68 protein-coding genes, 1 tRNA gene and 2 pseudogenes (2 of these 71 running past the window's edge) are annotated in these 56,094 nt (G+C 38.6%); 69 read left to right on the top strand and 2 right to left on the bottom strand.

What is annotated here, in order from left to right:
• Positions 1–575, bottom strand: the 5' portion of a protein-coding gene (locus QM450_RS00905) for a hypothetical protein (RefSeq protein ID WP_414319385.1). The gene continues 133 nt to the left of window position 1, outside the view; the window shows 575 of its 708 coding nt (coding positions 1–575); it begins with the start codon at positions 573–575; its stop codon lies off the left edge, out of view.
• Positions 576–629: 54 nt separating this feature from the next.
• Here QM450_RS00905 and QM450_RS00900 point away from each other — a divergent pair, with 54 nt between their 5' ends.
• Positions 630–821, top strand: a complete 192-nt coding sequence (locus QM450_RS00900) for a hypothetical protein (RefSeq protein WP_414319384.1) — start codon at positions 630–632, stop codon at positions 819–821.
• A gap of 170 nt (positions 822–991) precedes the next feature.
• Here QM450_RS00900 and QM450_RS00895 read toward each other — a convergent pair whose 3' ends face one another.
• Positions 992–1,759 carry a DUF4393 domain-containing protein gene (locus QM450_RS00895; RefSeq protein ID WP_414319383.1) on the bottom strand — a complete coding sequence of 256 codons (768 nt, stop codon included), beginning with the start codon at positions 1,757–1,759 and terminating at the stop codon, positions 992–994.
• 116 nt (positions 1,760–1,875) lie between these two features.
• On the opposite strand from QM450_RS00895, the gene QM450_RS00890 reads away from it, so the two are divergent.
• The 68 genes and pseudogenes from QM450_RS00890 to QM450_RS00555 form a co-directional block, all read left to right on the top strand.
• Entirely contained in the window at positions 1,876–2,019 is a 144-nt protein-coding gene (locus tag QM450_RS00890) for a hypothetical protein (RefSeq protein WP_185768959.1), read from the top strand.
• Between the two features lie 86 nt (positions 2,020–2,105).
• Positions 2,106–2,456 carry an excisionase gene (locus tag QM450_RS00885; RefSeq protein ID WP_414319382.1) on the top strand — a complete coding sequence of 117 codons (351 nt, stop codon included), beginning with the start codon at positions 2,106–2,108 and terminating at the stop codon, positions 2,454–2,456.
• Positions 2,457–2,466: 10 nt separating this feature from the next.
• Positions 2,467–2,655 carry a hypothetical protein gene (locus QM450_RS00880; RefSeq protein ID WP_414319381.1) on the top strand — a complete coding sequence of 63 codons (189 nt, stop codon included), beginning with the start codon at positions 2,467–2,469 and terminating at the stop codon, positions 2,653–2,655.
• The gene (locus QM450_RS00875) at positions 2,652–2,843 is read left to right on the top strand and encodes a hypothetical protein (RefSeq protein ID WP_414319380.1); all 192 of its coding nucleotides are present in this window, start codon (positions 2,652–2,654) and stop codon (positions 2,841–2,843) included. The genes QM450_RS00880 and QM450_RS00875 overlap by 4 nt, the downstream gene beginning before the upstream one ends.
• Before the next feature lie 10 nt (positions 2,844–2,853).
• Entirely contained in the window at positions 2,854–3,195 is a 342-nt protein-coding gene (locus QM450_RS00870; protein WP_125409062.1) for a hypothetical protein, read from the top strand.
• Positions 3,195–3,677 carry a siphovirus Gp157 family protein gene (locus tag QM450_RS00865; RefSeq protein ID WP_414319379.1) on the top strand — a complete coding sequence of 161 codons (483 nt, stop codon included), beginning with the start codon at positions 3,195–3,197 and terminating at the stop codon, positions 3,675–3,677. Before QM450_RS00870 ends, QM450_RS00865 begins: the two co-directional genes overlap by 1 nt.
• Positions 3,677–4,036, top strand: a complete 360-nt coding sequence (locus tag QM450_RS00860; RefSeq protein WP_201058232.1) for a hypothetical protein — start codon at positions 3,677–3,679, stop codon at positions 4,034–4,036. The genes QM450_RS00865 and QM450_RS00860 overlap by 1 nt, the downstream gene beginning before the upstream one ends.
• Positions 4,036–4,521 (top strand): hypothetical protein, encoded by a 486-nt coding sequence (locus QM450_RS00855; RefSeq protein ID WP_414319378.1) that lies wholly within the window; start codon positions 4,036–4,038, stop codon positions 4,519–4,521. Before QM450_RS00860 ends, QM450_RS00855 begins: the two co-directional genes overlap by 1 nt.
• Positions 4,484–5,710, top strand: coding sequence for a DEAD/DEAH box helicase family protein (locus QM450_RS00850; protein ID WP_414319377.1), 1,227 nt, complete (start codon positions 4,484–4,486; stop codon positions 5,708–5,710). The genes QM450_RS00855 and QM450_RS00850 overlap by 38 nt, the downstream gene beginning before the upstream one ends.
• On the top strand, positions 5,694–6,008 hold the full coding sequence (locus tag QM450_RS00845; RefSeq protein WP_414319376.1) for a hypothetical protein: 315 nt from the start codon (positions 5,694–5,696) through the stop codon (positions 6,006–6,008). The genes QM450_RS00850 and QM450_RS00845 overlap by 17 nt, the downstream gene beginning before the upstream one ends.
• 2 nt (positions 6,009–6,010) lie before the next feature.
• Positions 6,011–6,838: an AAA family ATPase gene (locus QM450_RS00840; protein ID WP_414319375.1), complete on the top strand. Its 828-nt coding sequence runs from the start codon at positions 6,011–6,013 to the stop codon at positions 6,836–6,838.
• A 19-nt stretch (positions 6,839–6,857) separates the two neighbouring features.
• Positions 6,858–7,370, top strand: coding sequence for a hypothetical protein (locus QM450_RS00835; RefSeq protein ID WP_414319374.1), 513 nt, complete (start codon positions 6,858–6,860; stop codon positions 7,368–7,370).
• Between the two features lie 101 nt (positions 7,371–7,471).
• Positions 7,472–7,648, top strand: a complete 177-nt coding sequence (locus QM450_RS00830) for a hypothetical protein (RefSeq protein WP_414312672.1) — start codon at positions 7,472–7,474, stop codon at positions 7,646–7,648.
• Between the two features lie 119 nt (positions 7,649–7,767).
• Complete coding sequence (locus tag QM450_RS00825) at positions 7,768–8,016, top strand: hypothetical protein (RefSeq protein WP_414312671.1); 249 nt, start codon at positions 7,768–7,770, stop codon at positions 8,014–8,016.
• 4 nt (positions 8,017–8,020) lie between these two features.
• Positions 8,021–8,557: an NUMOD4 domain-containing protein gene (locus tag QM450_RS00820; RefSeq protein ID WP_414319373.1), complete on the top strand. Its 537-nt coding sequence runs from the start codon at positions 8,021–8,023 to the stop codon at positions 8,555–8,557.
• Between the two features lie 12 nt (positions 8,558–8,569).
• Positions 8,570–9,391, top strand: coding sequence for a bifunctional DNA primase/polymerase (locus QM450_RS00815; RefSeq protein WP_414319372.1), 822 nt, complete (start codon positions 8,570–8,572; stop codon positions 9,389–9,391).
• Positions 9,392–9,432: 41 nt separating this feature from the next.
• The gene (locus QM450_RS00810; protein ID WP_414319371.1) at positions 9,433–10,737 is read left to right on the top strand and encodes a VapE domain-containing protein; all 1,305 of its coding nucleotides are present in this window, start codon (positions 9,433–9,435) and stop codon (positions 10,735–10,737) included.
• A gap of 291 nt (positions 10,738–11,028) precedes the next feature.
• Positions 11,029–11,184: a hypothetical protein gene (locus QM450_RS00805; protein WP_414319370.1), complete on the top strand. Its 156-nt coding sequence runs from the start codon at positions 11,029–11,031 to the stop codon at positions 11,182–11,184.
• Positions 11,181–11,408: a hypothetical protein gene (locus QM450_RS00800; protein ID WP_414319369.1), complete on the top strand. Its 228-nt coding sequence runs from the start codon at positions 11,181–11,183 to the stop codon at positions 11,406–11,408. The genes QM450_RS00805 and QM450_RS00800 overlap by 4 nt, the downstream gene beginning before the upstream one ends.
• On the top strand, positions 11,405–11,830 hold the full coding sequence (locus tag QM450_RS00795) for a YopX family protein (RefSeq protein WP_414319368.1): 426 nt from the start codon (positions 11,405–11,407) through the stop codon (positions 11,828–11,830). The genes QM450_RS00800 and QM450_RS00795 overlap by 4 nt, the downstream gene beginning before the upstream one ends.
• Positions 11,814–12,125 (top strand): hypothetical protein, encoded by a 312-nt coding sequence (locus QM450_RS00790; RefSeq protein ID WP_414319367.1) that lies wholly within the window; start codon positions 11,814–11,816, stop codon positions 12,123–12,125. Before QM450_RS00795 ends, QM450_RS00790 begins: the two co-directional genes overlap by 17 nt.
• A 74-nt stretch (positions 12,126–12,199) precedes the next feature.
• On the top strand, positions 12,200–12,634 hold the full coding sequence (locus QM450_RS00785; RefSeq protein WP_414319366.1) for a DUF1492 domain-containing protein: 435 nt from the start codon (positions 12,200–12,202) through the stop codon (positions 12,632–12,634).
• Between the two features lie 97 nt (positions 12,635–12,731).
• A tRNA-Ser gene (locus QM450_RS00780) sits at positions 12,732–12,822 on the top strand.
• A gap of 293 nt (positions 12,823–13,115) precedes the next feature.
• Positions 13,116–13,430, top strand: a complete 315-nt coding sequence (locus QM450_RS00775) for an HNH endonuclease (RefSeq protein WP_414319365.1) — start codon at positions 13,116–13,118, stop codon at positions 13,428–13,430.
• A 146-nt stretch (positions 13,431–13,576) separates the two neighbouring features.
• Positions 13,577–13,933 (top strand): hypothetical protein, encoded by a 357-nt coding sequence (locus QM450_RS00770; RefSeq protein WP_414319364.1) that lies wholly within the window; start codon positions 13,577–13,579, stop codon positions 13,931–13,933.
• Positions 13,930–15,570, top strand: coding sequence for a terminase TerL endonuclease subunit (locus QM450_RS00765; protein ID WP_414319363.1), 1,641 nt, complete (start codon positions 13,930–13,932; stop codon positions 15,568–15,570). The genes QM450_RS00770 and QM450_RS00765 overlap by 4 nt, the downstream gene beginning before the upstream one ends.
• Positions 15,571–15,628: 58 nt before the next feature.
• Positions 15,629–16,780 carry a phage portal protein gene (locus QM450_RS00760; protein ID WP_414319362.1) on the top strand — a complete coding sequence of 384 codons (1,152 nt, stop codon included), beginning with the start codon at positions 15,629–15,631 and terminating at the stop codon, positions 16,778–16,780.
• Entirely contained in the window at positions 16,761–17,543 is a 783-nt protein-coding gene (locus QM450_RS00755) for a head maturation protease, ClpP-related (protein ID WP_414319361.1), read from the top strand. Before QM450_RS00760 ends, QM450_RS00755 begins: the two co-directional genes overlap by 20 nt.
• A 16-nt stretch (positions 17,544–17,559) precedes the next feature.
• Entirely contained in the window at positions 17,560–18,681 is a 1,122-nt protein-coding gene (locus QM450_RS00750) for a phage major capsid protein (protein ID WP_414319360.1), read from the top strand.
• Positions 18,682–18,696: 15 nt separating this feature from the next.
• Positions 18,697–18,987 (top strand): hypothetical protein, encoded by a 291-nt coding sequence (locus QM450_RS00745; protein WP_033585804.1) that lies wholly within the window; start codon positions 18,697–18,699, stop codon positions 18,985–18,987.
• Positions 18,980–19,156 (top strand): hypothetical protein, encoded by a 177-nt coding sequence (locus QM450_RS00740; protein WP_414319359.1) that lies wholly within the window; start codon positions 18,980–18,982, stop codon positions 19,154–19,156. The genes QM450_RS00745 and QM450_RS00740 overlap by 8 nt, the downstream gene beginning before the upstream one ends.
• Positions 19,140–19,532, top strand: a complete 393-nt coding sequence (locus QM450_RS00735) for a phage head-tail adapter protein (protein ID WP_414319358.1) — start codon at positions 19,140–19,142, stop codon at positions 19,530–19,532. Before QM450_RS00740 ends, QM450_RS00735 begins: the two co-directional genes overlap by 17 nt.
• Positions 19,525–19,932, top strand: coding sequence for a hypothetical protein (locus QM450_RS00730; protein WP_414319357.1), 408 nt, complete (start codon positions 19,525–19,527; stop codon positions 19,930–19,932). The genes QM450_RS00735 and QM450_RS00730 overlap by 8 nt, the downstream gene beginning before the upstream one ends.
• Positions 19,929–20,309, top strand: a complete 381-nt coding sequence (locus tag QM450_RS00725) for a hypothetical protein (RefSeq protein ID WP_414319356.1) — start codon at positions 19,929–19,931, stop codon at positions 20,307–20,309. Before QM450_RS00730 ends, QM450_RS00725 begins: the two co-directional genes overlap by 4 nt.
• Positions 20,296–20,925: a major tail protein gene (locus QM450_RS00720; protein WP_414319355.1), complete on the top strand. Its 630-nt coding sequence runs from the start codon at positions 20,296–20,298 to the stop codon at positions 20,923–20,925. Before QM450_RS00725 ends, QM450_RS00720 begins: the two co-directional genes overlap by 14 nt.
• 49 nt (positions 20,926–20,974) lie before the next feature.
• Complete coding sequence (gene gpG, locus QM450_RS00715) at positions 20,975–21,268, top strand: phage tail assembly chaperone G (protein WP_261049524.1); 294 nt, start codon at positions 20,975–20,977, stop codon at positions 21,266–21,268.
• A 245-nt stretch (positions 21,269–21,513) separates the two neighbouring features.
• Entirely contained in the window at positions 21,514–21,666 is a 153-nt protein-coding gene (locus QM450_RS00710) for a hypothetical protein (protein ID WP_414285368.1), read from the top strand.
• The gene (locus tag QM450_RS00705; RefSeq protein ID WP_414285367.1) at positions 21,659–21,898 is read left to right on the top strand and encodes a hypothetical protein; all 240 of its coding nucleotides are present in this window, start codon (positions 21,659–21,661) and stop codon (positions 21,896–21,898) included. The genes QM450_RS00710 and QM450_RS00705 overlap by 8 nt, the downstream gene beginning before the upstream one ends.
• 57 nt (positions 21,899–21,955) lie before the next feature.
• Complete coding sequence (locus tag QM450_RS00700) at positions 21,956–25,996, top strand: phage tail tape measure protein (protein WP_414319354.1); 4,041 nt, start codon at positions 21,956–21,958, stop codon at positions 25,994–25,996.
• On the top strand, positions 25,993–27,495 hold the full coding sequence (locus tag QM450_RS00695; protein ID WP_414319353.1) for a distal tail protein Dit: 1,503 nt from the start codon (positions 25,993–25,995) through the stop codon (positions 27,493–27,495). Before QM450_RS00700 ends, QM450_RS00695 begins: the two co-directional genes overlap by 4 nt.
• Positions 27,495–31,316: a phage tail spike protein gene (locus QM450_RS00690; RefSeq protein WP_414319352.1), complete on the top strand. Its 3,822-nt coding sequence runs from the start codon at positions 27,495–27,497 to the stop codon at positions 31,314–31,316. The genes QM450_RS00695 and QM450_RS00690 overlap by 1 nt, the downstream gene beginning before the upstream one ends.
• 11 nt (positions 31,317–31,327) lie before the next feature.
• Positions 31,328–33,382: a DUF859 family phage minor structural protein gene (locus QM450_RS00685; RefSeq protein ID WP_414319351.1), complete on the top strand. Its 2,055-nt coding sequence runs from the start codon at positions 31,328–31,330 to the stop codon at positions 33,380–33,382.
• A gap of 54 nt (positions 33,383–33,436) precedes the next feature.
• The gene (locus tag QM450_RS00680) at positions 33,437–34,042 is read left to right on the top strand and encodes a DUF1366 domain-containing protein (protein WP_414319350.1); all 606 of its coding nucleotides are present in this window, start codon (positions 33,437–33,439) and stop codon (positions 34,040–34,042) included.
• A gap of 11 nt (positions 34,043–34,053) precedes the next feature.
• On the top strand, positions 34,054–34,488 hold the full coding sequence (locus tag QM450_RS00675; protein WP_060955027.1) for a phage holin family protein: 435 nt from the start codon (positions 34,054–34,056) through the stop codon (positions 34,486–34,488).
• 1 nt (position 34,489) lies between these two features.
• Positions 34,490–34,822 carry a phage holin gene (locus tag QM450_RS00670; RefSeq protein ID WP_414319349.1) on the top strand — a complete coding sequence of 111 codons (333 nt, stop codon included), beginning with the start codon at positions 34,490–34,492 and terminating at the stop codon, positions 34,820–34,822.
• A 2-nt stretch (positions 34,823–34,824) separates the two neighbouring features.
• Positions 34,825–35,712: a peptidoglycan amidohydrolase family protein gene (locus QM450_RS00665; RefSeq protein ID WP_414319348.1), complete on the top strand. Its 888-nt coding sequence runs from the start codon at positions 34,825–34,827 to the stop codon at positions 35,710–35,712.
• 509 nt (positions 35,713–36,221) lie between these two features.
• Positions 36,222–36,395, top strand: a complete 174-nt coding sequence (locus QM450_RS00660) for a hypothetical protein (RefSeq protein WP_000159607.1) — start codon at positions 36,222–36,224, stop codon at positions 36,393–36,395.
• Positions 36,392–37,168: a replication initiator protein A gene (locus tag QM450_RS00655; RefSeq protein ID WP_414319347.1), complete on the top strand. Its 777-nt coding sequence runs from the start codon at positions 36,392–36,394 to the stop codon at positions 37,166–37,168. Before QM450_RS00660 ends, QM450_RS00655 begins: the two co-directional genes overlap by 4 nt.
• A 98-nt stretch (positions 37,169–37,266) precedes the next feature.
• Positions 37,267–38,625: a DNA (cytosine-5-)-methyltransferase gene (dcm, locus tag QM450_RS00650; RefSeq protein ID WP_414287264.1), complete on the top strand. Its 1,359-nt coding sequence runs from the start codon at positions 37,267–37,269 to the stop codon at positions 38,623–38,625.
• Positions 38,609–39,058 carry a hypothetical protein gene (locus QM450_RS00645; RefSeq protein WP_070889446.1) on the top strand — a complete coding sequence of 150 codons (450 nt, stop codon included), beginning with the start codon at positions 38,609–38,611 and terminating at the stop codon, positions 39,056–39,058. The genes dcm and QM450_RS00645 overlap by 17 nt, the downstream gene beginning before the upstream one ends.
• Complete coding sequence (locus tag QM450_RS00640) at positions 39,051–39,431, top strand: arsenate reductase family protein (RefSeq protein ID WP_138027049.1); 381 nt, start codon at positions 39,051–39,053, stop codon at positions 39,429–39,431. Before QM450_RS00645 ends, QM450_RS00640 begins: the two co-directional genes overlap by 8 nt.
• Positions 39,432–39,443: 12 nt before the next feature.
• Positions 39,444–39,677: a hypothetical protein gene (locus tag QM450_RS00635; protein WP_000840776.1), complete on the top strand. Its 234-nt coding sequence runs from the start codon at positions 39,444–39,446 to the stop codon at positions 39,675–39,677.
• A 2-nt stretch (positions 39,678–39,679) separates the two neighbouring features.
• Positions 39,680–40,267, top strand: coding sequence for a CPBP family intramembrane glutamic endopeptidase (locus QM450_RS00630; protein ID WP_414319346.1), 588 nt, complete (start codon positions 39,680–39,682; stop codon positions 40,265–40,267).
• A 617-nt stretch (positions 40,268–40,884) separates the two neighbouring features.
• A pseudogene (locus QM450_RS00625) lies at positions 40,885–41,472 on the top strand (ATP-binding cassette domain-containing protein).
• Between the two features lie 3 nt (positions 41,473–41,475).
• Positions 41,476–42,660, top strand: coding sequence for a hypothetical protein (locus QM450_RS00620; protein ID WP_414319345.1), 1,185 nt, complete (start codon positions 41,476–41,478; stop codon positions 42,658–42,660).
• 80 nt (positions 42,661–42,740) lie between these two features.
• Positions 42,741–42,953: pseudogene (locus QM450_RS00615) on the top strand (hypothetical protein); the annotation flags it as partial.
• A gap of 141 nt (positions 42,954–43,094) precedes the next feature.
• Positions 43,095–43,685 carry a type IV toxin-antitoxin system AbiEi family antitoxin domain-containing protein gene (locus QM450_RS00610; RefSeq protein WP_414319344.1) on the top strand — a complete coding sequence of 197 codons (591 nt, stop codon included), beginning with the start codon at positions 43,095–43,097 and terminating at the stop codon, positions 43,683–43,685.
• Positions 43,685–44,521 carry a nucleotidyl transferase AbiEii/AbiGii toxin family protein gene (locus tag QM450_RS00605; RefSeq protein ID WP_000492399.1) on the top strand — a complete coding sequence of 279 codons (837 nt, stop codon included), beginning with the start codon at positions 43,685–43,687 and terminating at the stop codon, positions 44,519–44,521. The genes QM450_RS00610 and QM450_RS00605 overlap by 1 nt, the downstream gene beginning before the upstream one ends.
• A gap of 282 nt (positions 44,522–44,803) precedes the next feature.
• A complete protein-coding gene (locus QM450_RS00600; RefSeq protein WP_003042486.1) occupies positions 44,804–45,103 on the top strand; it encodes a hypothetical protein in 300 nt (99 codons plus the stop codon).
• Entirely contained in the window at positions 45,093–45,581 is a 489-nt protein-coding gene (locus tag QM450_RS00595) for a hypothetical protein (RefSeq protein WP_414319343.1), read from the top strand. The genes QM450_RS00600 and QM450_RS00595 overlap by 11 nt, the downstream gene beginning before the upstream one ends.
• Positions 45,581–47,458, top strand: a complete 1,878-nt coding sequence (locus tag QM450_RS00590; protein WP_275543570.1) for a VirD4-like conjugal transfer protein, CD1115 family — start codon at positions 45,581–45,583, stop codon at positions 47,456–47,458. Before QM450_RS00595 ends, QM450_RS00590 begins: the two co-directional genes overlap by 1 nt.
• A 20-nt stretch (positions 47,459–47,478) precedes the next feature.
• Positions 47,479–47,721, top strand: a complete 243-nt coding sequence (locus QM450_RS00585; RefSeq protein WP_000627865.1) for a hypothetical protein — start codon at positions 47,479–47,481, stop codon at positions 47,719–47,721.
• Positions 47,722–47,737: 16 nt separating this feature from the next.
• Complete coding sequence (locus QM450_RS00580) at positions 47,738–48,592, top strand: conjugal transfer protein TrbL (protein WP_001054256.1); 855 nt, start codon at positions 47,738–47,740, stop codon at positions 48,590–48,592.
• 53 nt (positions 48,593–48,645) lie between these two features.
• Entirely contained in the window at positions 48,646–49,005 is a 360-nt protein-coding gene (locus QM450_RS00575) for a PrgI family protein (RefSeq protein WP_001097589.1), read from the top strand.
• Positions 48,956–51,313 (top strand): VirB4-like conjugal transfer ATPase, CD1110 family, encoded by a 2,358-nt coding sequence (locus QM450_RS00570; protein ID WP_414319342.1) that lies wholly within the window; start codon positions 48,956–48,958, stop codon positions 51,311–51,313. The genes QM450_RS00575 and QM450_RS00570 overlap by 50 nt, the downstream gene beginning before the upstream one ends.
• A gap of 11 nt (positions 51,314–51,324) precedes the next feature.
• On the top strand, positions 51,325–54,138 hold the full coding sequence (locus QM450_RS00565) for a phage tail tip lysozyme (RefSeq protein ID WP_414319341.1): 2,814 nt from the start codon (positions 51,325–51,327) through the stop codon (positions 54,136–54,138).
• 764 nt (positions 54,139–54,902) lie between these two features.
• Positions 54,903–55,313, top strand: coding sequence for a thrombospondin type 3 repeat-containing protein (locus QM450_RS00560; protein ID WP_020998530.1), 411 nt, complete (start codon positions 54,903–54,905; stop codon positions 55,311–55,313).
• Between the two features lie 47 nt (positions 55,314–55,360).
• A protein-coding gene (locus tag QM450_RS00555) for a hypothetical protein (RefSeq protein ID WP_414319340.1) crosses the window boundary here: on the top strand, positions 55,361–56,094 show its start. Its footprint extends 913 nt past the window's final position; only the first 734 of its 1,647 coding nucleotides appear in the window; its start codon is at positions 55,361–55,363; its stop codon lies off the right edge, out of view.

Raw genomic sequence — 56,094 nt, 5'->3', positions numbered from 1 at the left:
AGTTCCGGAAACTCTCTAAAAATAGGGAGTAGCAGTGTTGCTAAGTATCTATTTTTAGGGCGGTCTGTAGAATTTTGGATAAGATGAATAATTTCGTCGGATTGATATTTTACTAATCTTTTGTGATTGAAGACTTCAATATCAAGTAGGATTTCTTGACTGTATTGCAAATATGGCACACTCCTTGAATGTTTATCCCATATGTTTTGATTTGAATATTCTTCTAAAAAATAATGAGCTGTCATTTCACAAATCACTTCCTCGAACCAAAACATCGTCCGCTGCTTAGGACTGGAATTGATGTAAAAATGGCACAACTCATGAGCTACTTGGTAAACGTTTCTGGCATAGAGGTCTGAACCTTGGGTTGATAAAAAAATGATGTGATTATCTGCAAATACCATCGGTGCATCGACGATTTTAGCATCAACAATATATAATTTCTTATCAACAATACCAGGGAAAATCTTATTTGCTATATGAGGTAGATTAAGCATTACGAGTGGGTGGACACTCTCAGAGACACCATAGAAATAAAACCAATCTTTAGCATTAGGTAATTGAAATCTAAACATAATTTTTCTCCAATCGTTTTATTTTGATTATACCACAAACAGAAAGGAGTACGGATGGAAGAAAATAAAGAATATCTTCATGAACGCATAAAGCATTTTCAGTCATTGGTTGATTATATGTCTGAGCGTGGGCAAAAGTATTATTTAGAAAAAGATTGGTTCGATAACCCAACTCTAATTTCTATAGAAGACGCAAAAAAAGAAGTAGAACTAGCCAAAGAGCAATTAGAACTACTTTCTGAATAATTAATGACTGGATAAGAAAGGAGAAGAAATGGAAACATTTATTATATCAGTTCTGACATCTTTAATTGTGACATATACTATGATGCATTACCACATTTATAAAGTAAATGAACTGTACAAAAAATATATGGATTTCGAAACATCAAGCGTTAAGAAATTTGCTGAAGATATCATAAGCAAACTTCCAAAAAATTCTTCCCTAGGGGAGTGATAGAGAAGCACATTTTTTCAAGACTAATTTCTGGATAGTGTTGAAGAACTTGTTGAACAATGAAGTTATTTCTGATGAAATCATAGTTTGAATCAGTTGTGGAATATCTATCATCATCAATCTTTAACAGGCCTAGTCGTTCTAAGTTCGTTAGAGAAGGGGCGAGTTCATCAATTTTTTCACTTCCATCTATAAAGTAGATGATTGGGAATATTATTTTGTAGCCACTATCGTATCTTGCGATAGCTTTCATGATAGGGATTGGGGTTCCTACTAAGGGATTCTGTCCTTTTAAAAATTGAAGAATACGTGCATCCGTTACATCTAGTTGCTTGATAATCTCAACGAAAGACGGGTGTATAATCGAGTTCTTTCGATCGTCAAATGAACTTGCTAATATTTTGGCAAACATAGAACGCAACTCTTCTTCCTCAATATAATACTTAGATGCTTCCAATGCAGGTCCTAATATTTTTAGAGGCGGTTCTTGAACGTTCTCTGGTGGGATAGTTGCCACTTGTTGAAGTGTGCTATTTCTGAGATTCTCAACATCGATTTCGTTTTTTGCACGCAATAATGCTGCTTGATTAGAAACATCGTGGCCATAATTGATGTACCACCAATCTTGCAATGTTTGAATAGGTCCGGCAAATACACCGGCTGAAGTAGCTCCTCCTAAAAATCCTGTAACAAGAGGAAGAAAGTCTTTGAATTGGTTAGGATCCATAATTATTACTCCTTTCTATTGGAATTTTGACTAAAACGGTGAGAGGTCCTAGTCAAGAATATTATAGCAATTTAGGAAGGAATCACATCAGTCTCAAGACTGATATAGGAGTCTGAATGGAAGATAAAATTATCGAACTTGCTGATTACTTCATCAGCGAATCTAAAACGTACAGAGAAGCAAAGATAGCGTGTGAGAAGCTATTTAGACAAGTCAGCCATGAGATAGAACTCAGGGCGCTGGAAAGTGAGACAATTTGACAACAACACAAAAAAGCACCTGACAGAAATCAGGCGCTCAACAAAAATTACTAACTAGATTATACCACAGAAAGAGAGGAATTACCATGCCAGTTATAAATAACGTGAATTATCGCCCTGTATCTCAAACCGAAAAAGCTGAGTATGGAGGATATAAAAGCTTAGAAGAAAAATTCAACGATCTATCTGAGACAACTTTAAAACTTTGGGCAAATGAAATGAAAAATCATCCTGAATTTAAATATTTCGTTTATCATCCAACACATAAAACGGTTTTAGTAAATTACAAAGGTTTTGCTCTGTACTGTATGTGGAAGTCACGGAATAGATACAAGACAAAAAAAGAGAGTCTGAGAGAGATGTTGGAAGATTTAAAGAAAGTAAAAGACCTTTTAAAAGAGGTTGCTGAATTAGATTTGGAAGATCTTATTGCGTAAGAGGACAAATATGAACATACTAAACAAACTAACAAAATATTTCTTAGGCCAAGAAAGGAATGTAGATTGGAGAATCGTTGCATTAGACTTGAACCGAGAGTTGATTGAAGTCCAAGAAAGATTACAACAAGCAAATCAAGAAATCGCAGACTTGAATAAAATCGTAGCAATCTACAAAGAAAAGGAAAATGCAAAATGATGGAATACTTATATTTCGTGACAATCGTAGGAATTGCTCTGTGGTCGCTAGTAAATACATTGGATGACCACGCTGAAATGAAGCAGAAAGAACACCAGCGAATAGCGAGCAATATTGCACGCATGAACCTGAGAAACTCAGATAAGCAATTTACTTATGATGTAGAACCGCCTGTAGGGTTGAAATAAGGAGAGAAACATGACTCAAGCGGAACGAATTAGGGAATATTATAGAGAGCACCCTGCTGCCTCATATGATGAAGTGGCTGAGGTTGTCGGTACAACAAATAGTAATGTGAGAGCGAACTTAGCCAAAGATATCAAGGCAGGCAGATGCGTTCGCTTGGAAGATAAGTCATACGACTACTCGCCTTACTTTAATCACACAAAGGAACTCACAGAGTTGGTTGATTGGAAGAATGACAACAGACGTGAGTGGGTGGATATGCTGACAAGAGCAGCAGAGAAAGAAACGGATAGCAACGTTATGCGTTTGCTGATTAAAGAAGCAAATAAACTAATGAAAGAGGTGACTAAATAATGGCTAGTTTATACGAACTAACAGGACAGTTCCTGACAATTTACCAATTAGATATCGATGACGAAACAAAAACGGATACGCTTGAGGCTATCGATTGGCAAGAACAATTCGAACAGAAAGCGGAAGGGTATGCTCATGTTATCAAGAATCTAGAAGCAGATGTGGCCATGTACAAGGCTGAGGAAGATAGCTTCAAAGCCAAGAAACAGGCGGCACAGAAAAAGCTTGATTATGTCAAGGATAATATTATGACAGCTATGAACGTTACGGGGCAAACCGAAGTTAAGAGCGGTGCTCTTACTATAAAAGTTATTAAGAATCCAGAATCAGTCAAGGTCAAGGAAGACGACCTCCCGAAAAAATATTTTACAAAAAAAGTGACGCTTGCGCCGGACAAAAAAACACTCAAAGAGTTACTTAAATCTGGCAAGAAAGTCAAAGGAGCCGAACTCATTAGAACGGAAAAGTTGGTGATTAAGTAATGGAATTGATGAATAAAACACGAGTAACAGATTCACTAGCAGTTGTGATTGGACCGGAATCAATTGAAGTGCTTGTTACTGAAGGATTTCTATTCGATGTTGCGATTCGTTTTGTGAAAGTAGACGAAACGAATCTTGATCAGGGAAATGAAAAGCCGGTGTTTACTCCGGAGTACAAACTTGTCACAGTCGCTAAATACAAAGAAAAACCTATTTTTGAATCAGAGGAAGATATTCGAAAATTCGAAAAACAAGCAAAAGAAATTAAGGCGCTATTTGCCTTTGCAAAGGTAAATAAACAAAATTGGTTTAACACGGCCCTTTATCCAGGAGTGCTAACGGAGAAAGTTGGTGTTTGATGAAAATTTTAGCTATTGATCCATCAAGCAACAAAATTGAAACCAGTACAACAGGGGTTGTCTTGTTGGAGAATGCAAGATTAGTTGGTAGCTGGGTTGTCTCTTATGGTATGAGAGGTTTCGCTGATTGGTTTCACGAAATCGGAACAAACCTTGAATTCGATGTAGTTATTGTTGAAGAATTTAAGACGAGGGATAACGAAAAGTCAAAAGACAATAGCGTGGCAGAAACCATCGCTTATATCCAGCTTTGTTATCCAGAGACTATTCTTCAATTTAATGCAGGTTATAAATCAGATATCCCAGATGAACTTTTAAAAATCTTAGGCCTTTGGAAGTTTGAAAAAAGCCATCATCAAGATGTTCGAGCAGCTGCAAGACTTGGATTATTTTGGGCAATGAGAAATGATATTGAAGAAGTAATTCAAGATATTGGAAAGGTGGTGAGTGAGTATAACAATAACGTTAAGAAAGTGGCAAGCTGAAGCAGTCAAAAGAAGTGACCACTTATCAAATGGAATCTTTCTAGAGGCTCTTGGAGGTAGGGGGAAAACCATATGTGCTCTAGCCATCGCCAAACACAAAAAAGCTAAGAAAATTATCATCACAAACAATCGACTAGCAATTCTGAATGGTTGGATAGATGCAGTCAAGTTTATGAATTTTGATAAAGGTGTTGAGATTATCATTCAGACAGATAGATATCTTCAAAATCAAGTCAAAAAGGGGCATAAATTAGATTGTGATGTGCTGATAGTAGACGAATGGCAGAATATGTCGTCTGACAAACAAGTGGCCTTATATTGCAAAATAAAGCGAAAATACACGATAGGTCTTTCAGCGACACCAATTCGGAAAAAAGGACAAAATTTCTATCCGCTTGAAAAAACAGTTTTTGGATGGGCAACACCAAACAATAAATTTGATTGGCAAAAGACTCATGGAAAAATGGTCTATGATCCGTTTAGCTATTCAAAAGAGAAGTGGGAAGATTTTAGGAATTATGAAAGTTATATCTCAAACTTGCCGAACTTCTTCCGCTGGGAAGACATTGAAAAGATTGAGAATGCCACTGAAAATAACGGTTTTGAAACCAAGTTCTATCCAGTCACAGTTAAAGCTGGAAACCCTGAGAAATTAGCTGAGTTTAGGCAGCTTAACCTGGTCACTGTTGGAGACAAGACGGCTATGGCTAAACAGTCCTTTGGCCGCAAGACCTTTGAACAGTACCTAAATCAAACTGGTGTGACCGTTGATTTTCCAAAGTTGAAACCAGTTAACGCTGATACCCCTCTCATGCTAAAGCTAGACGGTTTGATTGAGAGAGCACCTCATGACATGCTGATTGTCAGCAAGTCTAAGCAGATTGTCAATGTCATTCGCGAGCGCCACCCTGAAATTGGAATCTGGACGGGCGATATCCAAGAAGGACTTGATAAGAAAATCGTGGTTGCTACCAGTCAAGTTCTTGGAGTGGGGGTTGATGGTCTGCAGCACAAATATCAAACGGTTGTCGTGCTGGATCCGGTGGATAAGTCTTCTGGTGAATATGATGACTATCGTCAATTGTTGTGGCGCGTGACTGGTTCACGGCAGCAGCATGATGTGAATATTATCGAATTTTATTATAAAGAAAGTAAAAAAAGAGGAAAACAAAATGAACAAAAAAACTGAAATGATCGTATTTCGTAGCCGTAAAACCGGAAAATTTCTTAAGTCTTACAAAGACAGAGGCTCCTTGGCATTTGAAGCTGACTATTGTTGCTTGGAACATTGCTTGAAGATTCCTCGTAAAAAATACGAAGAAAACAAAAAGACCTACAAGGCTCTTGCGGCAGCTTTTGACTGTGAAATCGTCGCAGTTGAAGCAGAATACAAATTGACCTATCCGAATGGCTCAGAAGTTGAACCTATCAAGCATAATCTTCCATCCATTGAAGATTTAATCGAAGATATTTTGGGAGGATTATAATTATGGCATTTACACTTCCAGCAAATAAACCACAAGTTCCTAAAGATACCCCACGAAATTTTTTCATCTACGGTGAAACCATGAGCGGAAAGTCTTATCTTGCAAATGAATTCCCAAATCCAATCGTTTTGAACACAGACGGGAATGCAGAAGCTAACACTGTTCCAAGCATTCAGCTGATCAATGAAAAAGATGACAAGGGACGAATTACCAATTCAGTAATTAAACAACTTGGAGATATCTTGCTTGCTCTCCAGACACAGAAGCACTCTTATGAAACAGTCGTTATTGATGTAATTGACGATGTTATTGAAATGATTAAGATTGCAGTTTGTGATGAATTAACCCCAGTTGGTAAACCTCGCTTGAAATCCTTGTCGGAAATTCCATACGGCAAAGGATACGACTTCTTTAACCAAGCTATCACAGAATTAGTCATTGATCTCAAAGCATTGCCAATGAATGTTATTTACATCAGTCGTCAGGTATCTGAATATGATGACAATGGTAATGCAACCAAAGACAAACCAAGCTTGAAAGATAAGTATGTCAATCTTATCAATGGAAACTCTGATTTGATGATCCACACTGAAAAACTCGGCAACAACTACAACCGTGAGGTTGACCGCAAGCGTAAGACCTACTATGTGAACCATGTTGATGACAAGGCTATTTTGAAAATCTTAGCAACTATCCGTGGGGCTGTTGAACCTGCAAAAGGTAAGTCAGCGCAAAAGAAAGAAGCATCTAAGACAACTAAACCAGCGAAAACCGAAAAGCCAAAAGAGGCGCCTAAGAAAGAAGTTGCCTCTGATGATGAACTATTTTAAGAAATAAAGGAGAATACACATGAGCTTACTAGATATCGCAAAATCAATCAAAAAAGAGGGCTTTGACCCACGCAAAGACAGCGCCAACGGTCCTGCACCAATCCCAGCTGGTACTTATCCAGTAGTCCTGAAGAAAGCAACCTTCAACGTATCGGACAAAGGCTGGGAAAGCCTTGGTTATCAATTTGAAATCCGTGGCGGTGATTACAGTGGACGCTCTGAATTTGCAACATTTGGCACACTGACTGAATGGAACGGTAAGAACCTTGACTGGGCAGTTGAACGCACTATGAAATTCTTTATCAAAGCCTTGGTCCTTGCTGGCGACAGTATGCAAGGAAATGAAGAAGACGGTAAAGCCTTGGAAGAGGCTCTAAAACGTAAGGCAGTTGGCTCTTACTACAACCTTGTTATCTCTGTGACTAAGGGGAAAGATGGCCGTGAGTTCCGAAACTATGACCTTGAAGAAGAAGCACAACCGCTGACTGAAGCTGATATTGATGACGATGATGATTCAGACTTACCATTTTGATAACTAAAAAATGTTTGTTCTTTGAAAACTTAATAAAAACACTTGACAAATTGCCCGTACAGTTATATAATTTATTGTACGGGCGGAAAAGAGGTGATTGAATGAGCCCACGAACAGGAAGGCCTAAAAGTTCCAATCCTAAAAACGTTCGTCTTGAAATTAGATTAACTAAATCTGAAGCAGAAGAGTTACAGGCGTTAGCTGATAGACTCAACACTAACAAGACAGATGTTATTATTAGAGGTATAAAACTTTTACAGTCTGAACATAAAAAATAGGATAAAGCCCCTGTCGCCAAACATCAGCTTTACCCTATCGCTGCAGAAAGTGTTTCCGCATGAAATATTATATCATGCGAGACACTTCTTTTCAACATATACAAAGGAGTGTTTTTATTATGTCTCAGGAAAAACTTATTGATAGTTATGAAGAATTATTAGCTTATGTGGAGGAAATCGGACAAAGCCTTGATCTATTACACGAATGGTTATCAATTGAACCCAAATTTGAAGATTATTGGTCTTATCACGACTTAATAGCATTTCACGGTCAATACTTTGCTTTGCTTAATCTGATTAGGTTTAGAATAGATAGCTTGTCCATTGAGCATAGGGATATAATAAAAAAAACTATAAAAGTAGGATGAAAGAATGGTAGAAATTTGGAAAGATGTTGTAGGTTATGAGGGAATTTATGAAGTTTCAAACTATGGTCGAGTACGAACCCATAAAGATAAAATAACATATACTCAAAGGCATGGTATTCGTCATTGGAAACAACGAATCTTAAAAGAGAAATCTAGGACTAATCGCGATGTAAGAATAAGTTTGTGGAAAGATGGTAGAAGTAAAGACTACTTAGTTCATCGTTTAGTAGCTGAGGCTTTTATTCAAAATCCTGATAACAAACCGACGATTAACCATATTGACGGTAACCCAAGAAATAATCATATTGATAATTTAGAATGGGCGACATACTACGAAAACAATAATCATGCTTTTGACAATAAACTAATTTCGACTTCCCATGCAGTAACTTTAGTTAATCAAGAAACAGGAGAAAAAAAGTATTTTCGTAGTTTGTCCAAAGCTAGTGAATATCTCGGTTTTTGTTCAGGTTACATAAGTAACCGATTAAAACGAGGAAAGAAGATTGAAGGATATGATATTTTTCATTCTAAAAAATAAGGAGAAGTAATCATGCCGTCGATGAAAGAATACGCATTACAGTACCAAAAGTTAGGGTTCTCAGTCATTCCAATCAATCCCAAAAACAAGATGCCTTTGATTGAATTTGCCGATAAGCCTGCCCTGACTGCAAGTGAAATTGAACGATTTTGGGATGGATATCCGAATGCTAATATCGCTTTAAGGACAACTAATTTCTTTGTCATTGATATCGACAAGCATGGAAAAGAGGATGGCTTTGAGTCGTTAAAAAAATGGGAACATTTAAATTTAATTGAACCAACTCTACAAGCCAAAACTGCTAGTGGTGGTAAGCATCTGTTATATTTTAAAAGAGATGATGAACCAATTACTCAGATGATTAAATTCTTGCCTGGTGTTGATATCAAAGCGCACGAGAATAACTATATCATAGTAGCACCTTCAGCAACGGAGAATGGCCAGTACGAGTGGGATTTAGAAAAGTCTAAGGAAGGTGGTACTATGGTTACTCCTTCAAAAGAATTAATTCAGGCTATAAAAAAACAGTATGGCGAAACTCATGGCTATAAGTATGATGGCAAGGACGGTCTTAGGGACTTAGCTAGACGTTCACATACTAGAGATCGAACCCAGACTACAGATCTCTTTGAAACTATCGTTCTTGGTTTTGGTGATGAGGGTGGACGAAATGACAAACTAGCAAAATTCGTAGGTGGTCTATTGTTTAGAGCGGTTGATGATGAAGTGGTCGTTCAGCTTGCAAGACTGGCAAATACTAACAGTCGAAATCCTCTATCAGAAAAGGAAGTGATGCGTACTGTTGAAAGTATGATTAAAAAAGATAGGAGGTGAGAGTAATCGGTGATGTAGTAAGTATAAATTCACAAGATAAAATGATTACAAATGCAAAAGGTGATATCAAAGCAAACAGCCCGATGAATGTACTTGTGGCGTTTAAAGCCGATGATCAACTAAGTATTTATTTAAAGCACAATGATTTCTCTCAGGAACATGAACTCCTTAAAGATATCAAGATAGGTAATACCCTTTTCAAAAAAGGGGAGTTGCCCTCCAACTTTGATTCAGTCGTAAAAGTTTACTTTGAAAGTGTATTAGGTGTTGCTTTCTCAAACCAAGCGATGCTCGATGGCATGGAGACTTTCTTTTCAGAAAGATCATACAATCCAGTTATTGAGTATATGGAGAGAGCAGCCGAAAAGTGGGATGGTCGTAAACGAATTGACCGAATGCTTCAGGTTTACCTGGGGGCTGAGGACATTCCCCTGGTTTCCAAGATTGCTCAGATGTGGTTGGTCGGTGCGGTTGCTAAAGTATATGACCCCTACGTTAAATTTGACTATGTTCTGGATCTGGTCGGTGGTCAGGGTGTTGGGAAAACCTCACTCCTCCAAAAGTTAGGTGGAGCATGGTACACAGATTCAGTCACAGATTTTGCTAACAAAGACAATTACGATATCATGCTGAAATCCTTGATTGTTAATGATGATGAAATGGTTGCTAGTAATCGAATGAGTTTTGCTGAAACAAAAGCCTTTATCTCAAAAACTAGCCTACGCTACCGTAAACCTTATATGAAACGGACAGAAGAATTTGCCAAGAACTTCATCTTAGCCAGGACTACTAATCAAAAAGAATACCTCAAGGACAAAACCGGTGAACGTCGATTTCTCCCGATTATGGCAGATAGCAAGCAACAAAAGAAACATCCAATGGAAATCGAGCCTGATACAATCGAACAAATTTGGGGCGAAGCCGTTACAATCTATCGTGCTGGTGCTGATTTGATGTTTGATGAAAATACAGAGGATGAATTGAATATCTACCGTGAACAGTTCATGTATCGTGATGAAGTTGAGTTACAAGTGCTTGAATATCTTGATATGCCCGTCCCTGAAAATTGGCAAAACTGGTCTATTCAGCAACAACATCAATACACAAGTAAATATTTCGATAATAGTAGCGACTTTGATCCTGGAAGCAAAAAACTAGATAAGGTCTCAACTCGTGAAATGATGTACAACTTATTTATGAGAAATTCGAATGATAGGAAGCTGTCAACGAAGATTAACATGATCCTGGATAATCATCCTGATTGGAAAAAAAGTGTTTTCCGGGCAGGTGGTAAAAGTACAAAAGGGTTCGTAAGAGTGAAAGATTCGGAAAAATCTAATCGGTAGCAATTAAAAATTTATCGGTAGTCATCGGTAGCAGTTGAGGGGTAGATCGGTAGCATTCTACCGATAAAATAGGACATCGGTAGCACATCGGTAGCAGTCTAACCCCTTGATATTACTGACTTTTATTTAATATTTATATATAATGCTACTCTTCTACCTATATTTTAAAAAAAAGTATATAAAATAATAGTAATAATAGAGAAAGCCTATAAAATAGGGATTCTTGAAAAAAACTTTTTACTTTTTAGAATTTATCGGTAGCACGGTAGCAGTTAAGAAAAAGAGGTAAAAATGTCATACACAGTAACATTATTTTTTGACAACATGGTAGACGAAACTCACTTTTTCAAGAAAGAGGGCGATGCTGCCAAATGCAAGGCTCAGCTCGAGAGAAAGTATCGAGGTGATCGAATGTATAAGGTGAAACTTGAGGAGTTGGAAGAATGAGTAAATTTGAAATCTCCCTGTCTAAAGATGACCTTGAACATATCGCTAACGGTTATGACATCAAAATCAAAATCAACGGTAAAAGATTTTTGGAAACAAATGAAATTATTTTGAAGCCTGCATTGACAAATGATGTTATGGCTCCGATATTGAATTATAGAGATAAAATAATCGATACTGAACAGCAAAATATTGTTAATAATTTCATAGGAGGTGTAAGATGATTCCGAGATTTAGAGCATGGGATAAACATAGTCAAAAGATGTTTGCTAATGATGAATTGATTATTTGGAATAACAATGTTTATGCTAACGATAGCAAAAAACTTTCATGCAATCACTTAAAAGGCTGGTCGATTGATGAAGAATACCTTATGAAATCAACAGGCTTTTTTGATAAAAAGGGGGTAGAAATATTTGAGGGGGATATCATATCGGACGGGCACACGTCAAGAGATATTCGTCATCATCAGACGTTTGGATTTTATACAATCGATGGTAACGGCGACGAAGAGTTCTTCGGCGATACTGCAAGTTTAGAAGATTTTGAAGAAGTTTCAAAATACATGTCTGAAAATATTGAAATCATTGGCAATATCTATGAAAATAAAGATATTTTGGAGGTAATAAATGAAAAACGAAAATAAAAACTCCTTACCACAAGCGGTAGGCGGTTGCTTAGGTATGATACTAACCTTATTTATCAGTCTATGGCTCGCAGGAGTAGTCATTCATTACGGTTGGAACAACATCATTGCAGTAACATTTGAAATCCAAAGAATAACATTCTGGCAGGCTGTCGGAATTGATTTACTCATTACTGCGATTATTGGAAATCCGAAAGGTGATACAGAAAAATCTTGGTTGGAGGTCCTGGGGAAAGTTATTTACTGGTATCTCGTTCTTTGGGCTTTGATGTGGATTGTGGTAAGCCTTTTGTAAAATAAAAAAGCCAAGACACTCTCTGTCTCAGCTATAATCTCAATAATATTATTATACCACAAAGGAGATAGAGAGTGAACAAGGCTAAAGAGTTACTTGATGAACTACAGAATTTGGATGAAGAGATACAGAGTCGAATAGACGAGCTTGCTAAACTTGAAGCTAGTTTGCTTTCTAGCCCTAAAATGAGCATGGATAAGGTTCAAGGTGGTCAGAAGGTTCGATTAGATGAACGTTACATCGATATTTTTAGCATGCAAGATTCCTTGAAAGAGTACATGAAGCAAGCAACTGCTGAAGCTATCCAGCGCAGAATTGAGCTCAGTAAATTGATTGATAAAATGCCTAAGCCTGCAAGTCGAACAATTCTAAGGATGGTGTATATTCAGAAAGCAAACGTGTATGATATGATTGAATTTTTACAATGCAGCAAGACTACTTTTTACAAAAAGAAGAAAGATGCAATCCGTGAATTGGGTGTTGTAGTTGATAAAAGCGAACTAATGTGAACTAATGTGAACTAGGTTGAAGCGCACTGGTCTAACAATCGTGCTATTATAGTATCATCAAGAATTAAGGGTAAGGCAGTAAGTCTTCCCTTAACATGGAGAGTTGGCAGAGTCAGGTTGAATGCGCCCGTTTGCTAGACGGGTGGTCGCCTATGTGCGGTTCGTGGGTTCAAATCCCACACTCTCCTTTGAGTGTTTTGTGTCCTAGAACAGGCTAGGCACTAGGCTTAGCATTCATATATCACTCATCAACTTACAAATGATTGCGTAGCGACTGGACCTCGCATGATTGCGTAGCTAATTATATTCCGGATAAGTTATAAGCTAGAGGGTTTGATTCCCTCAGAGGTTTTAAATGACTACAAAAAATAAAAAAAGGAAAACTTTCAAATTGATTTCTAATTAACACGCAAGGTAGTAGTCGCCTTGCATTAAGTCACTCATCGAGTGGCTTTTTTAGTTTATTATTGGCAGGTGAGTAATGGATGTCTCGACTAGAGAAGCACGAACGGAGTTTTATAATTCTGGTGACTGGAGAGAGCTTCGTAAGCTTGCACTTGAACGTGATCACAATGAATGTGTTTGGTGCAAAGACGAAGGCAAAGTCACTAGAGAGAACCTAGAGGTTGACCACATCAAGGAACTAGAGTTCTATCCAGAGTTCGCTCTTGATCTAGATAACCTCAGAACGTTATGTAAAGAGTGTCACAATAAGAGACACGAACGCTTTCAGTTCCGAAAATCGAAAAAAATGCAAGAAAAGAACTTCAGGACTGATGAATTTTGGGGAGAATAACACCCCCCCGGTCAAAAAAATCGAGTGTTTTTAAGATTTTGGGAACCGATGGGAGGGGGTAACTGTCCAAATTTTTATGATTTTTTTCATACACGACCCCCCTCCCCCTCTTAAAAAAAATAAAAATATGAAAGGAGGCAATAACGATGAGTTTAGCTAAGCGAAACGAAAAAGTTAGGACTGAGCAAAAGCGCCTCATGGCTCAATTTTCGGATATACCTCCGAATAAAAAAAGTTTAGCTTATGGATTGATAGTTCAAGCAGCAAGATTACGAGTGGCGCTGAATGAAATGTGGGAAGATATATCTAAAAAAGGATATTACACATTATTTAAACAATCCGAGCAACAAGACCCTTATGAAAGAGAAAGACCCGTTGCTAAATTATATAACGCTCAAGAAACTAGTTATCAAAGAATTATAAAACAGTTAATTGATTTACTGCCAGATGAAAAAATCGAAGAGGTAGAAAAAAAACAAGTTGAAAGTAGTGAATTGCTATGATTTCACATCCACTTGTCGACGAATACATTGAACTGGCAGAACAAGGAAAGATTATTGTTAATCATGAAAGAAAGTTGCTGTTTAAAATCATCAAGGAGAAAATCTATCCTCGTGATGATTTATATTTTGATAATGACCTGATTGAGAAATTCATTCGGTTTGCGGAAAAGAACTTTTTCCCTTTGGCAAAGTACCAGCTTTTCTTGACTCCGTTTATCTTTCTTTTTCGGAAGGAGGATGGGGAGCCACACTTCGATGAGTATCTGTATACTTTAGCTCGTGGGGGTGGTAAGAATGGTTTTATGTCAGCCAGGTCATCGTTTTTTATCAGTCCTATCTACCCTATCAGAGATTATGATGTGACTATCACCGCTAACTCTGAGAAACAGGGTAAGGTTTCGTTTGAGGAGGTCTATGAGACTATCCAAAGGCGCGGTCTTGAGGACCATTTCTATTTGACAAAGATGTCTATTACAGGTCGAGCGAACAACTCGGTCTTTTCTTTTCGGACGAATAATCCGAAGACTATGGACTCTGCTCGTGATGGTTGTCTTGAGTTTGATGAGATTCACCAGTTTGAAGATGATAAGGCTGTGAAGGTTCAAAGGTCCGGCCTTGGTAAGATTGCTCATGCTCGGACTTTCTACAACGGGACGAATGGATATGTGCGTGAGGGATTCTACGACAAGCTGATAGAGAAGTCTATGCAAATCTTGAATGGAGAGGTTGATGATTTCAGGCTATTCCCTTTCATCTGCAAGCTAGACAATGCGGATGAGGTGGATGATATGAAGAACTGGCCAAAGGCAAATCCGATGTTGGATGAGAGCACTCCTTACGCTAAGAGATTGCTTGCGAGAACCAAGGCTGACTATGATGACCTTGAGTTGGAGCCGTCTGGCCGTCAGGAGTTCATGACAAAACGGATGAACCTTCCTGAAGCGGATCTTGAGAAAGATGTCACCTCTCGAGATAAGTTAGTAGCTTGTCTACGGTCTCCTGGTATCGACTTGAAAGGTCGGTCATGTGTCGCTGGGTTTGACTATGCTAGCATTCGAGACTTTGCAAGCGTTGGTTTGCTATTTAAGAATGGGGATGAGTTTATCTGGAAGCAACATTCATTTGCACGAAAATCATTTTTAAAAGCTTTTAAGCTGAAAGCCCCTATTCAGGAATGGGCAGATAGAGGCTTATTCACAATTGTGGACGGTCCTAGCATTGATCCTCGGTTATTGGTCGAAAAATTGAATGAATGGAGTAGAGAATATCAAATCGAGCTAGTCTGTGCCGATGGTTTCAGAATGGATTTGTTGAAGCCTTTGCTAGAAGAGGCTGGCTTTGAATATGAGTTCTTACGGAATCCTGGGGCGATTCAATCTAAGGTTGCGCCAATCATCGAAGATGGATTTGCCAATGAGCGGTTTATCTTTGAAAATGACAACTCTATGATTTGGTATACAGATAATACCTACGTCAAAGAGGACAAGGATGGAAATAAGCGTTTCTTGAAGAAAGAGCCTGTCAGAAGAAAGACGGATGGATTCCATGCTTTGATAGCTGCTCTCTACAAGCGTGAGATTGTGCAGGAGTCGAATGTTGGGGAATTCCTTGACATGATTGATAGTTGGGATTTTTAATCTAAGAATAAATTTTGGGTGGGTGGTCGGCAGAAATTAAAAGAAAGGAGGAAGTGCATTGGGGTTACTAAATTTATTTAAGCGTGAAGTGCCAGAGGTTGGTTTTGAGTTCGAGGATCTTGAGCGGATGTTTGGGAATCTTCAACTGAAAAGTTTAGCGGTTGATAAGTCCGCGGAATTTATCGCTCGAATTTTTGCGAAATCAGAATTCAAGTATCTTGAAGATGGAAAAGCTAAATTTTCTGACTGGAACTACTTGCTGAATGTAAGGCCGAACAAGAATGAATCTGCGTCAGACTTTTGGCAAAAGGTCGTCTACAGGTTGATTACTAAGAATGAGGTTTTAATTGTCCTTACAAAGGATGACCAGTTGTTGGTTGCCGACTCTTATACACGGACTAAATATGCTGTTTATGATGATGTGTTTGAGTTTGTAACTTGTAAAGGTTTCACATTTGAGAAGCGTTTTAGGATGAGTGAAGTCATTTTCTTACAGTACAACAATAATCGACTGCAAGATTATATCTCAGACTTATTTACTGATTATGAGAAGTTGCATACTCGTTTGGTTGAGGCTTTGGCTAGAAATAATCAAATCAGAGGAACTCTTAAAACAAAAAACAATGGGAGTTTTGATAAGGAAATGCTTGCGAAACTTCAATCTTATGCAGAAATTCTTTTCAAATCGTTCAATACTAAAACGATTGCCATTGTTCCAGCTCAAGATGGAATGGAATACACTGAGCATACGAATACAACAGGGACTTCAAATATCTCTGTTGACGAGTTAAAGAAACTTCGTCAGCAATTTGACGATGAGGTCGCTGATATCTTAGGGATTCCAACAGCTTTAATTCATGGCGACATGGCCAATCTGGAAAATAGCCAAAAGATGTTCAATAGTTATTGTTACCAATCACTCGTTAAGAAAATGAGTGATGGGCTAAATTTCGCCTTAGTGTCAAGACGGGAATACGAGCGCAATAATCTATTTGTAATTATTGGCGAAGGTCAGAAAGATAAGTTTGCACTTGCTGAAAACATTGATAAGCTTATTTCTTCTGGAGCGATGACTCGAAATGAGGTGCGCTCTGAACTTGGCTTAGAATCTGTCCCTTGTGGCGATAAATTCCTCATCACCAAAAACTATCAAATTGGTGAGCAAATAGAGAAAGGAGGTGAGAAGGAAGATGAAGGTAATTCCGATTAAGGGTACGATTGTATCAAACAATGACAGATGGCTTTACGATTGGCTTGAGTGGGATGCAACCGCTCCGAAAGATGTCATCCTTCCTGAAAGTGGTGAACCGATTGAGGTTCATATCAATTCGGGTGGAGGAGATGTTTATGCTGGTAGTGAAATCTATACTGCTCTACGCTCGTATCCTGGTGATGTGACCGTGAAGATTGTCGGTATTGCAGCAAGCGCAGCAAGCGTGATTGCAATGGCAGGAGATACGGTTGAAATCAGTCCGACCGCCCAAATCATGATCCACAATGTTTCAACACAAGTAAACGGAGACCATAACACTCTGCTTCATGAGGCTGGGGTACTAGAAGGGTTTAACAAGTCTATCGCTAGCGCTTATGTCCATAAGACTGGAAAGGCTCTTGATGACCTGCTTGGATTGATGAACAAGACTACCTGGTTTGATGCTGAATCAGCTTTGAATCATGGATTTGTAGACAAGATTATGTTTACAAACGAAGTCGCTCCGACTCTGGTAGCTAGTGAAACTCCTATGATCCCAAGTGATTTTATCGAAAAAATGAGGTCAGCAATGACACCAGATATCGATAAAATCGCAGAACTGGTAGCTAAAAAGCTAGAAGCTAAACTACCAGATATACAAATCGACAAAGAGGCTTTTGAAAATAGCGAATTTCTACAGAAGAAATTCAATTTTCCAGAAAGTCCAGAAAATAACACAGACAAGGCTGTTCCTAAAGGGTTCGGTCTTTTTATGTTTTAAGAAAGGAAAAAACAGAATGACAATGCAATTATCTAACCAATTTGAAAAACAACGTCAGGCATTTTTGGATGCCGTTGCAAATGGTGCTCCTCAAGAAGAACAAGCGAAACTATACAACGAAATGCTTGAATCTATGAGCAATGAAATGATGGCTCAAGCTCGTGATGCTGCCCGTGAAGAGGTTTCGGCCTTGAACCCATACGATGCTAAGCTGACCGCTGAAGCTCGTGAGTTCTTCAACAATATTGAAAAGGCAGCACCTCAAGGGATTGAGAAGTTCATCCCACAAGAAATTATTGACCGTATCTTTGAAGATCTGGTACAATCTCGCCCACTTCTTCAACACATTGGCCTTAAAAATGCTGGTATCCGCTTGAAATTCCTCAAATCAGAGCAAACTGGTCAAGCTGTTTGGGGCAAAATCAATGGAGAAATCCAAGGACAACTCAAACAAAAATTCAACGAAGAAGAAGCAATCCAACACAAATTGACTGCTTTTGTTGTAATTCCAAAAGATGCTGAAAAATTTGGGCCAGCTTGGTTGGCGAAATTCATCTCTGTTCAAATCACAGAAGCCTATGCAGTCGCACTTGAAGCTGGCTACTTGAACGGCGATGGAGACAACAAACCTATCGGTCTTTCTCGTACTCTTACAGGAACTGTTTCAGGTGATCATACAACTCATGATGAAAAAACAGCTCAAACTACTAAGTTGACTTTTGCTGACTCAGCTACCGTAGTCAAAGAATTGACAAAAGTATGTAAATACCACTCAACTAAAGCTGATGGCACTACTCCAGTTGCAGTCGAAGGCAATCTTGTAATGGTTGTTAATACAGCCGATGCTTGGGATGTGAAGAAGCAATACACTTCTTTGAATGCTCAAGGGACCTACATCACTGCAATGCCCTTCAACATTATCTTGGTAGAATCCGTGGCGCAGACTGCTGGTAAAGTAACTACATTTGTAAAAGGTCGTTACGATGCTTTTGTCGGTGGTGGCATTTCACTCGGTCGCTATACAGAAACCTACGCTCTGGAAGATTTGAACCTCTATACTGCTAAGCAATTTGCTTATGGTAAGGCTCACGATGAAAAGACTGCAGCAGTCTGGACTCTACAACTTCCCCAAGCCTAATCTAGGAGTTGAGCCATGACTCCAGAAGAACAACTTCATCCACTCCTTAAATCTTTCAAGGAGCGGATGAGGATTTTTCATACTGGAGAGGATAACAACCTCTCTAAAATGTTGGAAAGTTCTGAGTCAGCCATCCTCAGTCTGGTCGGTAGTAAGGACTCTGCTGATCCACGAGTGAGAGAGCTTATTTTAGAACGTGCTCGATATGTCTACAATGATCAAGTTGAATTTTTCTACGGGAATTTTCAAGGGGATTTGATGGCATTATCACTAGAAAATTACAAATTGGAGGAAAAACATGATTAAGGTTTTAAAAGATTTCTATGACCTCAAAGAAGGGGTATTTCGCTCTACTGGCCAAGAGTTTGAAGCGACAAAAGAGCGCTTTGATGAAATCAATGGAGCGCTACCTGACTTTGTTGAATGGTCAGAAAAACAACCAGAAGTAACAACGCCTGATGTCCTATCAGACTAATCGTCCTAACTATCGCTACAAAAAGCCTGAGTCTCAAAATGGAGACCTGAGGACCCCCTTGACTTTCTATACTTCTAAAGTCAAGGAGGGGGTTGATGGTCGTGATGTGAGTTACAAGAAGGCTTTTTGTACGATGGGCCAAGTTTACTCCCCTAGTTTCAAAGATATTGAGATCGCGACTGGAAAAGCGATGAAAGCTAAGATGACTTTGAAAATTCGTGACCCTTTGACAGATTATCAGCCTGAAAGTCGGCATTTTGTCGAAGTTGGGGATATCCGTCTAGTTGGTAAGAAATGGCAGGTCATTGATGTGCGTCCTGATTATGATAATCGAGATTTTTTGATAGTCATTATCGGAGGTGGACGTGATGTCTAGTAGTGGAGCAAATCTAAAAGGATTTGATGATGTTTTGAGGAATCTTGAGATGCACCTTGGAGATACAAAGGTTAAGCGTGCAACTAGTCGAGCATTGAAGGCAGTCGCAAATGAGACTCTGGAGGAATTTAAAGGTGCTTTGGAAGTTTTTAAAGACACAGGAGAAACCATTGAAAGTGCTACTGTTGGACGTGTAACTGGATTAGCTGTAAGTGTTCCTGTTGTGAAAATTGGTTTTGGTGAGGGTTCTCGTTGGCGTTTGGTTCACTTGAATGAGTTTGGCTACGCAAAGAAAGCACATCCAAGAGGATTTGGTGTGATTAGACGTTTTTCAGAGGCAAATGCTCAAAAATATAAATATCGAATAGCCAATCAGTTGAAAATTGAAGGATTTAGATGATTAAGGACAAATTAACTGAACTCTACAACGCTTTGAAAGAGGATGAGTCTTTATCTGGTATTAGTATCAAGTCATTTGAACGTCCTGATACTTTGGGAGATGACGAGACGAGTATTGTCATTATCCCTGTCGGACCTCCAATGCAGACAGCTCACGGTAGTAATACTAGTTTGGCTAAGACTTTTCTCTATCAAATCAATGTAGAGTCTACCGATCGAGTGGAGTGTAAAGAGCTCCAAGGCAAAATTGAAAAAATAATGGAACATCAGGGATTTTATCAGACTGAAGGTGGTTTGGATCAATGGATCCCTGATATCAAACGCTATGTAGACGCTCGGACTTACAAGGGTCAGAGTGCTTTGTATGGTAAATACTAGAAAGAAGGAAAAAGAAATGACAAAAGTAAAAGGAACTGCACTTATTGGCCTTAAATCGGTCACAATTCGTGTGCATGATGGAAAGACTCCAACAGTTGGAGAGAACCTCTTCACGCTAGAAGGTAAAGATAATGAAGGGGCTACACAGACTGCTAAAGTAACTGGATTATCTAGCGATCCTGTAAAGACTTACGGCAGTAATGTTGCTTATCACGTCTCCAATCGGGGGGTAGGTGATGTTAAGGTAGAGATGGGCTTACTTGATGTCCCATTAGCTTTATATACTAATGCTTTGGGGTATGGCAATGATAATGGTATCTATTACTTCGGTGCAGACACCGTTGCTAAGAATGTTTCAATTCTCATTGAAAGTAATACTGCTGATGGGGAACCAGTCTACTATGGTTTTTACAAAGGACAGCTTTCTATGGATGCTATTGATTTTGAAACGATTAAGGATAAGGCTAACGAGTTAGCTACCACTAATGTGAACTTTGCTGCGACAGCTAGTTCAGATGCTGCAACTAATGGTCGATATGGTGCAATTGTGTATGGATCGGATGCTGAAAAGTTGAAGAAATTGAAGGGTCAATTAAACATGACCGCTGCAGCGTAGGAAGAGGGCGCAAGCTCTCTTTTTATCTTTTTTCTAGAAAGGAAAGTACATGGCTAAGGTACAATTTACAATCAAGAACGAGAAAGGTGAGGATGTTCTCAAGACTAGTAAGGAAATCACGACTATGGACTATCGTGACTATCTGGTTATGAATGAGGCAATGTCTAAAGACATGTCTGACGTGGAAAAGTTGGATAGGCAGTTGGACTTTATCGCCGGTCTCTTTGAAGATGTGACGGCGGAGCAGTTGCTGAAATATACAGACTTTGCTCGTATCATCGAAATTTTTGCGGACGTCTACGCTCATCTGGTTGGTGACGTAGACCCAAAGGGGACAAATTAGAGTCTAGTGAGGCTCTGCGGCGTTTCTATGGTTTTATCAAGCATGTCACAGAGGGACCTTATGGAATGAGTATTCGTGATGTGATGGATACGAGTTGGGAGGATTTGATGGGGGTCTTGGGAACGATGGAAACGAGTGAGAGAGAAGAAGTTATAGACCTGGCTGATTTGTTGGGAACTATATAGCTTTCAACTTGCAAATGTAGCTACACAGGAGTATAATAATGTTGAAAAGATGGTGGCTACATGGATAAGCAATTTGTTATACGAGCGAGAGTTGATGAGAAAATTGTAAATAAACTAAATTTTATATCAACAAAGCTACAACAAGGACGATCAGAAACGATCCGTCAAGGGATAGAGAAGCTCTATAGAGAGCTGGGAGGACAAGATGAGTAGAAAAGGATTGATTTGGGCACGTATTTGGTTAGGTGTTGCTATTTCTGCTTTGGCTTTCTATATCTATACGATTATTTATATCTTTAATCATGATATGGATGAAATCTTTGCGCCTTTCATCATGTTGTTAATTTATGCACCGTTGATTCCTTTGTTTTTGATAGCAATTGGTGGAATGTCTTTATTAGCTTGTGTAGAATTTGCTTATCGTAATCTGCAACGATATAAATAAATGAAAAGAGTCCGTAAGGGCTTTTTTTATTTACTTTGAGATAAAAGGAGGAACAATATGGCAGGCGGAACGCCGTTAGGTCAGATGTATATCGAGCTAGGGCTGGACGTGTCGAAGTTCAACCCTACTCTAAATGGTGCAAAAAATGCTGTAAAGTATTTTCAAAACAATGTCCGTTCTTTGGATAGTACTCTGAAAGGAAATGAAAAAAATGCTAGCTTACTTCAAGCTAAATACAAGACTTTAGGACAAGCTATTGATTCACAACGTAAAGTTTTGGATGAGATGAAGAAAAGTTTTGATAAGCTAGACCCTGGAACAGCTAACTTTGATAAAGCTGCAGCTGATATTCAGCGTGAGAATGCTAAGTTGGCAGCGATGGAAAACCAGCTACGTGGGGTTGAAAAAGCCTTGCAAGATATTGGTCGTGAAAATAGCTGGGCTGGTAAAATTTCGAATCAGTTATCAAAGCAAGGGGAAAAGTTTGAGTGGCTAGGTGGGAAATTGCGTGGTATGGGAGACGCTATGCGTCCAGTATCGACTTTAGTAGCTACAGGATTTACACTAGCAACTCGTAAAGCAATAGAGTTCGAGGACCAGATGAACACCACAAAATCACTCCTTGCAGACACTGTACCTACTGTTGAAGAACTAAATACAACAACAAAAATGTTAGGCGAGAGTTCCAAAGGATGGGCGAAACAATATGGGATTTCTACGGCATCTATTAACGAAGGAATGCAAGAAATCATTAAGAAAGGTTTTGATGCTAATCAGACTATTGCTGCTATGCCAAGCATCCTAGATGCTACTAAAGCATCTGGCGATGACTTTAACGTGGTTATGAACGCATCTACAAACATCTTGCGTCAGTTTGGACTAGAAGCTAAGGATACTGGCAGGGTTACTGACAGTCTGACTTATGTAGCTAATAAAACATCAGCTGGATTCTCAGATATGGGACTTGCTATGGAATATATTGGGCCAGTAGCTCATTCGCTAGGTATGTCAATTGAAGAGACTTCAGCTGCTATTGGTCTACTTTCTGACAATGGTATAGCTGGTGAGAAGGCCGGTACGGCATTACGTGGTGCTTTATCGAAATTATTGAAACCTTCTGAATCTAATGCGAATGCAATGCGTGAATTAGGGTTTAGCGTTGAAGAATTCCAGTCTGGTGCATTGAAGTTGCCAGATATTATCGATCGAATCAAGAAATCTACTGAGGGCTGGACGGATGCAGAAAAATCTTCTGCAATTGCCCGTGCCTTTGGTATTGAGGCTCAAACAGGTATGAATGCCTTGATTAATCAAGGAGGAGATGCACTTCGGAATCTAACAAAACAAACTGAAAGTGCTCGTGGGTATACTCATAAACTTGCTAGAGAGTTGATGAACTCTTCAAAAAATGGAGTTGAACGTTTTAAAGCTAATCTGGAAGTACTGCAGGTAAATATTGGTCAAAAGTTGTTGCCAACTTTAAGCCCTCTAATTGAGAAGGTTAATCATATCATAGAGAGTTTTTCAAAGGCTTCCCCAGAAGTACAAAATTTTTGGATAAAAGTTGGACTAGGTGCAGCAGTTGCCTACCCTGCTTTGAATATGCTGGGTAATTTCTCAACAACCCTCGGAGGAGTATTTAAAATCGCTGGGAAGGGAGTTGAGCTACTTAACACAGCAAGAAACATATCAGCAGTAGGGACAACCGCTGCTGAAGCTGGTGCAAGTGTAGGATTGTTGTCAAAAGCAGGAACATTACTTGGACTTGCTTTTACACCTACAGGAGCTGTAGTTCTTGGGACACTTGCAGTTGGGGGTGCAATTGCTTACTTTGCTCACAAAGCATATGAAGCCAGACAACGTGCTCAAGAATGGGGGGCAAGCGTTAGCGTGGATCAAGCAAATCAACTTCAAGATTTCAAAGATAAAGTAGATGAAGCAAACCATGCGATGACAGATTTTGGATCAGGCGCTGCTAGTGTCGATAAGGTAACTGAGTCTGTCAAAAAGCTAGCTACTGAGATTCAAAAGTTAGCTGATGAAAACTTAGCCAAAGACATCGATTTAGCACAAAAGTTAGGACTTAGTGATGAAGCGATTCAAGCTTTAACTGAGCATTCTAATCAAGTTAAAAATAATGTGCAACAGATGTCAGACGAGGTTATCAAAATTTATCAAAACTCAGCTAATAATCATCGAAAACTTTCTGAAGAGGAAAAAGCAATTGTTTTAGCAAATCAGAATGAACTTATCAATACACAGTTAGAGTTGATGGAATATTCTGGCGAAGAACGTATCAACATGATTAAAGCTTTCAATGGTCAGGCCGATGAATTAAATACAGAACAGCTAAAAAAAGCCACTGAATTAACTGAGAAATGGGTCAAAGATGAACAAACTTCTTACCAAGAACGTTTGGACGGATACAAGAAACTCATGGAACAAATCAAAGGCGAGGATGAAAAATCTGTTAAAGCTCGCGCTGAGATCAAGAATAAAATGGAGCAGTTGGAAGCTGAACACACAGCTAAGATGGAAGCATATAGTCAGAAGTGGAACGATTTACAAGGTAGACTTTTGAAAACCTTGCAAGTTAGCCCGGAAGCATTAACAGGTATCATGAATCAGCTTAAATCACGAGCTGAAGAAATGGGATTGACTTACGATGAAATGGCCATCAAGTTCCAAAATACCTTCTCAAAAGTGCAAGAAGGTAATAGCATGTGGGCACAAACTGCTAAAGATGCAACCGAATCAATGAAGCTTGCAAACACTCAGTGGAATTCCATGGTATGGGATGAAAAAACTGGTAAGCTGAAAACAAATGCAGTTGAAGAAGTGCAAAAGGCCCTTGAAGCAGAAGGTGGATGGGACGCCATGCAATTCATCCTTAAAGAAGCGAATCTTGAGACTAATGCTCGTTTGACTATCGGAGAGGCTCTTGTAGCAAACGGTCAGTGGGAGCAGTTATCTCCAGAAGAAAAAGAACTAATTGTGAATGGCAAACCAGCGGTACAAGCTATCTTGGATAGCAAAGAACTGATGTTACAATGGAACGATTTGCCTTCTGAGGTAAAAGAAATTCTTGGTAAGAATGAAAGCTTTTTAAGTAGTGCAGAAGGTGCTAAGCAAGCATTGACTCAGTGGAACTTAATGACACCGAGCGAAAAAGCATTGACTTTAAAAGATTTAGCTAGTAGCGATATTAAGGTAGTCCAAGGTCGTATCGATATGATGACTGGTAAGCAATTACCAATTGAAGCGATTGACAATACACCAAGCACTGTAGAGTCGGTATTGTACGGTGTAAATTCTATTCGTCAACATAAACCAGTTGATATTAATGCGACAGACTTGACAGGTGCTGTCCGAAACGAGACAAGTAGTGAAATCAATGCTATTAAGCAAAACACTCCTATTGGCATTTCGGCTCAAAACAATACACAAGGAACTGTTAATGAGGTTCAGAGTGGTGTCAATGGTATCCAGGACAAAACTGTTACTATCAACGCTCGAGACAATGCTTCTGGGGTGCTTTCGGGCATTAGAAGCTGGATTGATAGTGTAACTGGTAATTTCTTTACCAATATTTTTGCAAGCAAGCATGCCCACGGGACCAATTATCACCCTGGTGGTCTCGCTATTGTCAATGACCAAAGGAATAGTAATTATAAAGAGCTTGTTACTCTTCCAGACGGCAGAAGTTTCATTCCTGAAGGAAGAAATGTCCTTCTTCCACTCCCTAGAGGATCTAAGGTATTGCGAGCAGATAAGACCAGACGTCTGATGCATGAAATGGGCGTTCCTAAGTACGCTTCAGGTATCGGGATTCCGAGTGACGCTAAATTTCTTAGAGAAATGGAACAAGCACAACAAAATATTGTTGTTCAACACCAATACACAAATAAGGGGCAAGATACAGATAAAGTTGTGTCTGAGATGAGGATTCTGAGAGCAAGTATGGAGAAAATCCTTACTGCTATCCTTAACAAGGACACAGATACTTATATGGATAGTTCTGTAGTGACGGATATTATAACCAAGAAGCAGAGAGAGCGAGAAAGAATGACACTAAGAATGAAAGGAGTACTTGAATGAGTGAAGTGACAATGCGTTTCAATAAAACTGATTTTCGAGACCTTATTGAAATCCATGATATTCAACGCGATGTAGGGAATAATCGTTCTATTTTAATTGACCGTGCACCAAGAATTGGCGTGAATATCCAGCAACAAACCATTGATGCAAAATATATCAAGGTGGACTTTTCCATCTGGTCTAAAGACAGGAATACCCTCAAGCATAAGCTTGCGGGTATTTTTAATGTTGATGCTCCTAAAGAATTGACATTTTCAGATGAGCCCGATAAGTATTATCTGGCCATGGCAATCGATGATATCTCTATGCAAGAGGTAAGCGGGAGACGTTCAAACGGCTCTATTAAGTTCATCGTTCCAGACGGTGTAGCCCATAGCTCAGCTTATAAGAATTTCAATAGTGATTCAAATGCACAAACTACAACCGATAAAATGGTTTTTGATTTAGTAAACAACGGAACCGTTGAGGCATTTCCAATTATCAGAGTTAAGCATAATGCTGAAAATGGTTATATTGGTCTTGTCAATAATAATACGGCTTTTGAGATGGGAAACCGTGAGGAGGCTGATACTGAACCAGTCAAACGGTCTGAGGTCTTGCTTGATTTTAGAGGAGACAAAATCGCTGACGGCTTTGCTAGAGCAGTGAAAAATACCTCAGTGACCAATAGCAGATGGGACAATATAACGGGAACATCAGAACTGACCACAGTAGATGGAAAAAAACGTATAAAGGTAAGAGAGCAGGCCAGCGGGGCTTACAATGAGAATTATGGCGCAGGGCTTTCATGGGAGATACCTGCAGACTCAACAGGTCAGAAAGGCTCACTCAATGATTATCTATTTTGTAAATTGGTCTATCAGCTAGAGTCAATCAATCAATGTGGCTTTATTAAGGTAGCTGTATCTGACACAGCAGGTCAGTTTTTGTATGGAATTGAAACCTATAAGCGCTATAACGGTCTATACTGTGGATTTAATGTCTTTGCGACAGATAACGCTGGTGGATATAACTTTTTAAAAACTTTGCTTTTTGACTCTTCTAGCGACAAAAATACAAATCCGTTTGCACTTTCAAAAGGTCAATTTGAACTACAAAGAAACGACGAGAGAGTTCAAGTTTATTATAATGGCTCGCACTATGACTTTATTGTCCCTGAAATCAAAGGCAAAAAGTCAGCTAAGATACATGTTACGATAGGTGCTTTTCGTGGGAAAGCAATCATCCCTCACTTGTATCTCGATGAGTTGATGTATCGTAAGGACTTTGTACAAGCATCAAGAGACATTCCTAACCGTTATCCTATGGGTTCAAATGTTGTAATCAACAGTGAAGATGATACGGTCTATATTGATGGTATCGCTAAAGCTGGAGAGGTTGTCGATGGTTCACAATGGCTATCTATACCGCCTGGAGAGTCTAAAATTGAGATGTATTTTTCAAGTTTTATAAAGAAAAAACCAACCGTGACAATCGAATTTGAAGAAAGGTGGCTATAATGCTATTAACAATTCATGACGCGAACTTGCGAAAGGTTGCTTTTGTTGATAACAGCAAGCAAAGCACACTTAACTTTTACAACGATACCTGGACTAGAAGTTTACAAACAGGATCATCCACTTTTGAATTCACTGTATTTAAAAAGTCTATCAAGTCAGACACTCCAACCCAAAAAGCCTATTCTTATCTGAATGAACGGGCGTGGGTATCTTTCAAATATCATGGAAAGAGCTTTATTTTCAACGTTATGCAGGTTGAAGAAAATGAGCAGACAATTAAATGCTATTGTGAAAACCTCAATCTTGAGTTAATCAATGAGGTAGCTAATCCTTACAAGGCTACAAAGGCTATGAGCTTTGCTGAGTATTGCGAAGCTATGGATTTATTAAACTATACCCATCTTGTTATTGGCATCAATGAAGTATCAGATAATAAACGTACTCTTGAATGGGAAGGGCAAGAAACCAAACTAGCCCGTCTATTGAGTCTTGCCAAACGCTTTGATGCTGAGATTGAGTTTGATACACAATTAAACGCTGATAGCACAATCAAAAAGTTTAGTGTCAACGTCTATCATGAAAATGATGACGCACATCAAGGTGTAGGTCGTATCAGAAACGATATAAGCTTAAAATATGGCAAGAATATCACTTCTATCACCCGTAGAGTTGATAAGACAGGTCTTTTCAATTCAATCCGGCCAACTGGTAAAAGACGATTAAAAAATGGATCTGGTGAAGAAGTTGAAGAAGTAGTTACAATACAAGGTCTTGATGAGTGGAAAAAGTACAACAAGGATGGAATTTGTGAATTTTATCAATTAGGGGCTCATCTTGTTGCTCCAATCTCTATGCAGCTATATCCATCAACATTCACACATTCAACAGGTGAACTAGACCAGTACACAAGAAAAGATTTTAGTTACGATACCGACGATCCAAAAGAATTGCGACGTCTAGCATATAATGAACTAAAAAAACATTGCTATCCAGCAATCACTTATGAAGTTGATGGCTTTGTAGATGTCGAAATCGGCGACACAGTCAAAATTCATGATGAGGGATTCAACCCACTATTGATAGTTCAAGCTCGTGTTTCTGAACAAAAAATCAGTTTTTCAAACCCATCAAGCAACAAAACAATCTTTTCAAACTTTAAAGCCCTGGAAAATCAGTTATCAGACGGCATACAAGAGGTACTTGAGCGCTTATTTGAACAATCTAAACCTTACACAATCAAACTTTCAACTAGTAACGGTATCATTTTTAAAAATCAGATTGGCCAGAGTCTAATAACCCCAACCTTATACAAGGGAGGAAAACCAGTTGTTGCTGGTGTTACTTGGCGTTGGGCGCTCGATGGAGAAGTGACAACAGGGATGACTTACTTAGTTAGAGGCTCAAATGTAACAGATACAGTCACTCTGACAGTAGCGGCTTACATTGGAAATAAAGAGGTTGCTGTTGATGAGATATCGCTTGTTAATGTTGTTGATGGAAAACTTGGTACACCTGGAACTCCAGGGCGAGACGGTCGCACTCCTTATGTGCATACAGCGTGGGCTAATAATGCAACAGGAACAGATGGATTTAGTCCTGACAGCTCAATCAATAAACTCTATATTGGTATTTATACCGACTTTGAACCAAATGATAGCACAGACCCTAAAAAATACAAGTGGGCTAAAGTAAAAGGGGACAAGGGAGAAAAAGGCGATAAAGGAGAACCAGGACAACGTGGTTTAGATGGCTTGCAAGGGGCACGAGGTGAACAAGGGTTACCTGGTCGCAATGGTGCAGATGGCCGTACTCAATACACTCACATAGCTTACAGTAATAGCGCTGATGGAACTAAGGATTTTTCTGTAAGTACCTCTGATAGAGCTTATATCGGGATGTATGTTGATTTTAATAGCGCTGATAGCAATACTCCATCTGATTACAATTGGACACTTGTAAAAGGCTCTGATGGTGCAAATGGTGTGGCAGGTAAGGCTGGCGCAGATGGTAGGACGCCATACTTACATATAGCTTACGCCACATCAAATAACGGATCGCAAGGTTTCTCAACTACTGACAGTACAAATAAAACGTATATAGGAACATACACAGATTACACTCAGGTAGATAGTACAGATTACAGAGTGTATAAGTGGACGTTGATAAAAGGGGAAGATGGTACTGGTATTTCTAATGTAACTAATTACTATTTAGCTACTACAGTCTCAACAGGTATCACAAGAGCAAGTGCAGGGTGGACAACTACGCCACAGCCTATCACATCAGACAAGCGTTATTTATGGAATTATCGAGTTGAGCTATACACAAACGGTACAAGTAAGACAACAGACCCTACTGTTATTGGTGTACGTGGGGGAAAAGGAGACCCTGGACCCCAGGGAGCAATAGGTCCTAAAGGTGATAGAGGAGAAAAAGGCGAAAAGGGAGATCGTGGCTTACAAGGGCTCCAAGGCTTGCAAGGTGCTAAGGGTGACCAAGGGATTCCGGGGCCTAAAGGAGCTGATGGACGTACACAGTACACTCACATGGCCTATGCTGATAATGCAACAGGTAGTGGATTCAGTCAAACAAACACTGATAAAGCCTTTGTTGGGGTGTACATTGACTTTAATCCAACAGATAGCAGAAATCCTACTGACTATCGCTGGATAAGATGGAAAGGTCGTGATGGTGCCGATGGGCTACCAGGTAAACCAGGAGCAGATGGAAGAACACCTTATGTTCACTTTGCGTATTCTGACAATGTGGATGGTTCTGGTCTGACAATGACAGATAACGGACAGCGTTATTTTGGTCATTATTCAGACTATGAAAAAACCGATAGCTCAGATAAAACTAAGTACAAATGGGCCGATCGGTGGGCTAAAGTTGAGGTTGGTGGTCGGAACTTGTTAAGAGGTTCGAAAGGGCCTTTTCTTCCAGATAGAAAGCCAGCAAATTTTGACAACAACATTCTGTATGTAGGAAATACGTCTATTTACATGGAACAGGGGCAGGAATATATCATTTCTGCCAAAACGGACGGGAACTTTACAGCTCATCATGATGGACTTAAAGAATCCGATAACGTAGTTCTTTGGATTATGGACAAGGATATCAGAAATTATCAAATTGTATCAGACCTCAAGACAGGTACCACAGGAACGAAAATCATTTGGAATAAGCCGACAGGTGTCTATCATCTACGAGTTAATACTTACCATAAGGAAGCTGTAAAAAGCGTATGGGACGTGAAGATTGAGCAAGGGACCATTAAGACAGACTGGTCTCCAGCTCCTGAAGATGTTCAGAGGGATATAGACTCTAAAGCTGACCAAGCACTAACTCAGGAGCAACTCAACGCTCTAAATGAGAAAACTGGAATTATCCAGGCTGAGCTTGAAGCTACGGCTAGCGCTGATACGCTTGATAACTGGATAAAGGCTTACAAGGACTTTGTCAAGGCCAATGAGGCTGCAAGAGCGCAGGCTGAGAAAGATTTGATTTCAGCTAGTCAGCGTGTCTCTAATATTGCTAAAGATTTGGGAGAGTTATCTGATCGCTGGGATTTCATCGATAGCTATATGAGCTCATCTAATGAGGGTCTTGTCATTGGCAAGAACGATGGTAGCTCTAGTATGATGTTCAATCCTAACGGACGAATTTCAATGTTTAGCGCTGGTGTCGAGGTTATGTATATCTCTCAAGGTGTTATCCACATTGAGAACGGGATTTTCTCTAAGACTATCCAGATAGGACGCTTTAGAGAAGAACAATACCACCTCATACCTGATATGAACGTTATCAGGTATGTAGGCTAAAAGGAGGAAGTATGGCAAAGTTTAGTAATTCAAGTGGGAGCTTGTATCTCAATGTCTATGTGGAGCAAGGCTCTCAGAGCATTGCGGCTAACACATCAACCGTCAACTGGCGGATGACAGTTAGTCGTACAGGCGCCTACTATACTCATAACTATCAAGGAGACAGTACGTTGTCTCTTAATCTGGATGGCCGTAACGTGCATTACAGCTATCCGACGTGGGAGACATCAGGAGAGGAGTACACGCTTGCTAGTGGTTCAAGCACAATCAGCCACAATGCGGATGGGACTAAGACCTTACCTATATCATGTACGTTCAATCCGAATAATGGCCTGCATGGGACTATCACGGTATCAGCAAGCCTCAGCCTAACGACTATCCCACGTTCAAGCTCTGTAAGCGTGAGCGCTGGAGTTATTGGTAGTTCGGTTACTATCAACATCAACCGTCAAAGCTCCAGTTTCAAGCATATAGTGCGCTATTCATGGGCAGGTAAGTCAGGAACGATTGCAAGCAATGTAGACACATCCACAACATGGATGATCCCTCTTGACTTTTCCAACGACATCCCAAACTCTGCTAGTGGTACAGGTACAATCTACGTTGATACGTATTCAGGCTCTACCAAGACTGGAACGCAGTCAACAACTTTGACGGCTAGCGTGCCAGCGAATGTGAAACCTACATTTTCAGGGGTTACACTGTCAGATTTGAATTCTGCAGCACAGAACCTTATCCCGAATTCTGACACGTTCATCCAGGTTATTTCTAACATCAAAGTAGCGTTTAATGGCGCAGCTGGTTCTTACGGCTCATCCATCACTGGATACTATGCTGAAATTGTTGGTAAAAACCAGTCTACGAGTTCAAACGGTGGGAGCCTGGGCATTATGAATTATCACGGCACAATCAAAATCAGAGCTAGTGTATCTGATAGCCGTGGTAGATGGTCTGATACTAGAGAGGTATCTGTGACCGTGCTTGAGTATTTTGCACCAGCTTTGAGCTTTAGCATTGCTAGAACAGGCTCAACCTCTAGTACTCTGACAGTCACACGAAATGCCAAGATAGCGCCCTTGACTGTCTCAGGAAGTCAAAAGAATACAATGTCGCTGACCTTCAAGGTGGCACGACTTGGGACTGCTAACTATCAAGTAGATACAGGACCAGCTACTGGATCCTGGACAAGTATCTCAAGTCTAGTCAATTCACAGGCTAATCTTGCTGGCAATTATCTAGCAAATCAGTCCTGGGTTGTAATCGGCACGCTTGAGGACAAATTCACACGATCTGACTTCATGGTCAATGTGGCTACAGAGAGCGTGGTCTTATCTTACGACAGGTCAGGGGTGGGCGTTAACAAAATCAGAGAGCAGGGCGCCCTGGATGTGAAAGGCAATATATACGCTAATGACCAGCCTATTCAGCAGTATCAACTGACTTCTAATTTCGGCGGTGCAATTCCTCCTCACGGTTCTTTTAATAAAGACTTAAATAATATGAAAATCCCTGGTTTGTGGCAAGTCGGGGCAGACTTTGCTAACAATCCTTTAGGAGCTTTTTGTATTTTAGAATGCTATAAATTACATACCACTAACGAGTGTATCCAGAGGGTTACTTCTTCGGATGGCTATATGGCAGTCCGTGAGTACGGATATGATAACGTTTGGAGACCATGGCGCTATGTAGTGCAACAATCAGAATCAACTAATAACTCTGACTATGTAGCATTGTTAAAATCAGAAAGCGAGCCCACACCTTGGAGGGACTTATCTTTGCAAAACGGATGGCAACATCATCAGCAATACAACAATGTCCAGTATTCCAAGTCGTTTGACGGCGTTGTGTATTTGCGTGGAGTCGGAACGAAAGGGAAGACAGCTTATGGAACGGTTATAGCTCAATTACCTGTAGGATTTAGACCGTTACACCGAACTTATGTTTTTGCAATTAACGACGATTTTACAGTCGCGTTTTTATGCATTTTAACGTCGGGAGAAATAGTTGTAAGAAAGAACGTTGATGCTACATGGCTCAACTTTGATAACGTTTCATTCAAAATTTAACAACCGTAAAAAATCCCAATAATTTTTTAGATAATTAAATCAAAAGGAGAACATATGAAATTAGAGTACGGGACAAAGTCCCAAGAATTTGATGCAAGCGGAACAGCATCAGCGACTAAGGTCACGCTTGTCAACTCAGATGGCGCTATTGTGCCTATCTTGCTACCAGCTGATAAAATCGGTTTGTCAAACACAGAGCTTTTCGAGCTTGCTCTGGAGGCTCTCTATCAGGAGAATTTCCCACAGCGTGCTGAGAAGGAGAAATTTAACCAGGTAGAAGCTCAGTTGCAACAAAACAAGGAAATGGCAGCCAAGGTGGAACAAGCTACCACTGAGAACAAGGAAAATCTTGATACAGTCTCAGCTATCACTGAAGTCTTGGTTGCCTTGGGCATCTCTCAAAATGGAGGAATGCCTACCTACGCTTACGCAAAAGTAGCAGCGTTTATCAAGCCTCTTGTCAAAGGTACACGATACTCGAACGGTGATATCGTATCCATGCCTTATCCATTTGAGACAAATGCTAAATGGCCAAAAGGAACCAAGACTATTTTCAAGTTTCAAATGCAAGCCACAGAGGGCTACACTTGGAAAGAACAGGCTCTTGCCGAGATGCTGCAGCAAGGTGTATTGACCATTGTCATGCCACAGATTGATTAGAAGGAGGGCATATGCGAGACTTACCACTACATGAACTTATTGAACATCTGAAGAACCTCTCATCCAGTCCGTACATCCATATCTTTTTTTGGCTCATGATTTTGGATATTGTAACGGGATATGTCAAGGCCTTTAAAACTAAGCGATTTGATAGTAAGATTGGCACTATGGGATTGATTCGTCATTTCGTAGTATTCACTGTCATCTTACTTGTTGCGATGTATGCTCGTTCGCTTGGTGTTCGTCCGCTAGGAATTACCTGGACGATGTTCTTCATTGCTAACTATCTAGGCTCGGTACTTGAGAACTGGGAAGCGATTGGTTGGGCATTCCCTGAGTTTTTAAAACCGTACATCAACCAGATCAAGAAGGACAATGCTAGAAAACTAGGTCAATTACTAGTAAATATTGACCAGAAAGACAAATTTGACGAAAAGGAGAAATAACATGAATCAAATCACAGAAATTATCACAAACGGAGCAGTTAGCATCCTTGTCATTTTGGCAGGAGTAGCAGTTAAGGCAGTCAAGGAATATCTCGTCAAAAAAGGCGGTGAAAAGACCATCAAGATTGTTGAAATCCTTGCTAAAAATGCGGTCAATGCCGTGGAGCAGGTCGCTTCTGAAACGGGCTATAAAGGTCAAGAAAAGCTGGAGCAAGCTCGTGATAAAGTCAGAGCTGAGCTCGCCAAATATAACATTAGTATGACAGATAAGGACTTAGACACATTTGTCGAGTCAGCGGTTAAACAGATGAATGATAGCTGGAAGGGAGAATGATTATGGCAGTAAACATTGAAACAGCTATTGCTTGGATGCGTGCACGACAAGGTCAAGTATCTTATAGTATGGATGACCGCAATGGACCTGACTCTTACGATTGCTCAAGTTCAATCTACTACGCTCTATTGAGTGCTGGAGCCGTATCAGCAGGTTGGGCGGTCAATACTGAGTATGAACATGACTGGCTCAAAAAGAACGGATATGAGCTCATCTCTGAGAACACTCCGTGGGATGCTCAGCGTGGGGATGTTTTCATCTGGGGTCGTCGTGGCTATTCTAGCGGAGCAGGCGGGCATACTGGCATCTTCGTGGATAGTGATAACATTATCCACTGTAACTATCGTTTCGATGGTATCACAGTGAATGATCATGACGATATTTGGCTCTACGCAGGACGACCTTACTACTATGTGTATCGCTTGACGAATTCATCTGCAGCAGCCGAAGAGGTCAAGAGAGGATGGCAACGTGATGATACAGGCTATTGGTGGGTTCGCGCAAATGGCTCTTATCCAAAAGCTCAATTCGAATATATCGAAGAAAACAAATCTTGGTTCTACTTCAATGAATCAGGGTATATGTATTCTGAGAAATGGCTGAAGCATACAGACGGCTATTGGTACTGGTTTGACAAGGATGGCTATATGGCCACGTCATGGAAGAAAATCAATGGAAAATGGTATTACTTCAATCGTGACGGTTCAATGCAGACCGGCTGGATCAAGTATTATGATAACTGGTATTATCTTGATCCTACAAACGGAGACATGAAGTCTGATTGCTTCATTCGCTATAATGACGGTTGGTATATGCTTCTTCCTGATGGCCGATTGGCTGACAAGGCTGCATTTACAGTGGAGCCTGATGGGCTCATCACTACAAAATAAAATAAAACAGAAAGAATCAAAAATATAGTGCACTAGACCGCAGGCAGTAGCTTGCGGTTTTTTTGTTTGGTCTGACCTAAAATGTGGTATAATATAGCTGATAATCGAATATCTACCCACTTTCAAAATGCTAGCGGCAACTAGTGTTTTTTGTTTAAAAAAGGGGCAAAAAAGGGGCATAAGGTCTAAACTTTTGTATTTTTATGGTAAAAATAATATGTATTTTGCAACGCATAAAGGCTTATTTTAAGCCTTTTTAGGTGTATATTTGTTCATCTATATAGTGTTTTGCAATTACTCTTAAATAAGAGGCATATACCAATTAGAATTCGGAATACTATAGTATCAGCCTTTTAGAATCGTGAACACATTTTAGAAACTGATAAATTAATTTAGTTTCCTGCCAAAAACCCTACCAAAAATTAATTTGGCAGGGTTTTTCTTTTTAATAAAATTATTTTGGAGAACAGTTGAATATTGTTCTCCTTTTTTTATTTTATGGAGGGAAAATGACAAAAGAATTACAATCATCACGCTATATTGTCATTTCATTTTTAGTACGTGAAATGGGAATTGACATTGTTGAAGCCATCTCTCTTATGGCTGAATTAGAAAAAAGTGGCTTGGTTCGATTGGAATCAAGTGGAGATTTAATACTCAAAGAACTTGGAGGAGCGCTATGAAACGAATTACCGCAAATCAATACCAAACTTCAGAAAGGTATTATAAATTACCTAAAATTCTTTTTGAAGATGAGAAATATATGGATATGAAACTAGAAGTAAAGGTGGCTTATTCTATTTTAAAAGATCGTTTAGAATTATCTCTCAATCGTGGTTGGATAGATGAGGAAGGCGCGGTCTATTTAGTATTTTCTAATTCTAAACTGATGAGGCTGTTGGGTTGTTCGAAGTCCAAATTACTGTCCATCAAAAAGACTCTTAAAGAATATGACTTAATTGATGAAGTTCAACAGACTTCAAGTGAGAAAGGAAGACTAGCTAATAAGATTTATTTAGGGGAATTATCTTCTACCCCAGTATCTATTTCTGACAGGCCTAGTGTTAAAAAGAGACTAGGGCAGGTTGAAAATGAAACGGCCCCCGTCTCATATTCAGCCCCTAGTGAGACTGAAGTTAGTGAGACTAAATATAGTGAGACTGATTCTTTATTTAGTGAGGAGGAGGATAGGAATACTCAACCTATCTTGAAAAGAAAAGTAGAGAAGGTCACAAAATATGATCGAGATTATATTTGTGGATTGGTGCAAGATCAATTTAGACGAGAGGGTTTTTCTGAAACAGCCAGTGAAATTGCTATGACTGATTTTGAGAGAATCTATCGGTATGCTCTAGATAATGTTCGCTTTGTTAGACGAGCGGAAGTGCTTGCTGAATTTGTGTTTAATGGCTTGTATTCCGTTTGGAACAACCGTGTTAGAAAAGGAGGTGGTTAAATGTCGTCAATCGAGTGGATATTAGTTATGCTCATTGTCATTTCAAGTGGAGTGACAGTTCTGACAATGATAGTCGATAAGAAAGGGGTGATAAAGAAATGAGATTTATTGATTTATTTTCAGGTATCGGTGGCTTTCGACTTGGAATGGAAAGTGTCGGACACGAGTGTATTGGATTTTGTGAGATTGATAAATTTGCTAGAGAATCTTATAAGTCCATTTTTCAAACGGAAGGAGAAATTGAATTTCATGACATACGAGATGTTTCAGATGACGAATTTAAAAAACTTAGAGGGAAAGTCGATGTCATCTGTGGGGGATTCCCTTGTCAAGCATTTTCAATCGCAGGAAGACGATTGGGATTTGAAGATACTCGAGGAACTTTGTTCTTTGAAATTGCTCGGGCGGCCAAACAAATCAAACCACGTTTTCTTTTTCTTGAAAATGTTAAAGGCCTACTCAATCACGATAAGGGACGGACGTTCACCACAATTCTTACCACACTTGATGAGTTGGGGTTTGATGTTGAGTGGCAGGTGCTTAACAGTAAGGATTTTGGCGTTCCCCAAAACAGAGAGAGGGTGTTTATTATCGGACATTCTAGAAAGAAAGGTACCAGACTCCTATTTCCTTTCAGACGAGAAGGTCAAGCAACTAACTCTGAGACTTTAAAAACACTAGGGAATTTGAATCCATCAAAAAGTGGAATGAGTGGAAAAGTCTATTATTCAGAAGGTCTTGCACCAACCTTAGTTCGTGGAAAAGGAGAAGGATTTAAAGTTGCGATTCCTTGTATGACACCAGATAGATTAGACAAGAGACAAAATGGTAGACGCTTTAAGGAAAACCAAGAGGCGATGTTTACTTTAAATACTCAGGATCGTCATGGTATTGTCGTTGTTGGAGATTTACCAACTAGCTTTAAGGAAACTGGTCGAGTTTATGGAAGTGAGGGGTTATCTCCAACACTGACTACAATGCAAGGTGGAGATAAAATTCCCAAAATACTAATTCCAGAACCAATCAAATTTCTAAAAGTACGGGAAGCAACGAAAAAAGGATACGCTCAAGCAGAAATAGGAGATTCAATTAATTTGGAAAGACCAAGTTCTCAGTATCGTCGTGGTAGAGTTGGAAAAGGTATAGCTAATACGTTAACAACTAGTGGACAAATGGGAGTAGTAGTTGCTAGTTATGAAGGAGAAGATAAACAAGTTTATCATGTAGCCGGTGTATTAATAGATGGACAATTTTACCGTCTGAGGATACGACGAATCACTCCTAAAGAGTGTTTTCGCTTGCAGGGCTTTCCTGATTGGGCTTTTGAAGCTGCTAGAAAAGTCTCTAGTAATAGTCAGCTCTATAAACAAGCTGGTAATAGTGTAACCGTTCCTGTGATTGCCGCAATCGCAAAGAAATTAAAAGAAATAGAGGAAAAAGATGAAAGCATTAAATAAAGAATCAATACTAGATTGTGATGAATTAGAAACAGAATTACATGATGCAGAAATCAAACAGCTGGATGAACAATTATTTTTGATACCCAATTATCCATGTGAGTTTGAAGTAACATTTTTAGATGATTACCATAAAAAACACAACTACCCACTATTTTATGAGTCCTATCTTCAAAACGTTATGGAATTCCTTGAAAGTCAAGACATAAAGAATGGGGTTGATGCCTTTGTAGATGATCATCAAAATCTCGTTTTTATTTTATATGGACAAGGCTATCGAGCCGAGGGAAAAGAGGGAATACTTACAACCCAAGTAACTGTAAAAGCTTCTGATGAAGATAAGAATCCGATTAACTTCTCAAATTTGTTAGATTCCTTAATTGTCTCAGAATATCAAATGGAACCGAATCTTTTGGAGGTCTCCCATGATTGATCTCTATCTAAGTAAAAATTGTCATAGAAATCAACTTCTTTTGGATTTCTTTCAAAAGTATGGCATAGAGGTATCTTGTCATTCAGTTTCTGAAATGACAAAGGACAAATTAATTGAGATGATGAGCTATTCTTCAGATTGTTTTGAGTTTTTATCTCCCAATTTATTACGATTTAAGAATCGAGATAACCTCAGATTAACAGATTTCATCGAAATGATATTAAAAAATCCTGAACTAACCATCAGACTTCCTCTTGCGGTTTCAAATAAGCGAGTTTATCCAAATCTGAATCTGGAAGAGGCTAGAGCTTTATTGCCAAGAGATACGAAACAATTGATTTACATGGCACAAACACATTATTTATCTAACTAAAGGAGAAACAATATGGCTGAACGATTTTGGGAGAACTTGTCCATTATTTTGGCTGAAAGAAATATCAGCTGGATTGAGTTAACCAGAAAAATGTTTGCGGGAGAGTTTCACTATCCAAGTGAATTGAATCGTCTGTATCAAAAAATTCGCCACTATAAGATGGAACAACGAATGCCTCAAAGTCCATGGGTAGAAAGGATTGTGCAGGTATTAGATTTAGATTATGAAGATTTATTTCGGAGGTAACTATGAAAAGAATAATTCCAGTTTATATATTCCAACAAGTAAATGTCCTATTGGTATCCTTATACTTACTGAAATTTCTTTGTATCGGTGAGTTAACTATACTACAGATTCTCTATGGAGCGTCGCTTATTTCTTTTTTATGGATGTATGGTAAACGAAAACAAGTGGTCAAGGTCAATATGAAAACTAGGATGAAATGGCTTGGTATTGGATTCGTTAGCCTACTGATTATAAGTCTATGTTTTAGTCTGATTCATGCTCAAGGAAGCACGAATCAAGCAAACTTAATTGGGCTTCAACATCAAGTTCCTTGGTTTTCATTTTTATTGTTCTTAATCAATGCGAGTATGGTTGAAGAATTTTTGTATCGAGAAATTTTATGGAACTTGGTTAGAAAATTAGATATTCGAGTTGCTTTGACAAGTGTTTTATTTGCCTTAGTACATCATCCAGGAACCATTCTAGCTTGGTGTTTGTATGTTTCATTGGGAATGTTTTTAGGGATAGTGCGCTATAAATCGGACTTATGGGGCAGTATGGGGCTACATTTGGTGTGGAACCTACTAGTTTATAGTTTGCAGCTTTTTTAAAATAGGTGACCTGATTTTTAGGTAACTTCTAAAACTAACTTCCAGTTTCCCACATCCTAGCTTTTAGTATGAGAAAAACGCGTGAAATCAGTGGAAATTCGTCTTAGACTAACTTCCACTGGTTTTCTTTTTCTTGATATATAAGGGTTCAAAAGCGAAAAGACTCAGAAAAAGGTGCACGACAAATAGCTCTAAACAGAGTCGTCTTAGAGTAAATTTCAGTTGCTAGCGTTTAGTGTGAAACTTTTTGAATCAAACAAACTATTGCATAACAAATAAAAAAATGGTAAAATTAAAGCGCTTTCGGAAGTAAATATATTAGTGAAGTGAAAACCATGAAAAATTAGCAAAAGTTGTTATATTGGCTAGTTTATTATCAATTGGTCTTTTCAATCCAGTGTATCTGTTGTGATAGTCACTAAAAGTTATCGGTATGATTGTAACACCTACTATAAGTCTAGTATGAATTACCACAGACATAGCTATATTAACATCTCGTCGTGATCTCATTATGAAATATAAAGTTGGTTCTGACGGAATTTATATCGTTATGAGATCATAATCTACTACAGCGTAGGTTATTAATCTCTAAAGAGTGAGAAAAAGGAGGACTGTATATGATAACTCTTACTCATGTGACCTTAAAAACGCGACAAGTCATCTTACAAGATGCGGATTTCACCTTTAAAAAAGGTAGAATTTATGGTCTTCTTGCTATCAATGGTTCTGGAAAGACGACCCTGTTCCGCGCCATTAGCAATTTAATTCCTATAAGTAGTGGAAATATCGCAGCCCCTCCTTCTTTATTTTATTATGAAAGTGTTGAATGGCTGGATGGAAACTTAAGTGGGATGGACTATCTTCGCCTTATCAAAAACATCTGGAAGTCAGGTCTGAACTTGAGGGATGAAATTGCCTACTGGGAAATGTCTGACTATATCAGCCTTCCCATTCGCAAGTATTCCTTAGGCATGAAGCAACGCTTGGTGATTGCCATGTATTTCCTCAGTCAGGCCAAATGTTGGCTCATGGATGAGATTACAAATGGCTTAGATGAGTATTATCGACAGAAGTTTTTTGATAGGCTAGCACAAATCGATAGATAAGAACAGCTGGTTCTTTTAAGTTCCCACTATAAGGAAGAGTTGCTTGATGTCTGCGATAGAGTAGTAACCATTCATCAGGGGCAAATAGAAGAGGTTTAGTTTATGAAAGATGTTAGTCTATTTTTATTGAAAAAAGTTTTCAAAAGTCGCTTAAACTGGATTATCTTAGCTTTATTTGTATCTGGACTCGGTGTTACCTTTTATTTAAATAGTCGGACTGCAAACTCACACAGCTTGGAGAGCGAGTTGGAAACCAGTCTTGTAAAAGATGAGAGAATCATCAATGATTATGAAGAGAAACTCTCCCAAATATCTGATACCAGCTCGGAGGAATACCAGATTGCTAAAGAAAATTTAGACTCGCAAAAAAATCTTTCGACTCAAAAGACAGAAATTCTGACTTTATTAAAAGAAGGGCGATGGAAAGAAGCCTACTATTTGCAGTGGCAAGATGAAGAGAAGAATTATGAAATGATATCAAATAACCCGACTATTAGCTCTGACTTTAAAATGGCGGTTGACCGCCAACGAAAGATTTACCAAGCCCTGTATCCCTTGAACATAAAAGCACATACTTTGGAGTTTCCGACCCACGGGATTGATCAGATTGTCTGGATTTTAGAGGCTATCATCCCAAGTTTGTTTGTAGTTGCTATTATTTTTATGCTAACGCAACTATTTGCAGAAAGGTTTCAAAATCATCTGGATACAGCTCAGTTATATCCTTTTTCAAAAGTGGCATTTGCCATGTCCTCTCTTGGAGTTGGAGTGGGCTATGTAACTGTGCTGTTTATCGGAATCAGCGGATTTTCTTTTCTAGTGGGAAGTCTGATAAGTGGTTTTGGACAGTTAGATTATCCCTACCCGATTTATAGCTTAGTGAATCAAGAGGTAACTATTGGGAAGATACAAGATGTGTTATTTTCTGGCTTGTTCTTAGCTTTCTTAGCCTTTATCGTCATTGTGGAAGTTGTGTATTTAATTGCTTACTTTTTCAAGCAAAAAATGCCTGTCCTCTTTATTTCCTTAATTGGGATAGTTGGCTTATTGTTTGGTATCCAAACCATTCAGCCTCTTCAGAGGATTGCACATCTGATTCCCTTTACTTACTTGCGTTCAGTGGAGATTTTGTCTGGAAGATTACCTAAGCAGATTGATAATGTCAATCTAAATTGGGGCATGGGGGTGGTCTTACTGCCTTGCACGATAATTCTTTTGTTAGTGGGGATCTTATTTATCGAAAGATGGGGAAGTTCACAGAAAAAAGAAATTTTTAATAGATTCTAGTTTTCCTATAGGGAAAATAAGTAAAAACTAACATAGAGAGGGAATCAACTTGATTCTCTCTTTTTTAGGAGAAAATTCAAATGACTTATACTTTGGAATGGCTAAAGACTTTTGATGGACAGATTGATATTCTCAATGTTAAGATGGATTGCTTGGCCAATACTATTGAGAAAAATGTTTCTCAGTACAAATATATTTATCAGACAGTTATGGAGAACTGTCCTGAAATTATTCTATCAGTCCCAAACTCCTCCATTCCTCATCTATTAGGATTATCTAGAGAATATCGGATTACTTCTTCTTTATAATAGCTGGTCTGTCTTACGTATGGATTAATTTTGAAATAAAAAAACTAAATGAATTGATTTAAAAGAAATAAAATGCTAACATATATAGTAGGTGTTAGCATTTTATTTCTAAGAAAGGAGAATGATATGGTTGATAAAAGAGAGAAACTGATGAACTCTTTCAATCAGTATGGTTTTTTAACTTTTAAACAAGTAATAGATAAAAATTTACACTACAAAACCCTATTAAAAATGGTTGCAGAAGGAAAAATCGATGCTGAAGAAAAAGGGTTATATCGCTTACCTGATATTTATTTAGATGAGTGGTTTGTCCTTCAGTATCGATTTCCAAAGGGAATCTTTTCTTTGGAGACAGCACTTTGGTTACATGGTTTATCTTTGACTATCCCTTTTAACATGACGATGAGTTTTCCTTATGGTACGAATACCAAAAACATTAAGGAAGCAGATATATGTCCTATTATTTTACGCTCTCACTATAGTGAAGGAATTATTGAAATAGAGCGCCTTCCTGGTCAATTTATTAAAGTTTATGAAGTTGAGCGAGTTTTGGTTGAATGTCTAAGACCAGTTCATCAGGTGGATCTTCAAATTATTGCACCAGCGTTTAAAAAATATTTTCAACAAAATAAAATTCATTTACACAAATTATTTTATTATGCCCAGCTATTTAAAGTAACTGATAAGTTACAATCTTATACGGAGGTACTATCTTAATGTTTTCAAATGCGAATAGCTTTAAAGCAAAAATCAAAAACATTTCAAAAGATAAGGGAATTCCAGCTCAACAAGTACAACAACATTATTTAATTGAGCAAGTGTTAAAGCTGATTTCTACTAGTTCTTATAGAGATTCCTTCATTGTAAAAGGAGGGTATCTAATAGGTCAAATGATTGGACTAGATAAGCGAACCACAATGGATTTAGATGTCACTCTGAAGGGAACCGAAATGAGCAGAGAAAATTTGATTCATATCTTTGAAGAGATTCTTTGTTCTAAAACTGATGGATTTTCATTTTCAGTAGATAAGCTAGAACCTATTCGCCAAGATGATGAATATGGAGGATTTTCATTAAAATTAAATGCAACTTTTGATACATTAAAGGAGGTTGTTTTTATTGATATTACTACTGGTGATAAGATCACACCAAGAGAAATTACTTATTCAATGACTTCTATCTTTACTAATGAAAGCATCAAGATATGGACATATAATCTAGAGACTGTACTTGCTGAAAAGTTAGAAACGATCATTAGTAGGGGATTAGCTTCGACACGCCCACGTGATCGATATGATCTTTTCACCTTGTATAAACTTAGAAAAGAAGAGATTAATCTTGAAGTATTAAAAAATGCACTTGAGAATACGGCAGAAAAACGTAAAAGTAAAGATACTATTTATAATTGGGAAGAACAAGTGAGAGGAATTGAAATTTCTGATTATCAGAAAGAGCTATGGATTCGTTATCAACGCCAATTTAAGTATGCTAAAGATATCTCATTTGATAACTCTGTTCAGGTTATTAGGGAAATTATGCAACAAATATTTTAGTGCAAAAGTAACTCATTCGTAAAGCAGTGAGTTGCTTTTTTTATTCCAACAATCTCAAAAATGTGATAAAAATTTCAACTACTCTTATCTATAATAAAGTTACCTGTTCTTTGAAAATTGAATCCACTCCGTCTTGATTAGCGTGCCTGTGTAAGTAGGGACTGAGAGTATTTCCCTGTGAAGGGCAACTGGCACAAGACGTGTGTGAGAATTTTCTAACAGACACGGAGTTTATCGTTACCAGACTCAAACGATGCGACAAACTAGATAAAGGAGTTAATCATGAAGGTAGTAAACTTGTATGATTTGAAACAAATGGGAAATAAAGGTGGTTGTACCATCCAATTGATTCATCACTTTCCCTTTGGTATGGGCTTAGGACATCTCAAAAAAGACTACATTGAATTTAAACGTGTTGGTATCTTTGATGGGAAAGCAGTAGAAGTCACTCTTCGAGAACCTTATTCGAGAGATCTACTGCAGGTTGTCAAGTCGATTAAGCAACATCAGAAATTGATAGCTTATCGCTATAAAGAAGGAAAACTGCTATTTGTTAAGAAGGAGGCGTCAGATGTCCTCTGAACAACAGGAACGAATGGCAGTTCAATATGCAGAGCGTAGTCTTTTATTTACTGTAAGAAGTCTCTTAAAGATTCTAGAATGGTCTAGACGTCAGGCTTTAGCACAGGATTCCGCCTATAAGATAGGTGTGCAGAAATTAGAAGAATTGCTACAATCTCCCTATGCGATTGATACGATTAATCTGAAAAAAGATTTTTTAGACAAACCAATTGATATAGAGAAATTTAAAGCCTTTTTAGAAAAAGAAGAGATTCCTTTAGCCATCGCTTGGCAAGGGGATTCTCTGCATTTCTACACGAAAGACCGTTCGATTCTAGACAATCATTTAGACCATCTGCTAGAAAAAATGGTTAATGATCCGGAGAAATTAGCTGATTTTACCATGGATAAGTCATTAGACGATGCAATTGATGAGGCTAAATCCCAAATTACCTTTAGACAAGAAGGGACCGTCAAACAGAAAGAGATGGTGAGATGATGTACAGTGGAAAGAAATTCCTACTATTCTCACTGTTAGGCATCTTACTAGGCTATCTTTTTCATCGTTTGACGCTTTTGTATGATTCCTATACTGGAAATAGCTTAAATAAATGGACTCATCTTCTGATGGAGGGTCAAGATGAAGTTCTTCAGTCGCCATGGAATATTTCTTTTACTGGAAAATCAAGTGCTTTTTTTCTACTAGGCTTTGTGATGATGCTGCTGGTTTATCTCTATTTAGAGACTGGAAAAAAACAATACCGAGAAGGGGTAGAATACGGGAGCGCCCGTTTTGGAACTCTAAAAGAAAAGAAGCTCTTTTACGGTAAGGAATTTTCTCATGATACGATCTTAGCACAAGATGTTCGTCTGACATTATTAGATAAAAAACCAGCCCAATATGATAGGAATAAGAATATTGCGGTGATTGGAGGTTCAGGAAGTGGGAAGACATTTCGCTTTGTGAAACCCAATCTTATTCAGATGAATAGTTCTAATATTGTAGTTGATCCTAAAGATCACTTGGCCGAAAAAACAGGCAAACTCTTTTTAGAACATGGCTACCAAGTAAAGGTGTTAGATTTAGTCAATATGAAGAACTCAGATGGCTTCAATCCTTTTCGCTATATAGAGACAGAAAATGATTTGAATCGCATGCTGACGGTTTATTTCAATAACACCAAAGGCTCTGGCTCCCGTAGTGATCCATTTTGGGATGAAGCTTCTATGACTTTGGTACGAGCTTTAGCCTCCTACTTGGTCGATTTCTATAATCCACCCAAAACAAGAGAAAAGCTCATAGAAGAAAGTCGTTTAAGTCAAAAGGAATACCAAAACTTGTTGAAACGTCAAAAAAAAGAAGTGGAAGAGCGAAAAAAACGAGGGCGTTATCCAAGTTTTGCTGAAATCTCAAAACTCATTAAACACCTATCCAAGGGTGAAAACCAAGAAAAAAGTGTCTTAGAAATTCTATTTGAAAATTATGCTAAAAAGTATGGAACTGAAAATTTTACCATGCGAAATTGGGCAGATTTCCAAAATTATAAGGATAAGACTCTGGATTCTGTTATAGCTGTAACCACTGCTAAATTTGCCCTCTTCAATATTCAAAGTGTCATGGATTTGACCAAAAGAGATACCCTTGATATGAAGACATGGGGCCAGGAAAAATCGATGGTTTACTTAGTTATCCCAGATAACGATAGTACCTTTCGCTTTCTTTCAGCCCTCTTTTTTTCAACCGTATTTCAAACTCTAACAAGACAAGCAGATATTGATTTTAAGGGTCAATTGCCTCTTCATGTGAGAGTTTACTTAGATGAGTTCGCAAATATCGGAGAAATCCCAGATTTTGCTGAACAAACCTCAACAGTCCGTTCTCGAAATATGAGTCTCGTTCCCATTCTTCAAAATATTGCCCAACTTCAAGGGCTCTATAAAGAAAAAGAAGCTTGGAAAACCATTTTGGGGAACTGTGATAGCTTAGTCTACTTAGGTGGTAATGATGAAGATACCTTTAAATTTATGAGTGGGTTACTCGGTAAACAAACCATTGATGTTCGAAATACTAGTCGTTCCTTTGGCCAGACAGGTTCAGGATCCCTTTCTCATCAAAAGATTGCTCGTGATTTAATGACACCTGATGAAGTCGGAAATATGAAACGACATGAATGCTTGGTTCGAATTGCCAATATGCCTGTCTTTAAAAGTAAAAAGTACAATTCCATTAAGCATCCAAACTGGAAATACCTAGCCAATAAAGAAAGCGATGAACGGTGGTGGAACTATCAGATCAATCCTTTGAATCAAAGTCAGGAAAATCATCTTGAAGGCCTTAGAATTCGTGATTTAACTTTTGAATCTAGTTTAAAATAAAAATAGAAAAGAGGAAATAGATGATTACGCATTTTAAAGGTTTTGTTTATGGAGTAGACGCAAGTGCTATGTTTGCACAAGCTATGTCTTTGTTACAGAAGGGATTGATTGCAGTTGGTGCCTTTCTCGTTGTTGTGGGGATTGTCAATCTTGCAACCAACATTAAAGATGGTGGACCAGGTGTTCGGAATGCCATTCTTGAAATTGTCGGTGGAGTTATGGTAGGGGCTGCTGGAGCCTTTGTAACCCAGATTTCAATTTAGGAGGATAAACAATGACATGAATCTTAGTTTAGTCTCACCCTTTGTTTACCTTGCATCTGAAAAAATATCAGCTGAAAATTTATTTGAAGGGTTTAATGTAGATTTACAATCTACGGTAGATCTGATTAAATCTCTATCTAGCTACAATCCAACTGTTTGGACTTATATGTCTAGTATTACTAAAAGTGTCATGCAGCCTCTTGGAGTTGCGATTTTATCAGTTGTTCTCATCTTAGAATTTTCGAAGATGGCAAAGAAGATTGCTAACTCAGGTGGAGCGATGACCTTTGAAGCATTAGCGCCGATGTTGATTAGTTATATTATGGTCGCAGTTGTAATTACCAATACTACCGTGATTGTAGAAGCCATCATCGGGATTGCGAGTCACGCCATTGAACAAGTGGCCTCGATTGTGGCTCACGGTGGGGCAAAGTATGATACAATCTCTGGATTAAAAGGTTCAGGATTTATTGGCCGGATGATTGTAGGCTTTTTCGCCCTCCTCATTTGGCTTGTTCGGATAGTAAGTGCAGCCATGGTCAATCTTTTGGTATCCATTCGATTTATTCAACTTTACCTTATGATTCCATTTGCCCCTCTTACGATTCCAACATTTTTAAGTGATGAGTGGAAGTCTATTGGTATTGGCTATTTAAAAAATATTATGGTCTATGCGGTACAAGGGGTTCTTATTTTTCTGATTGTCTCTCTTGTTCCTTTGTTTGAATCTGCTGGGAAAATAGCTGTTTCAAATGGTGCAGGAGTCTTGCAATCACTTGCGATTATGTTTGGTAGTTTAATACAAGCTATCTTACTGATTATTGCCCTCGTTGGTTCTCAACGTACGGCTCGCTCAATCTTAGGTATGTAATTAGATAAAGGCTAGGAAGTGAATGCTTCTTAGCCTTTTTAGAAAGGAAAGTCATGAATACACGTGTCTTTAAAGACATCTCAAAATACCAACACAGGGCTTGGTTAGGCTTCACTACAAGGCAAATCATCTTTGTTTTACCAGCCTTTATTGTCACAATTATTGTTTTGGGTTTGAATCTCTTTTTCTGGCAATTTGGAGATTGGTTTGTTTACGGTTTTGTGTTTGCTTTTACCATCCCCCTCATGCTTTTTGGAGTCTATAAACCCAATGATTTATATTTTGAACATTATTTGAAATACCGTCTTCATTTTGAACTAACGGTTCCCCTACGCACAATTACAGGAAAGAAAGGACCTGAACATGAAAAGAAAATCAAATACATTAAAGAAACAAAAAACTTCAATGACTAATAAAAAGGAAGAAGTTAAAGGGAAAAAAGAGGAAGTGTTACCCTCTACGGCTAATACTCTTTCCTATCAAGCCCTGTATCAAAATGGTCTGATGCAGGTAAAAGAAGATTATTTCTCACAAAGTTATTTACTTGGTGATGTCAATTACCAGACCGTTGGTTTAGAAGATAAGGGCTCAATCATTGAGAAGTATTCTGATTTGATTAACTCTTTAGACGACCAAACCAACTTCCAATTGACCATCTTTAATAAAAGATTGAATTTAGAAAAGTTTAGACAAAGTGTTTTGTATGAGGAAAAAGAAGATGGATATGATACCTATCGTAAAGAATTGAATCGGATGATGAATCAGAATTTAGACAGTGGTGAAAATAATTTTTCAGCTGTGAAACTGATTAGCTTTGGTAGAAAGGATTCTAATCCCAAACAAGCCTATCGTTCCTTGTCCCAAATAGGAGAATATTTCAAGAGTGGTTTCTCAGAAATTGATGCACGATTTGAATCCTTGGCTGGAGAAGACCGTGTCAACTTGTTGGCCGATATGCTTAGAGGAGAACACCATCTTCCTTTTTCTTACCGTGATTTAACGAGATCTGGTCAGACAACTCGTCACTTCATAGCACCTAATCTCTTAGATTTTAAAAACAAGAATTACCTACAAATCAATGACCGCTTGTTGCAGATTGTCTATGTCAGAGACTACGGTATGGAGTTAGGAGATCAGTTTATCAGAGACCTCATGCAAGGAGATTTGGAATTGATTGTGAGCCTTCATGCTCAAAGTTCGACCAAGGCGGATGCCATGAAGAAACTACGAACAAAGAAGACCTTGATGGAATCCCAAAAGATTGGGGAACAACAAAAACTTGCTCGTACAGGTATCTATTTGGAAAAAGTAGGTCATGTATTAGAAAGCAATATCGATGAAGCTGAGGAACTCTTAAAAACCATGACAGAGACAGGAGATAAACTATTTCAAACGGTCTTCTTGATTGGGGTTTTTGGTCAGGATGAAGAAGAACTCAAACAAGCCCTAGACACTATTCAACAAGTGGCCGGCTCAAATGACCTAATGATTGATAAACTACCATATATGCAAGAAGCAGCCTTTAATAGTTTGCTGCCATTTGGTTGTGATTTTTTAGAGGGAGTATCACGGAGTTTATTAACATCTAATGTAGCAGTGAACTCACCTTGGACTTCAGTAGACTTACAAGACCGTAGTGGGAAATATTACGGTATCAATCAAATCTCAAGCAATATTATTACCATTGATCGCAGCCTATTAAATACACCGTCTGGTCTGATTTTAGGGACATCTGGAGCTGGGAAAGGGATGGCAACCAAGCATGAGATTATCACGACCAAAATCAAGGAATCTGGTGAAAATACTGAAATTATCATCGTGGATCCAGAAGCAGAGTACAGTGTTATTGGACGGGCTTTTGGTGGAGAAATGATTGATATTGCGCCCGATTCCCAAACCTATCTCAATGTCCTTGACTTGTCTGATGAAAATATGGATGAAGATCCTGTAAAGGTAAAATCAGAATTTCTTTTATCCTTTATCGGCAAGTTATTGGATAGGAAAATGGATGGGAGAGAAAAATCGATTATCGACCGAGTTACCAGACTCACCTATCAGTCATTTAAAGAGCCTTCTTTGGAAGAATGGGTCTTTGTCTTGAGTCAACAACCAGAAGAAGAAGCGCAGAATTTGGCACTTGATATGGAACTGTATGTCGAAGGTTCTCTTGATATTTTTTCTCATAAGACCAATATTCAGACAGGATCTAACTTCTTAATCTATAATGTTAAAAAGTTAGGAGATGAGCTGAAACAAATCGCTCTTATGGTTGTTTTTGATCAGATATGGAATCGTGTCGTTCGGAACCAAAAATTAGGGAAGAAGACCTGGATTTATTTTGATGAAATGCAGCTTCTCTTACTAGATAAATATGCCAGTGACTTCTTCTTTAAATTGTGGAGTCGTGTCAGAAAATATGGAGCCAGTCCTACTGGGATAACCCAAAATGTCGAAACCTTATTGTTAGATCCAAACGGTAGACGGATTATTGCAAATAGTGAATTTATGATTCTCCTCAAGCAAGCAAAAAATGACCGAGAAGAACTGGTTCAACTCTTAGGCTTGTCAAAAGAACTCGAAAAATACCTTGTCAATCCAGAAAAAGGGGCAGGACTAATAAAAGCTGGTTCAGTTGTCGTTCCCTTTAAAAATAAGATTCCTCAAGGTACACAATTGTTTGATATCATGAGTACAGATCCTGATAAAATGGCTTCTAATTAAGGGGAAGGTAAATGAAGGATAAAAGAGAAATCATACGTGCCCGAAAGGCATTTAGAAGAAGCCTAAAAGATGAGAAGAAATTCTTGAAACAAGGAAAGAAGGAGGTGAAGAAACAGAAAAAAGATTCCGCTGTACTGGATGAAAAAGCATGGAAAAAAGAGATAAAAGGAAAGCTAGAGGAGATGAGAGAAGCTTCAAAGGAGAGAGTAAAACAAGCAAATGAAGACTACAATCATATTCTTCAAAATAGTCCTCCATCTCTTTTGAATCGTAAAGAATTAAGAGACAGACGATTGCCTCATGCTAGGAAACGATTGAAAATAGCCAAGAAGCAATTTAGAGAAGCCAAGGTAGAAGCAAAAGAAGAAAGAAAAGAGAGTCGTAAAGAAAGAATAACCAATCAAAAATTTCTCTATGGTCAGGAACTGAAACATAAATCTAATTTTTTCTTTCAAGGGAAGAGTTTAGAAGAATTAAAAGCTAAGAAAGAAGTCAAGGCCGCAAAAGAGAATCTAAAATTTACTAAACAAGCCTATAAGTCCAAAAAAGTCAGTAGGAAAGCCAAAACTTTTCTTTATGTCCTTGGACGTGAAGGTGGAGAGTTAGCTTCAGAAAATGAAGATTTGGAAGGCTATCGCACACTTCAAGAGACCATTAGAAAAGGGAAACGCTACAGTCGGCTTTCTTATAATCTTGGAAAAGCTAGTGTCAAAACAGGACAAGCAACAGGTCGTTTTACCAAGAAAAGACTGACCAACACAAAAGAGCGATACCATCATTTTAAGGATGGAAAAGGATGGAAACTAGCGAAAGATAATCCAAGTTCCTTTAAAAATCGGTATCGAAAATTAAAGAAACAAGGTCTTACAAGTGTCCGAAATATCTATCAAAAACTAAAAGCAGCCTTTTCCTTCTTTACATTTGCGGCTGGGAATCCTGCAACCTGGATAGTTGGAGGAATAGTCTTTCTTCTTTTACTTATGATGAGCTTCTTTTTAGGTTTTTCATCTGCTAGTTTGATTCAACAAGATGAATTTGAATTAACAAAAGCTTATACCCACCTAACTTGGGAAGACGCAGAACATACTCGTACAAATGACAAAGGCATTACCTATTACACAAAAGTTGATGATGTGATGGGGTATATGAACTTTAAATTCCATAACTATGAGTTACACAAACCAGTTCACTTATTTAGTTCAGAAACTTACAAGGATTATCTATCTACTTTGTGGCATGATTTAAACGATGGGGATGATTTGAAATCCATGCAAGACCTTTATGAAACTCCTAAGTATAAACTATCAAAAGACGATCAAGAGGAAATAAAGGAATTAAAAGAAGAAGGTGTGTATGCTTCCATGCAGGAATTAGACAATCCATTTGAGGGACAAAGCAACGAAGATAGTCTAACCATGACTTATCGTTATGGATACTATGATTTAGACGGAAAACCTACCCTTCAGGAGTACATTCTACTAGAAGCGAAGGCTCACCAAACGATTGTCTCACCAATGGATGGTGTTGTATCTCTAGATGGCGACAATGTTATTCTCACTAACGGAAAAGGAGAGAATGAGAGTCGATTGACCTTGTATTCCATTCATAATGGCCGTTCGATTGAGGGGACAAGGGTCTTAACTGGTGATGTTATTGGTGAGACACCAGACGATACAGGTTTGAAAGTTTCCTATCAAAAGTATAAGAACAAGAAAGAAAAATTGGTGTATGTCAATCCGCAATTTTATTTTCCAAAAGTCATTCAACTTCAGACAACTATCTTACCCGCCATTGGTCAGTTTGGTGGGGATGAGTTTGAACGAGCAAAACATATTTATGAGTTTTTGAAATCTCAAGGGGCAAGTCCCCAAGCCATTGCGGCAATTTTAGGAAATTGGTCGGTAGAGTCTTCTATTAATCCTAAACGAGCTGAAGGAGATTATTTATCTCCTCCTGTTGGCGCTACCGATTCCTCATGGGATGATGAAAGCTGGTTAGCGATTGGAGGTCCAGCCATTTATAGTGGTGCTTATCCTAATATTCTTCATAGAGGTCTAGGTTTAGGGCAATGGACAGATACCGCAGATGGGTCAACACGGCATACAGCCTTGTTAAATTATGCACGCACCCAAAATAAGAAATGGTATGATTTAGACCTACAACTTGATTTTATGCTTCATGGGGATAGTCCTTACTATCAAAGTTGGTTAAAGGATTTCTTTAAAAATACAGGCAGTGCAGCCAATCTCGCCCAACTCTTTCTGACCTATTGGGAGGGAAATTCTGGTGACAAACTACTGGAAAGACAAACCAGAGCAACGGAATGGTATTACCAAATTGAAAAAGGCTTTAGTCAAACAAATGGAGGACAGGCAAAAAGTGATCCACAATCCCTTGAAGGGGTTCGTGGGGACTTGTATGATCATTCTGTTCCTGGTGGTGGAGATGGTATGGCCTATGCTTATGGACAATGTACATGGGGTGTTGCGGCTCGTATGAACCAGTTAGGCTTAAAATTAAAAGGTAGAAATGGAGAAAAGATTTCAATCATTAATACCATGGGAAATGGTCAAGACTGGGTTGCGACAGCTTCAAGTCTTGGTGGGGAAACGGGCTCTACACCAAGAGCAGGTGCTATTGTTTCTTTTGTAGGAGGTACACATGGTACACCAGCCAGCTATGGTCATGTGGCTTTTGTAGAGAAGGTCTATGATGATGGTTCTTTCCTTGTGTCTGAAACCAACTATGGTGGCAATCCTAACTATACCTTTAGAAAAATCTCTCAAGCAGATAGTGCCATCAGTTTTGCTTATACGACCAAATAGAAGAGTTTACACTTGAAATTGTAGCTATTTAAAGATACAATATGTCTATAAATGAGTGGTCGGCTCATGGTCAATCTGATAGTAATCTTGGACATAAGGGCCAAGCGGTGGCGGACACCAGAACAAAATCCGATAGCAATCTTGGACGTACGGGCCAAGCGGTGGCAGACACCAGAATAAACCGACTGATTAGGTGGCTTACAGGTTCAGTAAGTCATCTTTTTTATTTGAAAAACAGTAAGAAAGCGTAAAAAATCAATTCCTGTACTAGCGTGTAATTGAAATTTTTTAGTTTTGGCGTTAGAACTGTTTCCTCAGTCCTAGCCCCTTCTCTTTTTGATAAGTATGCTTGGCAGAAAGTAGTTTGTAAATGATTCTGAGAATCTTATGAGCATAAGCAATGACGGCCTTCATCTTGCTTACTCTTTGGGAAATTCGATTATAAAAAAAAGAAAAAGCTGGATCCTTGGAATGTGCTGCAATTAATCCCGACATGGTCAAAGCCTGTTTTATTTAGCGATTTCCTTGCGTGATGTGTGAGGATTTTTTAATGCCAGCACTATAGGCTAAACATCTTTTTCTGTCATGAGTTAGCAGGCTCTGCCTGATTAGAGTTTTACATGTAATCTATTTTAATAGTAATGTTTTATCATTTTCAGGAGAACGCAGTTTTGGCTCGTTCTCTTTTTTGTTGTGATACTTCTTTCAAGGAATATTTGGTAGGATTGGAGTGAAAAAAGATTAACTAGGAAAGAAGGAAGTATATGGAAGCCATTTATCAACGTGATTCGGATCAAGATGGACTGACTGACGCTCAAGAATTTGCGCTAGGAACCAATCCTCTTAGCGCAGATTCTGATGGTGATGGTCGTTCAGATTTAGTGGAAATAGAAGAAGGAACCAATCCCTTAGAAAAGGATTTACAAGACATAGACCAAACAAGTATCACTGAACCGTCCTCAGTATTTATGGAAATGAAACAAAAGATTTCAGATATGATGGAGAGTCACTACAAGGAATTTATACAGGCTCTGATTAGTATTGAAACAGGGATTGAAAACCAACAAGACCTAGAAGACTTATATACTTACTACATGAGAACGGATGCCGTTTCTCTTTTATCTAGTGATTTAGAAATCAGTCCTCAAGAGGTTGAAATGGAGATAGAGTTGTAGGGGAATCATGTGATTCTCCTATTTTCGTATAGATGAAAGGAGCGAGTATGGAAGTAATACAATTATTGGCTATGTTTCGTGGAACAATTCCAAAAGATAGAGAGAAAATGGACTTATTTCTTCGTTATCAAGCGCAACATTTTGATGAGAAATGGCAGAATTTGGTAGAGAGTTTTTTGACTGAAGAGGGCAAGATAGAGGAGATACCTCATGTCTATTCGTTTCATCAAGATATTATCTCTTTCCTAGAGGCCAGTTCTGAAAATAATGACCAAGATTTAGAAAGTTACACAAGAAATTTTGGACAAGCAGGTCTAAGTAAATTATCTCAATTAAGTAATTTTGAGAAAAACTTGGTGCTAGAAGTCGCAACCTATAATCTTTTCACTCGATTTTACATCCAATCTGAGAAAGAGAAGCTAACACCATTAAGTGAGCTTGTATTTCATCAGAATCAGGATGTCAATTTAGTCAATGTCTATCGGGTTGCGAATAATCTATCTGACCGCATTAGTAGAGATATAGAGGAGTTTCTTCTAATGGTTGATTCCAAAGAACTAAAAAAAGAAGTTCTTGAGATTCATTTTGAAGAAAAAGAAGGAGATGTTCTAGCCTATTTGGGTTCAGAATTGATGGCTACTTTAGATATCGTTACGGATCTTGTCCATCATGAAGAAAACTACACACAACTCCCACTGACACAAAAGCTGAAAATTATTACTTATTTTGATGAAGTAAAGGCTATAAGAGAAAAGTCTAAGCAAGTAGAGGAAGCAGTCTT

Source organism: Streptococcus infantis (assembly GCF_047464615.1).
Taxonomy (GTDB): Bacteria; Bacillota; Bacilli; order Lactobacillales; family Streptococcaceae; genus Streptococcus; species Streptococcus infantis_Y.
Note: the sequence above shows the minus strand (reverse complement) of the source record. Positions and strands in the feature narration are given on the sequence as shown.

Excerpts from the sequence above, each read along its gene's own strand:
- QM450_RS00690 (WP_414319352.1), top strand. The coding sequence starts at position 27,495 with ATGCTATTAACAATTCATGACGCGAACTTGCGAAAGGTTGCTTTTGTT.
- QM450_RS00580 (WP_001054256.1), top strand. The coding sequence starts at position 47,738 with ATGAATCTTAGTTTAGTCTCACCCTTTGTTTACCTTGCATCTGAAAAA.
- QM450_RS00755 (WP_414319361.1), top strand. The coding sequence starts at position 16,761 with ATGAAGGTAATTCCGATTAAGGGTACGATTGTATCAAACAATGACAGA.
- QM450_RS00660 (WP_000159607.1), top strand. The coding sequence starts at position 36,222 with ATGACAAAAGAATTACAATCATCACGCTATATTGTCATTTCATTTTTA.
- QM450_RS00670 (WP_414319349.1), top strand. The coding sequence starts at position 34,490 with ATGAATCAAATCACAGAAATTATCACAAACGGAGCAGTTAGCATCCTT.
- QM450_RS00600 (WP_003042486.1), top strand. The coding sequence starts at position 44,804 with ATGAAGGTAGTAAACTTGTATGATTTGAAACAAATGGGAAATAAAGGT.
- QM450_RS00620 (WP_414319345.1), top strand. The coding sequence starts at position 41,476 with ATGAAAGATGTTAGTCTATTTTTATTGAAAAAAGTTTTCAAAAGTCGC.
- QM450_RS00575 (WP_001097589.1), top strand. The coding sequence starts at position 48,646 with ATGAATACACGTGTCTTTAAAGACATCTCAAAATACCAACACAGGGCT.
- QM450_RS00710 (WP_414285368.1), top strand. The coding sequence starts at position 21,514 with ATGGATAAGCAATTTGTTATACGAGCGAGAGTTGATGAGAAAATTGTA.
- QM450_RS00680 (WP_414319350.1), top strand. The coding sequence starts at position 33,437 with ATGAAATTAGAGTACGGGACAAAGTCCCAAGAATTTGATGCAAGCGGA.
- dcm (WP_414287264.1), top strand. The coding sequence starts at position 37,267 with ATGAGATTTATTGATTTATTTTCAGGTATCGGTGGCTTTCGACTTGGA.
- QM450_RS00720 (WP_414319355.1), top strand. The coding sequence starts at position 20,296 with ATGGTAAATACTAGAAAGAAGGAAAAAGAAATGACAAAAGTAAAAGGA.
- QM450_RS00610 (WP_414319344.1), top strand. The coding sequence starts at position 43,095 with ATGGTTGATAAAAGAGAGAAACTGATGAACTCTTTCAATCAGTATGGT.
- QM450_RS00745 (WP_033585804.1), top strand. The coding sequence starts at position 18,697 with ATGACTCCAGAAGAACAACTTCATCCACTCCTTAAATCTTTCAAGGAG.
- QM450_RS00775 (WP_414319365.1), top strand. The coding sequence starts at position 13,116 with ATGGATGTCTCGACTAGAGAAGCACGAACGGAGTTTTATAATTCTGGT.
- QM450_RS00895 (WP_414319383.1), bottom strand. The coding sequence starts at position 1,759 with ATGGATCCTAACCAATTCAAAGACTTTCTTCCTCTTGTTACAGGATTT.
- QM450_RS00605 (WP_000492399.1), top strand. The coding sequence starts at position 43,685 with ATGTTTTCAAATGCGAATAGCTTTAAAGCAAAAATCAAAAACATTTCA.
- QM450_RS00765 (WP_414319363.1), top strand. The coding sequence starts at position 13,930 with ATGATTTCACATCCACTTGTCGACGAATACATTGAACTGGCAGAACAA.
- QM450_RS00595 (WP_414319343.1), top strand. The coding sequence starts at position 45,093 with ATGTCCTCTGAACAACAGGAACGAATGGCAGTTCAATATGCAGAGCGT.
- QM450_RS00820 (WP_414319373.1), top strand. The coding sequence starts at position 8,021 with ATGGTAGAAATTTGGAAAGATGTTGTAGGTTATGAGGGAATTTATGAA.
- QM450_RS00590 (WP_275543570.1), top strand. The coding sequence starts at position 45,581 with ATGTACAGTGGAAAGAAATTCCTACTATTCTCACTGTTAGGCATCTTA.
- QM450_RS00860 (WP_201058232.1), top strand. The coding sequence starts at position 3,677 with ATGGAATTGATGAATAAAACACGAGTAACAGATTCACTAGCAGTTGTG.
- QM450_RS00815 (WP_414319372.1), top strand. The coding sequence starts at position 8,570 with ATGCCGTCGATGAAAGAATACGCATTACAGTACCAAAAGTTAGGGTTC.
- QM450_RS00740 (WP_414319359.1), top strand. The coding sequence starts at position 18,980 with ATGATTAAGGTTTTAAAAGATTTCTATGACCTCAAAGAAGGGGTATTT.
- QM450_RS00845 (WP_414319376.1), top strand. The coding sequence starts at position 5,694 with ATGAACAAAAAAACTGAAATGATCGTATTTCGTAGCCGTAAAACCGGA.
- QM450_RS00585 (WP_000627865.1), top strand. The coding sequence starts at position 47,479 with ATGATTACGCATTTTAAAGGTTTTGTTTATGGAGTAGACGCAAGTGCT.
- QM450_RS00890 (WP_185768959.1), top strand. The coding sequence starts at position 1,876 with ATGGAAGATAAAATTATCGAACTTGCTGATTACTTCATCAGCGAATCT.
- QM450_RS00560 (WP_020998530.1), top strand. The coding sequence starts at position 54,903 with ATGGAAGCCATTTATCAACGTGATTCGGATCAAGATGGACTGACTGAC.
- QM450_RS00635 (WP_000840776.1), top strand. The coding sequence starts at position 39,444 with ATGGCTGAACGATTTTGGGAGAACTTGTCCATTATTTTGGCTGAAAGA.
- QM450_RS00855 (WP_414319378.1), top strand. The coding sequence starts at position 4,036 with ATGAAAATTTTAGCTATTGATCCATCAAGCAACAAAATTGAAACCAGT.
- QM450_RS00880 (WP_414319381.1), top strand. The coding sequence starts at position 2,467 with ATGAACATACTAAACAAACTAACAAAATATTTCTTAGGCCAAGAAAGG.
- QM450_RS00630 (WP_414319346.1), top strand. The coding sequence starts at position 39,680 with ATGAAAAGAATAATTCCAGTTTATATATTCCAACAAGTAAATGTCCTA.
- QM450_RS00840 (WP_414319375.1), top strand. The coding sequence starts at position 6,011 with ATGGCATTTACACTTCCAGCAAATAAACCACAAGTTCCTAAAGATACC.
- QM450_RS00790 (WP_414319367.1), top strand. The coding sequence starts at position 11,814 with ATGAAAAACGAAAATAAAAACTCCTTACCACAAGCGGTAGGCGGTTGC.
- QM450_RS00810 (WP_414319371.1), top strand. The coding sequence starts at position 9,433 with ATGATTACAAATGCAAAAGGTGATATCAAAGCAAACAGCCCGATGAAT.
- QM450_RS00565 (WP_414319341.1), top strand. The coding sequence starts at position 51,325 with ATGAAGGATAAAAGAGAAATCATACGTGCCCGAAAGGCATTTAGAAGA.
- QM450_RS00700 (WP_414319354.1), top strand. The coding sequence starts at position 21,956 with ATGGCAGGCGGAACGCCGTTAGGTCAGATGTATATCGAGCTAGGGCTG.
- QM450_RS00640 (WP_138027049.1), top strand. The coding sequence starts at position 39,051 with ATGATTGATCTCTATCTAAGTAAAAATTGTCATAGAAATCAACTTCTT.
- QM450_RS00570 (WP_414319342.1), top strand. The coding sequence starts at position 48,956 with ATGAAAAGAAAATCAAATACATTAAAGAAACAAAAAACTTCAATGACT.
- QM450_RS00685 (WP_414319351.1), top strand. The coding sequence starts at position 31,328 with ATGGCAAAGTTTAGTAATTCAAGTGGGAGCTTGTATCTCAATGTCTAT.
- QM450_RS00825 (WP_414312671.1), top strand. The coding sequence starts at position 7,768 with ATGTCTCAGGAAAAACTTATTGATAGTTATGAAGAATTATTAGCTTAT.
- QM450_RS00695 (WP_414319353.1), top strand. The coding sequence starts at position 25,993 with ATGAGTGAAGTGACAATGCGTTTCAATAAAACTGATTTTCGAGACCTT.
- gpG (WP_261049524.1), top strand. The coding sequence starts at position 20,975 with ATGGCTAAGGTACAATTTACAATCAAGAACGAGAAAGGTGAGGATGTT.
- QM450_RS00900 (WP_414319384.1), top strand. The coding sequence starts at position 630 with ATGGAAGAAAATAAAGAATATCTTCATGAACGCATAAAGCATTTTCAG.
- QM450_RS00655 (WP_414319347.1), top strand. The coding sequence starts at position 36,392 with ATGAAACGAATTACCGCAAATCAATACCAAACTTCAGAAAGGTATTAT.
- QM450_RS00645 (WP_070889446.1), top strand. The coding sequence starts at position 38,609 with ATGAAAGCATTAAATAAAGAATCAATACTAGATTGTGATGAATTAGAA.
- QM450_RS00800 (WP_414319369.1), top strand. The coding sequence starts at position 11,181 with ATGAGTAAATTTGAAATCTCCCTGTCTAAAGATGACCTTGAACATATC.
- QM450_RS00750 (WP_414319360.1), top strand. The coding sequence starts at position 17,560 with ATGACAATGCAATTATCTAACCAATTTGAAAAACAACGTCAGGCATTT.
- QM450_RS00865 (WP_414319379.1), top strand. The coding sequence starts at position 3,195 with ATGGCTAGTTTATACGAACTAACAGGACAGTTCCTGACAATTTACCAA.
- QM450_RS00835 (WP_414319374.1), top strand. The coding sequence starts at position 6,858 with ATGAGCTTACTAGATATCGCAAAATCAATCAAAAAAGAGGGCTTTGAC.
- QM450_RS00830 (WP_414312672.1), top strand. The coding sequence starts at position 7,472 with ATGAGCCCACGAACAGGAAGGCCTAAAAGTTCCAATCCTAAAAACGTT.
- QM450_RS00675 (WP_060955027.1), top strand. The coding sequence starts at position 34,054 with ATGCGAGACTTACCACTACATGAACTTATTGAACATCTGAAGAACCTC.
- QM450_RS00730 (WP_414319357.1), top strand. The coding sequence starts at position 19,525 with ATGTCTAGTAGTGGAGCAAATCTAAAAGGATTTGATGATGTTTTGAGG.
- QM450_RS00665 (WP_414319348.1), top strand. The coding sequence starts at position 34,825 with ATGGCAGTAAACATTGAAACAGCTATTGCTTGGATGCGTGCACGACAA.
- QM450_RS00735 (WP_414319358.1), top strand. The coding sequence starts at position 19,140 with ATGTCCTATCAGACTAATCGTCCTAACTATCGCTACAAAAAGCCTGAG.
- QM450_RS00885 (WP_414319382.1), top strand. The coding sequence starts at position 2,106 with ATGCCAGTTATAAATAACGTGAATTATCGCCCTGTATCTCAAACCGAA.
- QM450_RS00870 (WP_125409062.1), top strand. The coding sequence starts at position 2,854 with ATGACTCAAGCGGAACGAATTAGGGAATATTATAGAGAGCACCCTGCT.
- QM450_RS00795 (WP_414319368.1), top strand. The coding sequence starts at position 11,405 with ATGATTCCGAGATTTAGAGCATGGGATAAACATAGTCAAAAGATGTTT.
- QM450_RS00725 (WP_414319356.1), top strand. The coding sequence starts at position 19,929 with ATGATTAAGGACAAATTAACTGAACTCTACAACGCTTTGAAAGAGGAT.
- QM450_RS00770 (WP_414319364.1), top strand. The coding sequence starts at position 13,577 with ATGAGTTTAGCTAAGCGAAACGAAAAAGTTAGGACTGAGCAAAAGCGC.
- QM450_RS00875 (WP_414319380.1), top strand. The coding sequence starts at position 2,652 with ATGATGGAATACTTATATTTCGTGACAATCGTAGGAATTGCTCTGTGG.
- QM450_RS00805 (WP_414319370.1), top strand. The coding sequence starts at position 11,029 with ATGTCATACACAGTAACATTATTTTTTGACAACATGGTAGACGAAACT.
- QM450_RS00705 (WP_414285367.1), top strand. The coding sequence starts at position 21,659 with ATGAGTAGAAAAGGATTGATTTGGGCACGTATTTGGTTAGGTGTTGCT.